55 protein-coding genes (2 of these 55 running past the window's edge) are annotated in these 56,008 nt (G+C 62.2%); 21 read left to right on the top strand and 34 right to left on the bottom strand.

The genetic code is table 11. The annotated features are described in order from the left end of the window. Window positions 1-162 carry the final stretch of a haloacid dehalogenase-like hydrolase gene (locus J3P86_RS25235; protein WP_434627327.1) on the top strand. The gene continues 894 nt to the left of window position 1, outside the view, so only the last 162 of its 1,056 coding nucleotides appear in the window; its start codon lies beyond the left edge, outside the window; it ends in the stop codon at window positions 160-162. Window positions 163-257: 95 nt separating this feature from the next. On the opposite strand, the gene ilvD is transcribed toward J3P86_RS25235, so the two are convergent. The 6 genes from ilvD to J3P86_RS25205 form a co-directional block, all read right to left on the bottom strand. After that, on the bottom strand, window positions 258-2,099 hold the full coding sequence (gene ilvD / locus J3P86_RS25230; RefSeq protein ID WP_434699081.1) for a dihydroxy-acid dehydratase: 1,842 nt from the start codon (window positions 2,097-2,099) through the stop codon (window positions 258-260). Between the two features lie 267 nt (window positions 2,100-2,366). Further along, on the bottom strand, window positions 2,367-3,572 hold the full coding sequence (locus tag J3P86_RS25225) for an MFS transporter (RefSeq protein WP_434699080.1): 1,206 nt from the start codon (window positions 3,570-3,572) through the stop codon (window positions 2,367-2,369). Then, a complete protein-coding gene (locus J3P86_RS25220) occupies window positions 3,565-4,518 on the bottom strand; it encodes a diiron oxygenase (RefSeq protein ID WP_434699079.1) in 954 nt (317 codons plus the stop codon). Before J3P86_RS25220 ends, J3P86_RS25225 begins: the two co-directional genes overlap by 8 nt. Next, on the bottom strand, window positions 4,515-5,597 hold the full coding sequence (locus J3P86_RS25215; protein ID WP_434699078.1) for a SagB/ThcOx family dehydrogenase: 1,083 nt from the start codon (window positions 5,595-5,597) through the stop codon (window positions 4,515-4,517). The genes J3P86_RS25220 and J3P86_RS25215 overlap by 4 nt, the downstream gene beginning before the upstream one ends. Before the next feature lie 408 nt (window positions 5,598-6,005). Further along, window positions 6,006-7,202, bottom strand: a complete 1,197-nt coding sequence (locus J3P86_RS25210) for a class I SAM-dependent rRNA methyltransferase (protein WP_434571144.1) — start codon at window positions 7,200-7,202, stop codon at window positions 6,006-6,008. Window positions 7,203-7,311: 109 nt separating this feature from the next. Further along, window positions 7,312-7,851, bottom strand: a complete 540-nt coding sequence (locus tag J3P86_RS25205; RefSeq protein ID WP_434699077.1) for a type 1 glutamine amidotransferase domain-containing protein — start codon at window positions 7,849-7,851, stop codon at window positions 7,312-7,314. Between the two features lie 231 nt (window positions 7,852-8,082). Here J3P86_RS25205 and J3P86_RS25200 point away from each other — a divergent pair, with 231 nt between their 5' ends. The 3 genes from J3P86_RS25200 to J3P86_RS25190 are packed head-to-tail and all read left to right on the top strand — an operon-like array spanning window position 8,083 to window position 10,117. After that, complete coding sequence (locus tag J3P86_RS25200) at window positions 8,083-8,898, top strand: HDOD domain-containing protein (RefSeq protein WP_434574069.1); 816 nt, start codon at window positions 8,083-8,085, stop codon at window positions 8,896-8,898. Window positions 8,899-8,928: 30 nt separating this feature from the next. After that, window positions 8,929-9,741: a bifunctional DNA-formamidopyrimidine glycosylase/DNA-(apurinic or apyrimidinic site) lyase gene (mutM, locus tag J3P86_RS25195; RefSeq protein WP_434654927.1), complete on the top strand. Its 813-nt coding sequence runs from the start codon at window positions 8,929-8,931 to the stop codon at window positions 9,739-9,741. 55 nt (window positions 9,742-9,796) lie between these two features. Next, window positions 9,797-10,117, top strand: coding sequence for a multidrug transporter (locus J3P86_RS25190; RefSeq protein WP_305498139.1), 321 nt, complete (start codon window positions 9,797-9,799; stop codon window positions 10,115-10,117). A gap of 149 nt (window positions 10,118-10,266) precedes the next feature. On the opposite strand, the gene J3P86_RS25185 is transcribed toward J3P86_RS25190, so the two are convergent. The 5 genes from J3P86_RS25185 to J3P86_RS25165 all read right to left on the bottom strand — a co-directional run bounded on the left by J3P86_RS25185 (window position 10,267) and on the right by J3P86_RS25165 (window position 14,995). Continuing rightward, window positions 10,267-10,518: a YfhL family 4Fe-4S dicluster ferredoxin gene (locus J3P86_RS25185; protein WP_434571149.1), complete on the bottom strand. Its 252-nt coding sequence runs from the start codon at window positions 10,516-10,518 to the stop codon at window positions 10,267-10,269. A gap of 132 nt (window positions 10,519-10,650) precedes the next feature. Next, window positions 10,651-11,130, bottom strand: a complete 480-nt coding sequence (gene coaD, locus J3P86_RS25180) for a pantetheine-phosphate adenylyltransferase (protein ID WP_007897855.1) — start codon at window positions 11,128-11,130, stop codon at window positions 10,651-10,653. A gap of 115 nt (window positions 11,131-11,245) precedes the next feature. Further along, window positions 11,246-12,841 (bottom strand): GMC family oxidoreductase N-terminal domain-containing protein, encoded by a 1,596-nt coding sequence (locus J3P86_RS25175; RefSeq protein ID WP_434699076.1) that lies wholly within the window; start codon window positions 12,839-12,841, stop codon window positions 11,246-11,248. Between the two features lie 151 nt (window positions 12,842-12,992). After that, window positions 12,993-13,538 carry a twin-arginine translocation pathway signal protein gene (locus J3P86_RS25170; RefSeq protein WP_434699075.1) on the bottom strand — a complete coding sequence of 182 codons (546 nt, stop codon included), beginning with the start codon at window positions 13,536-13,538 and terminating at the stop codon, window positions 12,993-12,995. A gap of 26 nt (window positions 13,539-13,564) precedes the next feature. Continuing rightward, on the bottom strand, window positions 13,565-14,995 hold the full coding sequence (locus J3P86_RS25165) for a coniferyl aldehyde dehydrogenase (RefSeq protein ID WP_434699074.1): 1,431 nt from the start codon (window positions 14,993-14,995) through the stop codon (window positions 13,565-13,567). A gap of 149 nt (window positions 14,996-15,144) precedes the next feature. On the opposite strand from J3P86_RS25165, the gene J3P86_RS25160 reads away from it, so the two are divergent. Next, the gene (locus J3P86_RS25160; protein ID WP_434699073.1) at window positions 15,145-15,816 is read left to right on the top strand and encodes a TetR/AcrR family transcriptional regulator; all 672 of its coding nucleotides are present in this window, start codon (window positions 15,145-15,147) and stop codon (window positions 15,814-15,816) included. 34 nt (window positions 15,817-15,850) lie between these two features. After that, a complete protein-coding gene (locus J3P86_RS25155) occupies window positions 15,851-16,705 on the top strand; it encodes a sulfurtransferase (protein ID WP_434699072.1) in 855 nt (284 codons plus the stop codon). A gap of 146 nt (window positions 16,706-16,851) precedes the next feature. On the opposite strand, the gene J3P86_RS25150 is transcribed toward J3P86_RS25155, so the two are convergent. The 4 genes from J3P86_RS25150 to J3P86_RS25135 are packed head-to-tail and all read right to left on the bottom strand — an operon-like array spanning window position 16,852 to window position 21,327. Continuing rightward, the gene (locus J3P86_RS25150; protein WP_434699071.1) at window positions 16,852-17,856 is read right to left on the bottom strand and encodes a hydrolase; all 1,005 of its coding nucleotides are present in this window, start codon (window positions 17,854-17,856) and stop codon (window positions 16,852-16,854) included. 21 nt (window positions 17,857-17,877) lie between these two features. After that, the gene (rsmD, locus tag J3P86_RS25145; RefSeq protein ID WP_305498147.1) at window positions 17,878-18,489 is read right to left on the bottom strand and encodes a 16S rRNA (guanine(966)-N(2))-methyltransferase RsmD; all 612 of its coding nucleotides are present in this window, start codon (window positions 18,487-18,489) and stop codon (window positions 17,878-17,880) included. After that, window positions 18,489-19,979 (bottom strand): M16 family metallopeptidase, encoded by a 1,491-nt coding sequence (locus tag J3P86_RS25140; protein WP_434627350.1) that lies wholly within the window; start codon window positions 19,977-19,979, stop codon window positions 18,489-18,491. The genes rsmD and J3P86_RS25140 overlap by 1 nt, the downstream gene beginning before the upstream one ends. Next, window positions 19,972-21,327, bottom strand: coding sequence for a M16 family metallopeptidase (locus tag J3P86_RS25135; protein WP_434654946.1), 1,356 nt, complete (start codon window positions 21,325-21,327; stop codon window positions 19,972-19,974). Before J3P86_RS25135 ends, J3P86_RS25140 begins: the two co-directional genes overlap by 8 nt. Before the next feature lie 343 nt (window positions 21,328-21,670). Here J3P86_RS25135 and ftsY point away from each other — a divergent pair, with 343 nt between their 5' ends. From ftsY to rpoH, 4 genes are all read left to right on the top strand, one after another. Next, window positions 21,671-23,104 (top strand): signal recognition particle-docking protein FtsY, encoded by a 1,434-nt coding sequence (ftsY, locus tag J3P86_RS25130; protein ID WP_434627354.1) that lies wholly within the window; start codon window positions 21,671-21,673, stop codon window positions 23,102-23,104. Beyond that, on the top strand, window positions 23,101-23,772 hold the full coding sequence (gene ftsE, locus J3P86_RS25125) for a cell division ATP-binding protein FtsE (protein WP_024778908.1): 672 nt from the start codon (window positions 23,101-23,103) through the stop codon (window positions 23,770-23,772). Before ftsY ends, ftsE begins: the two co-directional genes overlap by 4 nt. After that, window positions 23,769-24,791 (top strand): permease-like cell division protein FtsX, encoded by a 1,023-nt coding sequence (gene ftsX / locus J3P86_RS25120; RefSeq protein WP_305498152.1) that lies wholly within the window; start codon window positions 23,769-23,771, stop codon window positions 24,789-24,791. The genes ftsE and ftsX overlap by 4 nt, the downstream gene beginning before the upstream one ends. Before the next feature lie 112 nt (window positions 24,792-24,903). Then, the gene (rpoH, locus tag J3P86_RS25115) at window positions 24,904-25,758 is read left to right on the top strand and encodes an RNA polymerase sigma factor RpoH (RefSeq protein ID WP_305498153.1); all 855 of its coding nucleotides are present in this window, start codon (window positions 24,904-24,906) and stop codon (window positions 25,756-25,758) included. Window positions 25,759-25,952: 194 nt separating this feature from the next. On the opposite strand, the gene mtgA is transcribed toward rpoH, so the two are convergent. Then, window positions 25,953-26,675, bottom strand: coding sequence for a monofunctional biosynthetic peptidoglycan transglycosylase (gene mtgA / locus J3P86_RS25110; protein ID WP_434699070.1), 723 nt, complete (start codon window positions 26,673-26,675; stop codon window positions 25,953-25,955). Window positions 26,676-26,748: 73 nt separating this feature from the next. On the opposite strand from mtgA, the gene J3P86_RS25105 reads away from it, so the two are divergent. Further along, complete coding sequence (locus tag J3P86_RS25105) at window positions 26,749-27,120, top strand: DUF423 domain-containing protein (RefSeq protein ID WP_434654952.1); 372 nt, start codon at window positions 26,749-26,751, stop codon at window positions 27,118-27,120. 3 nt (window positions 27,121-27,123) lie between these two features. Here the strand turns inward: J3P86_RS25105 and J3P86_RS25100 are convergent, their stop codons facing one another. Continuing rightward, window positions 27,124-29,106, bottom strand: a complete 1,983-nt coding sequence (locus J3P86_RS25100; RefSeq protein WP_434699069.1) for an acyltransferase family protein — start codon at window positions 29,104-29,106, stop codon at window positions 27,124-27,126. A gap of 242 nt (window positions 29,107-29,348) precedes the next feature. Between J3P86_RS25100 and thiS the strand changes: the two genes are divergently transcribed. Genes thiS through trmB form a run of 3 tightly spaced genes read left to right on the top strand, consistent with a single transcriptional unit; the run spans window position 29,349 to window position 31,132 of the window. Continuing rightward, a complete protein-coding gene (thiS, locus tag J3P86_RS25095) occupies window positions 29,349-29,549 on the top strand; it encodes a sulfur carrier protein ThiS (protein ID WP_434654957.1) in 201 nt (66 codons plus the stop codon). Window positions 29,550-29,602: 53 nt separating this feature from the next. Next, on the top strand, window positions 29,603-30,397 hold the full coding sequence (locus tag J3P86_RS25090; RefSeq protein WP_305498159.1) for a thiazole synthase: 795 nt from the start codon (window positions 29,603-29,605) through the stop codon (window positions 30,395-30,397). Between the two features lie 9 nt (window positions 30,398-30,406). Then, window positions 30,407-31,132 carry a tRNA (guanosine(46)-N7)-methyltransferase TrmB gene (trmB, locus tag J3P86_RS25085; protein ID WP_434699068.1) on the top strand — a complete coding sequence of 242 codons (726 nt, stop codon included), beginning with the start codon at window positions 30,407-30,409 and terminating at the stop codon, window positions 31,130-31,132. Window positions 31,133-31,279: 147 nt separating this feature from the next. On the opposite strand, the gene J3P86_RS25080 is transcribed toward trmB, so the two are convergent. The 9 genes from J3P86_RS25080 to J3P86_RS25040 form a co-directional block, all read right to left on the bottom strand. After that, window positions 31,280-31,603 carry a DUF3392 domain-containing protein gene (locus J3P86_RS25080; protein WP_014340681.1) on the bottom strand — a complete coding sequence of 108 codons (324 nt, stop codon included), beginning with the start codon at window positions 31,601-31,603 and terminating at the stop codon, window positions 31,280-31,282. Window positions 31,604-31,621: 18 nt separating this feature from the next. Next, the gene (gene hemW / locus J3P86_RS25075; RefSeq protein ID WP_434627366.1) at window positions 31,622-32,821 is read right to left on the bottom strand and encodes a radical SAM family heme chaperone HemW; all 1,200 of its coding nucleotides are present in this window, start codon (window positions 32,819-32,821) and stop codon (window positions 31,622-31,624) included. Then, window positions 32,818-33,414 (bottom strand): RdgB/HAM1 family non-canonical purine NTP pyrophosphatase, encoded by a 597-nt coding sequence (rdgB, locus tag J3P86_RS25070; RefSeq protein ID WP_186612071.1) that lies wholly within the window; start codon window positions 33,412-33,414, stop codon window positions 32,818-32,820. Before rdgB ends, hemW begins: the two co-directional genes overlap by 4 nt. After that, entirely contained in the window at window positions 33,411-33,845 is a 435-nt protein-coding gene (locus J3P86_RS25065; protein WP_305498164.1) for a DUF4426 domain-containing protein, read from the bottom strand. Before J3P86_RS25065 ends, rdgB begins: the two co-directional genes overlap by 4 nt. Window positions 33,846-33,871: 26 nt before the next feature. Next, on the bottom strand, window positions 33,872-34,492 hold the full coding sequence (gene metW, locus J3P86_RS25060) for a methionine biosynthesis protein MetW (RefSeq protein ID WP_305498166.1): 621 nt from the start codon (window positions 34,490-34,492) through the stop codon (window positions 33,872-33,874). A 7-nt stretch (window positions 34,493-34,499) separates the two neighbouring features. Further along, entirely contained in the window at window positions 34,500-35,639 is a 1,140-nt protein-coding gene (gene metX, locus J3P86_RS25055) for a homoserine O-succinyltransferase MetX (protein ID WP_434627373.1), read from the bottom strand. A gap of 255 nt (window positions 35,640-35,894) precedes the next feature. After that, on the bottom strand, window positions 35,895-36,485 hold the full coding sequence (locus tag J3P86_RS25050; RefSeq protein ID WP_434571181.1) for a YggT family protein: 591 nt from the start codon (window positions 36,483-36,485) through the stop codon (window positions 35,895-35,897). Between the two features lie 10 nt (window positions 36,486-36,495). Further along, entirely contained in the window at window positions 36,496-37,314 is an 819-nt protein-coding gene (gene proC / locus J3P86_RS25045) for a pyrroline-5-carboxylate reductase (RefSeq protein ID WP_434571183.1), read from the bottom strand. Between the two features lie 28 nt (window positions 37,315-37,342). Beyond that, entirely contained in the window at window positions 37,343-38,035 is a 693-nt protein-coding gene (locus tag J3P86_RS25040) for a YggS family pyridoxal phosphate-dependent enzyme (RefSeq protein WP_434627376.1), read from the bottom strand. Window positions 38,036-38,090: 55 nt separating this feature from the next. On the opposite strand from J3P86_RS25040, the gene J3P86_RS25035 reads away from it, so the two are divergent. Next, window positions 38,091-39,125, top strand: a complete 1,035-nt coding sequence (locus J3P86_RS25035) for a type IV pilus twitching motility protein PilT (protein ID WP_434571187.1) — start codon at window positions 38,091-38,093, stop codon at window positions 39,123-39,125. Window positions 39,126-39,167: 42 nt separating this feature from the next. Here the strand turns inward: J3P86_RS25035 and J3P86_RS25030 are convergent, their stop codons facing one another. Continuing rightward, window positions 39,168-39,779: a C40 family peptidase gene (locus J3P86_RS25030; protein ID WP_305498175.1), complete on the bottom strand. Its 612-nt coding sequence runs from the start codon at window positions 39,777-39,779 to the stop codon at window positions 39,168-39,170. A gap of 249 nt (window positions 39,780-40,028) precedes the next feature. On the opposite strand from J3P86_RS25030, the gene J3P86_RS25025 reads away from it, so the two are divergent. Beyond that, entirely contained in the window at window positions 40,029-40,457 is a 429-nt protein-coding gene (locus J3P86_RS25025; RefSeq protein WP_434571190.1) for an NINE protein, read from the top strand. A 132-nt stretch (window positions 40,458-40,589) separates the two neighbouring features. On the opposite strand, the gene J3P86_RS25020 is transcribed toward J3P86_RS25025, so the two are convergent. From J3P86_RS25020 to gshB, 7 genes are all read right to left on the bottom strand, one after another. Then, window positions 40,590-41,861, bottom strand: a complete 1,272-nt coding sequence (locus tag J3P86_RS25020; protein WP_434654974.1) for a dihydroorotase — start codon at window positions 41,859-41,861, stop codon at window positions 40,590-40,592. Continuing rightward, on the bottom strand, window positions 41,858-42,862 hold the full coding sequence (locus J3P86_RS25015; RefSeq protein WP_003177495.1) for an aspartate carbamoyltransferase catalytic subunit: 1,005 nt from the start codon (window positions 42,860-42,862) through the stop codon (window positions 41,858-41,860). Before J3P86_RS25015 ends, J3P86_RS25020 begins: the two co-directional genes overlap by 4 nt. Window positions 42,863-42,886: 24 nt before the next feature. Next, window positions 42,887-43,393, bottom strand: a complete 507-nt coding sequence (pyrR, locus tag J3P86_RS25010) for a bifunctional pyr operon transcriptional regulator/uracil phosphoribosyltransferase PyrR (protein ID WP_305498180.1) — start codon at window positions 43,391-43,393, stop codon at window positions 42,887-42,889. An 82-nt stretch (window positions 43,394-43,475) separates the two neighbouring features. Then, on the bottom strand, window positions 43,476-43,913 hold the full coding sequence (gene ruvX / locus J3P86_RS25005; RefSeq protein WP_305498182.1) for a Holliday junction resolvase RuvX: 438 nt from the start codon (window positions 43,911-43,913) through the stop codon (window positions 43,476-43,478). After that, a complete protein-coding gene (locus J3P86_RS25000; RefSeq protein WP_305498183.1) occupies window positions 43,913-44,482 on the bottom strand; it encodes a YqgE/AlgH family protein in 570 nt (189 codons plus the stop codon). The genes ruvX and J3P86_RS25000 overlap by 1 nt, the downstream gene beginning before the upstream one ends. Before the next feature lie 203 nt (window positions 44,483-44,685). Beyond that, window positions 44,686-45,582, bottom strand: coding sequence for a TonB family protein (locus tag J3P86_RS24995; protein WP_434627383.1), 897 nt, complete (start codon window positions 45,580-45,582; stop codon window positions 44,686-44,688). A 76-nt stretch (window positions 45,583-45,658) separates the two neighbouring features. After that, window positions 45,659-46,612 carry a glutathione synthase gene (gshB, locus tag J3P86_RS24990; RefSeq protein WP_434627385.1) on the bottom strand — a complete coding sequence of 318 codons (954 nt, stop codon included), beginning with the start codon at window positions 46,610-46,612 and terminating at the stop codon, window positions 45,659-45,661. Between the two features lie 224 nt (window positions 46,613-46,836). Between gshB and J3P86_RS24985 the strand changes: the two genes are divergently transcribed. The 5 genes from J3P86_RS24985 to J3P86_RS24965 all read left to right on the top strand — a co-directional run. After that, the gene (locus J3P86_RS24985) at window positions 46,837-47,265 is read left to right on the top strand and encodes a response regulator (RefSeq protein WP_434571200.1); all 429 of its coding nucleotides are present in this window, start codon (window positions 46,837-46,839) and stop codon (window positions 47,263-47,265) included. Window positions 47,266-47,313: 48 nt separating this feature from the next. Further along, window positions 47,314-47,679 carry a twitching motility response regulator PilH gene (gene pilH / locus J3P86_RS24980; protein ID WP_186612056.1) on the top strand — a complete coding sequence of 122 codons (366 nt, stop codon included), beginning with the start codon at window positions 47,314-47,316 and terminating at the stop codon, window positions 47,677-47,679. A 10-nt stretch (window positions 47,680-47,689) separates the two neighbouring features. Beyond that, window positions 47,690-48,229: a chemotaxis protein CheW gene (locus tag J3P86_RS24975; protein WP_434571202.1), complete on the top strand. Its 540-nt coding sequence runs from the start codon at window positions 47,690-47,692 to the stop codon at window positions 48,227-48,229. A 156-nt stretch (window positions 48,230-48,385) separates the two neighbouring features. Beyond that, window positions 48,386-50,446 (top strand): methyl-accepting chemotaxis protein, encoded by a 2,061-nt coding sequence (locus J3P86_RS24970; protein WP_305498193.1) that lies wholly within the window; start codon window positions 48,386-48,388, stop codon window positions 50,444-50,446. Window positions 50,447-50,653: 207 nt separating this feature from the next. After that, window positions 50,654-56,008 carry the 5' portion of an Hpt domain-containing protein gene (locus J3P86_RS24965; protein WP_434699067.1) on the top strand. It continues 567 nt past the right edge of the window, so the window shows 5,355 of its 5,922 coding nt (coding positions 1-5,355); the start codon lies at window positions 50,654-50,656; the stop codon falls past the right edge of the window.

The raw sequence follows: 56,008 nt of genomic DNA, 5'->3' as shown, positions 1-56,008 counted from the left end.
GTGGCCAAGGGCGGCATCCACTTGTGGGTCAATCGCAAGGATAAATACATGACCCAGATAAACGGCATGATGGCCAAGCACGCGGCCGCTCAGGCCAAGGAAGGACTGCCCGTGACAGCGGACAAGAATTGGGTGATCGTCAAGCCGGAAGATATCCAGTAAACCGGATCAGTTACGGCTCCCTCGCCACAGGGGATATCTCTGGCCCAATAAAAATGCCCCGCACTTGGCGGGGCATTTTTATGTGGCTCGGGCGCTTACAACCCGTCAAGCATCGCCTTGTCGCGCACCGCGCCCTTGTCGGCACTGGTGGCGAGCAGGGCGTAGGCCTTGAGGGCGGTGGTGACTTTGCGCGGACGCACTTCCACCGGCTTCCAGCCTTTGCTGTCCTGTTCGACGCGGCGTGCAGCCAGTTCCTCATCGCTGATCAACAGATTGATCGAACGGTTCGGAATGTCGATCAGCACCTTGTCGCCATCGCGCACCAGGCCGATGGCACCGCCAGCCGCTGCTTCCGGCGAAGCGTGGCCGATGGACAGGCCCGACGTGCCGCCGGAGAAACGGCCGTCGGTCAGCAGCGCACAGGCTTTGCCCAGGCCCTTGGATTTCAGGTAGGAAGTCGGGTAGAGCATTTCCTGCATACCCGGGCCGCCCTTCGGACCTTCGTAACGAATGATCACGATGTCGCCGGCTTTCACCTCGTCGGCGAGAATCCCGCGCACGGCGCTGTCCTGGCTTTCGAAAATCTTCGCGTTGCCTTCGAACACATGGATCGATTCGTCGACGCCGGCGGTCTTCACCACGCAGCCGTCCAGGGCAATGTTGCCGTACAGCACGGCCAGGCCGCCTTCCTTGGAGTAGGCGTGCTCGACGCTGCGGATGCAGCCGTTCTCACGGTCGTCGTCCAGGGTTTCCCAACGGGTCGACTGGCTGAACGCGGTTTGTGTCGGGATGCCCGCCGGGCCGGCCTTGAAGAAGTGATGCACGGCTTCGTCGCTGGTCTGGGTGACGTCCCACTTGGCGATGGCCTCGGCCATGGTCTTGCTGTGTACGGTTGGCAGGTCGGTGTGCAGCAGGCCGCCGCGGGCCAGCGAACCGAGGATGCTGAAGATCCCCCCGGCGCGGTGCACGTCTTCCATGTGGTACTTCTGGATGTTCGGCGCGACCTTGCACAGTTGCGGCACGTGGCGGGAGAGGCGGTCGATGTCGCGCAGGTCGAAATCGATCTCGGCTTCCTGGGCCGCGGCCAGCAGGTGCAGGATGGTGTTGGTCGAGCCGCCCATGGCGATGTCGAGGGTCATGGCGTTCTCGAACGCCTTGAAGTTGGCGACGTTGCGCGGCAACACCGACTCGTCGTTTTCGCCGTAGTAGCGCTTGCACAGCTCGACGATGGTCCGGCCGGCCTGCAGGAACAGCTGTTCGCGGTCGCTGTGGGTGGCCAGGGTCGAACCGTTGCCAGGCAACGCCAGGCCCAGGGCCTCGGTCAGGCAGTTCATCGAGTTGGCGGTGAACATGCCGGAGCAAGAACCGCAGGTCGGGCAGGCGCTGCGCTCGTACTCGGCGACTTTCTCGTCGGATGCGCTGGAGTCGGCGGCGATCACCATGGCGTCCACCAGGTCCAGGCCATGGCTGGCGAGCTTGGTCTTGCCGGCTTCCATCGGGCCACCCGATACGAAGATCACCGGGATGTTCAGGCGCAGGGCGGCCATGAGCATGCCGGGGGTGATCTTGTCGCAGTTGGAAATGCACACGATGGCGTCGGCGCAGTGGGCATTGACCATGTATTCGACCGAGTCGGCGATGATCTCGCGGCTGGGCAGCGAATACAGCATGCCGTCGTGACCCATGGCGATGCCGTCGTCCACGGCGATGGTGTTGAATTCCTTGGCAACCCCGCCGGCGCGTTCGATTTCCCGTGCAACCAGTTGGCCCAGGTCCTTGAGGTGAACATGGCCTGGTACGAATTGCGTGAAGGAGTTGGCAATGGCGATGATCGGCTTCTTGAAGTCGTCATCCTTCATCCCCGTGGCGCGCCACAGGGCACGGGCGCCGGCCATGTTGCGGCCATGGGTGGATGTTTTCGAACGGTAATCAGGCATGGAGCACTCCGGGCGGCTAATCAGGTACTTATCAGGTATCAATGGGGAAGTGAGCTTCTGTCGACGTCTGGAACACTCGGGGTTGGCCGTGAGTCCGGACGTGGCTGATGACTTTGCAGGATCGCTGCGCGCCTCAGCATGAGCTCATAAACCCGCCGGGGATGAATGGCGATGAATGTCGCGATTCTACACCGCTGGCGTCAGGATGAAATGACGCAAAGCGCCGATCGATACCAATCTCGCGCCTGGAATGACGACTGGCAGCGTTCAGCCGGGCAACAGCCCCCCGTCACGTTGCCGGACCAAGGCATTGAGCGTCAGCCCGAGCAGGCTGAGCAACACCAGACACAGGGCCAGGGCGACTTGCAAGTCCAGCGGGGTGAGGCTGATCACGGCACTGGTCAGCCCGCCGACGATGAACACCAGTACGCTACCGGCCGAGGCGGACGTGCCGGCCTGTCCCGGAAACAGCGTCATGGCTTGGTTGTTGGCTGCCGCCCGGGCGATGGTCGTTCCGGCGGTGCATACGATCATGGGTAGCAACAGAGTGGTCACCGACAAGCCCAGCTGGTTGGCGAGCCCCAGCATCAGAAGGCCAGCGGCGAGGATCAGGCCCAGCCCCGTCATGATTTGCGTCTGCGGGTCGATCCGGTTACTCAGCATGGTCGCGATGAGGCCGCCGCCAATGTAGGCCAGCCCATAGCCCAGCAGTACGAGCGAAAAAGCCTCGGGTGATAAGTGCAACTGGTCTATCAGGATCAGCGGTGAAATGACGATGAATGAAAAATGGCAGGAAAAAGCCAGCGCCGAAATCAACCAATAGGCCAGGAAGCTGAAGTCACCGAAGACCTTTCGATAGGATGCGACGAAGTTGAAACGCCTGGGATGACCGTCGACCCGAGAGTGCTCAAGTAAACGACAGACGCTTGCGAACACCCCAATCGACAGTGCAGTGAACACCAGGAAACTGCCTCGCCAACCCATCCAGCTTTGCAGCCCAGTGCCCGCCAGGGGCGAAAAGGAAATGAAAATACCGCCGCAGGTGACCAGCAAAATTCGCAGCCGCTGCTGTTCCTGGCCGGTGAACAGGTCCTGGATCAGCGCTTGGGACAGGACGAAACAACCGCATCCCAAGGCCTGGATGACACGGAAGAACAGAAAGGACCAGTAGCTGTCGACGAGCACGCAACCCGTTGCTCCCACCGCTGAAATGGCGATCCCGATCAGCAGCAGGTTTTTCCGCCCCATGACATCGGAAAGCGGGCCGATCAGCAGTTGCGAAAGAGCGATGCCCACCGCGAACAGGCTAACGGACAGGGCAATATCGGATGAGGGACTTTGAAAATGCTCGGACAGTGCAGGGAATGAGGGAAGTACCACATCTATTGGAAACACTCCAAGCAAGGTCAGCGTCAGCAGCAAACCGACGGTAGCGGCTTTGCGGGCGTGTGGAAGGATTATGGTGTCAGCCATCGATAAGCCCCGCTTGGGAGAAAAGCTGCCGGTGGTGTTCGTTGTCAAAGAAGCGCGCCTTCTTCATGGCCGCGAACGTTGATACCGCACCGGAGCGAAGGCGTTGGGAGTGGGCGTCCGGTTGTAGGAAGTCGGCGATGATCTGAAAGGATGACTGCTCGTCGAAGCCTACGCTGGCGAGGCTGCGCATCAGCCAGGGCACGTCTGGCTCGAAATAAAGCTCGATGATCTCCAGCAGCATCCTTGCGGCCTGATCGTGTTGTGTCGGGGCCAGGGCTGTCCAAAAAAACTGGAACACCTCGCCAAAGTAGCGACTGTGGCGTGCCTCGTCCTCGAGATGATTCCTGAGCATTTGGTACACCGTGGAAACCAGGCTATCGCATGTGATGGCTAGTAGTTCTTTGGCGATTATTGTTTCCGAGACGAATCCCATCAGGAACCACGCAAGTGGGCGATCCGCCGGACTGATGGTGTCGATCATGCCTAACAGCCGGTCAATGCGTCTCGGCGTTTGGCGATCGTCGATGTCATATATGGCCGCGACCTGTTCCGCTACTTCATGGGAGAACAGTGCGTGATAGCCTTCGTCGGTATAGAGCTGCAGCGCGGCAGTTTTCATCATGTTCGGAATCGTCACGGCAAGTTCGCCATGAGCGATAGTCTCCACAGAACGATTGACGATGCGGTGCTCCAGCAGCGTGGTGTAGTCTAAAAAATACACCAAGTGATTGGCCTCAAGACGTTGAGCGACGGAACGTCCAGATGCCTGGATAAGTGGGTGTTGAATATAGGGGATGAAAGTTGGTGGGAACCAGCCTTTGCTCAACAGTTGTTGCTCCAGATCCTCGGGAAGGCGGTAGTCGTCCTTGCGCACTCGCACCGTTGCCTTGTTATTCCAGTCGCCCAAGGTGTAGCAAGGCGTTTGGGTAAAGGTTGAGCCAGTCATGAAACCATGTCCTGGTCATTGGCCAATATCCTCAACACTTCGCAGTGCACTTGCCCATCGCCTTGGCCGCAACCGACAAAAAATAAAGGTTGTTCGGGGCTTTCTTTAAGACCCAGCAGTTGTTCCACTTTGCAGTCGGTTAGCGCTCCAGTCAGCCACGTATCTAGCCCTAAACCAGTCGCGACCATCAGAAAAACCTGCGACACGTGCCCTGCCTCTATGAAGGCCATTCGATAGGTGCGGGAGTGTTCGTACTTCCACCAGAGTTTGTCGAAGCGGGAGGTTAGGAATAGCCCGAATGGCAGCGTATTGATGAAATGTTGTCCGCCTAACAACAGGCCCAAAGGTTCAGTTGGTAGAGGCCCGATCAGGCCCAAGGCATGCTCATCCGGGTAATAACTGTAGACACCGCTCTGTAGCCCCCCGACGTTGCGAACGTAAAGATAGCCTTCGCAGGCATTCAGGCCTCCCCCAGAAGGGCTGCTGCGTCGCGCGCCTAAGGCTTCGGGTTGGGCAGCGCCCTGAACGAAATGACGTTCGCTCAGATAACCCAGGGTCAGATAAAGCAGGGTGCTGACCTGCTTAAGCGAAATGGATTCTTCGCTGAATGAGCGAGACGTGCGGCGGCCAATAAGCGTCTGCGTCAGCGAAACGTCCTGCAGGTCCGGCCAAGAGCAGGGTGCAAGGAAAATTAGCTCGTCCAAGTCCGGTTTTGTCCTGGCTGAAGGTGCCGGCGACGAGAGAACCTCGTTGCAATGTTCAAGATAAATCGCTGCCCATTCATGCACATCTTGAGGAACAGCTTCGCAAGGAATATTTTTTGTGCCGATATGGAATATCTTAGACAGTGGATCCCATTTCCAATCTATAGGCTTCCTGGGTTCTGTTGTTAATATCTCTGCGTTCAAAAAATCGACATCAATGGGGTTGAGATTGTCGAATAGGGTGGGGTCGCTGATGAGTTGAGCTAGGCGCGTTGAATAACTAAGATCAAGTTCATGTTGAGTGTGATGTTCATAGTTCCAGATAATCTGGCGTGGCGGGTGCGCAAGTATAAATAGATAAGGATTTATATGCATTAATATAGGCTCCGCTGTGGTTCGGAGTTTGAATGGGGCTGGGTTGCCGGCACACCTCAGCCCCGCACGTTACTTACTTAGCGGCTTTTTGAGACGATCAGGCTCGCCAGGTTTGCTATTTTATTGGTTTCCAGATGGACTGTTTTCATGATGCGGTTCCTTTTTTTATTGATGTTGTATTTGCAGAGGGTGTCACTTGTGTTGTGACAATTTGATCATAGTTACTGATTGATAATTGGCAAATAAATTTCGCGTAGGAAAGTTCCAATAATATCGTGGGTAATTTCCTACGATATATATTCATGCCCGAAACTTTTCAAAGGCGCAAAAAAAAAATCGCAGCCAAGGCTGCGATCAGATTGTTAATGGATGGGGGCGACAGCGCTACGGCTGTGGCCTCGCCCGGCCTCAGCTATTAGGCAGCAAGCGGCAGGTGATGCTCTTGATGTAGCGCGTCTCGGCGATCGCCGGGTGGACCGGGTGATCGGGGCCCTGGCCGCCGCGTTCGAGCAGTTGGATGTTGCGGTCCAGGTGACGGGCGCTGGTCAGCAGGATGTTCTGCAGATCGTCTTCGGGCAGGTGCATCGAGCATGACGCACTGACCAGGATGCCGTCCTTGCTGAGCAGGCGCATGGCCTGTTCGTTGAGGCGGCGGTAGGCGCCTTCGCCGTTCTTCAGGTCTTTCTTGCGCTTGATGAAGGCCGGCGGGTCGGCAACGATCACGTCGAAACGCTCTTCGCTGGCCTTGAGTTCCTTCAAGGCTTCGAATACGTCACCTTCAATGCAGGTCAGCTTCTCGGCGACGCCGTTCAGCGCGGCGTTGCGCTCGACGCCGTCGAGGGCGAAGGCCGAGGCGTCGACGCAGAATACTTCACTGGCACCGAACGCCGCGGCTTGCACGCCCCAGCCGCCGATGTAGCTGAACAGGTCCAGAACGCGCTTGCCCTTGGCGTAGGGTGCCAGGCGCGCACGGTTCATGCGGTGGTCGTAGAACCAGCCGGTTTTCTGGCCTTGCATGACCGGCGCTTCGAATTTCACGCCGTTCTCTTCCAGGGCGACCCATTCCGGGACGAGGCCGAACACGGTTTCGACGTAGCGCTCCAGTCCTTCGGCGTCGCGTGCCGCGGAATCATTTTTGAACAGGATGCCGCTAGGCTTGAGCACCTGGGTGAGGGCGGCGATCACGTCGTCTTTGTGGGCTTCCATGGTGGCGGAGGCGATCTGCACCACCAGGATGTCGCCGAAACGGTCGACCACCAGGCCCGGCAGCAGGTCGGAATCACCGTAGACCAGGCGATAGAACGGCTTGTCGAACAGCCGCTCGCGCAGGGACAACGCCACGTTGAGGCGATGCACCAACAGGGATTTGTCCAGCGCCAGCTTCACGTCGCGGGACAGCAGGCGTGCGCAGATCAGGTTGTTCGGGCTCATCGCAACGATGCCCAGCGGCTTGCCGCCGGCGGCTTCGAGGACCGCCTGGTCACCGGCCTTGAAGCCGTGCAGCGGGGTGGCGGCCACATCGATTTCGTTACTGTAGACCCACAGGTGGCCGGCGCGCAGGCGACGGTCGGCGTTGGCTTTGAGGCGCAGGCTGGGCAGGGACATGACGTCGCTCCGGAAAAAAGAGCGGGAGTATACCGTGTTGCAACCCTTGCGGGGCCGGCGGTGGACATGCGGCGAGGGAGCCTGCGCTGCTCGCCTCGCCACAAGGGCTTCAGGCCGACAGCGAGTTGATCAGTTCACGGTTGAACGCGGGAATATCATCTGGCTGGCGGCTGCTGATCCAGGTGCCATCCCGGACGACTTCCTGGTCGACCCAGTTCGCGCCGGCATTGACCAGGTCATCCTTGAGCGTCTTGTAGCTGGTCATGGTCTTGCCTTTGACCAGGCCGCTGGACACCAGCAACCAGCCGCCATGGCAAATCACCGCGATAGGCTTGCCAGCCGCCTCGAAGCCCTTGACCAGGTTCTGCGCGTCGGGGTCGATGCGGATGGTGTCTGAATTCTGCACGCCGCCGGGCAGCAGCACCGCTTCGTACTGATCGACATTCGCCGCCTTGAAAGTCAGGTCCACCTTGAAGTCGTCGGCCGGCTTGTCATGGTTCCAGCCTTTGACCTGGCCGTCGCTGGCGGAAATGATGTCGACCTTGGCCCCGGCCTGTTCCAGCGCCTCTTTGGGACCGGTCAGTTCGGCCTGTTCAAAACCGTCGGTGACCAGAATGGCGACACGCTTGTTGTTCAGATTAGCGGGCATGAAAATCTCCTAAAGCTGAATGGGTTGGCTGCCGACCTAAGCCTTATTACAAGACTTGGGCATTGGTCCTACAGATTCCGAAGCTCAGGCTTGTACGAAAGTTCCGCCAATTTACCGGTGGTGTGTCGGATCCAGATTTAGGGGTTAGACTCCCGGCCTTACCCAGAGTGTGTACCCATGTCCAAAGAACTTTCCGCCGAACAGATCCAACAGTCCCTGCAGGGCATCAGTGTGCCGCCCCAGCCGCAAATCATGGTGGATTTGCAGATGGAGCAGTACATGCCCGACCCGGACCTGGAAACCATTGCCAAGCTGATTTCCCAGGATCCGGGCCTTTCGGGTGCCTTGCTCAAGATCGTCAATTCGCCGTACTACGGCTTGAGCAACAAGATCACTTCGATCCAGCGCGCAGTGAACCTGCTGGGCAGCCGGTCGATCATCAACCTGATCAACGCGCAGTCGATCAAAGGCGAATTGCACGACGATGCCATCGTCACCTTGAACCGCTTCTGGGACACCGCCCAGGACGTGGCCATGACCTGCCTGACGCTGGCCAAGCGCGTCGGCCTGCAGAACGGCGACGAAGCCTATGCCCTGGGTTTGTTCCATGACTGCGGCGTGCCGCTGATGCTCAAGCAGTTCCCCACCTACATGGGCGTGCTGGAGGAGGCCTATGCCAATGCCAGCGCCGAGATCCGGGTGGTGGACACCGAAAACCGCGTGTTCAACACCAACCATGCGGTGGTCGGTTACTACACCTCCAAGTCCTGGCGCCTGCCGGACCACGTCAGCCAGGCCATCGCCAATCACCACAACGCCCTGGCGATTTTCAGCGATGAATCTTCGCGCAATAACAGTCAGTTGAAAAACCTGTTGGCGATCCTGAAGATGTCCGAGAACATCTGTGCTTCCCATCGCGTGCTGGGCAACCAGGCTGAGGATCACGAGTGGAATTGCGTCGGGCCACTGGTGCTCGATTACATCGGTCTGCCGGAGTACGACTTCGAGACCCAGAAACAGGAAATCCGCGACCTGGCCTCTCGTTGAGTGCCAGCTTTCGCTTGATTCGAGAGCCCTATGCCAGAACTGCCGGAAGTCGAAACCACCCGCCGCGGGATCGCGCCACACCTCGAAGGGCAACGGGTCAGCCGCGTCGTCGTGCGTGACCGCCGCTTGCGCTGGCCGATTCCCGAAGACCTCGATGTGCGTCTTTCGGGGCAACGCATCGTGCAGGTGGAACGTCGGGCCAAATATTTGTTGATCAATGCCGAGGTTGGCACGCTGATCAGCCACCTGGGCATGTCCGGCAACCTGCGGCTGGTCGAGATCGGCATGCCCGCCCTCAAGCATGAACATGTCGACATCGAACTGGAGTCCGGGCTGGCCTTGCGCTACACCGATCCGCGTCGCTTCGGGGCGATGCTCTGGAGCCTTGACCCGCTCAATCACGAGTTGCTGATTCGCCTCGGGCCGGAACCGCTGACTGACCTGTTCGACGGCGAACGGCTGTTCCAGCTTTCCCGTGGGCGCTCGATGGCGGTCAAGCCGTTCATCATGGACAACGCGGTCGTGGTGGGCGTGGGCAATATCTATGCGACCGAAGCGCTGTTCGCCGCCGGGATCGACCCACGGCGCGCCGCCGGAAGCATTTCTCGGGCGCGCTATCTGAAACTGGCGATCGAGATCAAGCGCATCCTTGCCCATGCCATCGAACGCGGTGGAACCACGCTGCGGGATTTCATCGGTGGAGACGGCCAGCCCGGTTATTTCCAGCAGGAGCTGTTCGTGTACGGTCGGGGTGGGGAGTTGTGCAAGATCTGTGGCACGGGGCTGCGGGAAATCCGCCTGGGCCAGCGCGCCAGCGTCTGGTGTCCGCGCTGCCAGAGGTGATTCGTCTTACGGTCTATAGTCAGTAGTCATACTGTTTCAGCCGAAGGATCGCCCCATGACTCTGCTTCGAACTTTCCTCCTGGCACTCTCGCTGAGTGTCGGCTTGCCTGCCTTGGCGAACACCGAAAGCGGTGACCCGCGCTACACCATCCAGAATCCACCCGCGTACGCCATGCTCGGCGACTTGCTCATTGCTCGTCCGTTGCTGCTCGCCGCCACCGTGATCGGTGCCGGGGCGTTTGTCGTGTCGTTGCCCTTTACGGCGCTGGGTGGCGGGGTTGGCGATGCGGGGAAGGCGTTGGTGGTCGACCCGGCGAAAGCGACGTTTGTGCGGTGCCTGGGGTGTGTTGGGGAGGGGTTTGAGCGGCAGGAGTGAGGTATTGGGTGTCGCTGATGGCGCTATCGCGAGCAAGCTCGCTCCCACAAGGTATTTGCTCAGTACGCAGATGCTGCGATGTCCATAGATCCCCTGTGGGAGCGAGCTTGCTCGCGATGAGGCCAGTAAAGGCGCTACAGATTACCGATTCATTCCTTGCCAGTGATTTTGCGATATTTCGCCATCAACTGTTCCTCAGTCTCCGGATGAGCCTCGTCCAGCGGGATGCAATCCACCGGGCATACCTGCTGGCATTGAGGCTCGTCATAGTGCCCGACGCACTGGGTGCACAGGTTCGGGTCAATGACATAGATCTCTTCGCCCTGGGAAATGGCGGCGTTCGGGCACTCGGGTTCGCAGACGTCGCAATTGATGCAGTCGTCGGTGATGATCAGGGACATGCAAGCTCCGGCCGGGGCGTTGAGCCCGGGCATCTGAAAACGTATGGGCGCAATTGTGCCGCATTGGCGAGCGCAGTGCACGCGGGGGCGATGGACTGCGCTGTGCTGCGAGCGAGTCGCAGCGTCGGCGGGTTACTTCTTGAAGCGCAGGGTCAGCGCGTCGGCCACGGCCGGGTGGACGAACTTGGTGATATCGCCGCCCAAGGCCGCAATTTCCCGCACCAGGGTCGACGAGATGAAGGAGTAACGCTCCGATGGCGTCAGGAAGAGACTCTCGACGTCCGGGGCCAACTGGCGGTTCATGTTGGCCAGCTGGAACTCGTATTCGAAATCCGAGACCGCACGCAGGCCGCGCAGGAACACATTGGCGTTCTTTTCCTTGGCGAAATGCGCCAGCAGCGTCGAGAAGCCGACCACTTCCACGTTCGGCAGGTGCTTGGTGACCTCACGGGCCAGCTCCACACGTTGCTCCAGCGGGAACAGCGGGTTTTTCTTCGGGCTGGCGGCGACGGCAATGATCACATGGTCGAACAGGCGCGAGGCGCGTTCGACCAGATCGCCATGGCCCTTGGTAATGGGGTCGAAGGTACCTGGGTACAACACTCGGTTCATCGCGTCGTCCTGGCGGGAGTCCGTTGGGGAGTCGGATGGTATCGCAGCCGACTCGGTCGGCCAAGTCGGCGATGGGATAAGAACGCACTATAGGCGCTGCGAATAGTCGGTTTTTTCATGTGTTTTGCAGACGTTCGGCCAGCAGGGTCGCCAGTTTGGCAGTCAGGCCGTACACCGACAGTTGCGGGTTGGCGCCGATGCTGGTGGGGAACAGCGAGCCGTCGTGGATGGAAAGATTACGCAGTTGGTGGTGGCGGCCGAGGCTGTCGGTCACCGCCTGTTTCGGCTCTTCGCCCATGGCGCAACCCCCCATGACATGAGCGCTGCCCAGGCGGGTGCGGAAAAGGGCCAGGTCCAGCCCGTCGATCAGCGCCCGGGCCTCGGCCAGGGTTTTCACGTGCCGGGCATCGCTGTGCATCGGCATGACCGACCTGGCCCCTGCGGCGAACTGGATCTCGGCCATGCTGTGAAATGCCCGGCGCAAACCGTCCCAAGTGTAGGGGGAGACCTGATAGTCGAGCACAGGCGTGCCGTCGCTGCGCAATTCCACGGTACCGCCGGGGCTGTCCGGGTGAAAGCCGTCGCGCAGTAGCGCCAGCATGGCGTGAGTGTGGGGCAACTTTGCCATGTGCGCTGCGTTCTGCGCACCAAAGCCGCCCAACAGCGTGGCGGCGAGGGCCGGGTGCAAAGGCGGGACTTCCAGCTTGTAGGACATTTTGCCGGTGACGCCATCCTGCCATTGGAAATGATCTGAATAAATCGACTGTGGAGCCCCATAAAAAGGGTTGATGACTTCATCGAACAGTCCGGCTGACATGTTCACCAAGTGCAGGAAGGTGCGCTTGCCCAGGCATCGATGCGGATCCGGCGCGTCGGAGCGCAGCAGCAGGGCGGGGCTGTTGATGCCGCCACCGGCCAGCACGTAATGCCGCGCCTTGACCCTGATGCGCCGTCCGGTCGACGCCACGCAGCGTTCGTCCATGGCCTGGCATTGCAATTCCACTACCGCATCGTTGCTGATGATCAGGCGTTCGGCCCGCGCCAGATAGAGCAGGGCGCCGCCCTGGTCCAGCGTGGCGGGTATGGTGGTGACCAGCATCGACTGCTTGGCATTGGTCGGGCAGCCCATCCCGCAATAGCCCAGGTTCCAGCAGCCGCGCACGTTGCGCGGGATCACATGCCAGCTGTAGCCCAATTGCTCGCAGCCCTTGCGAATGACGTCGTTGTTGGCATTGGGCGGAATCAGCCATGGCGCCACCCCCAGGCGCTGCTCCATGCGTTCGAACCAGGGCGCCATCTCGGCGGGGCCGTGGCCCCGGACGGCATGCTCGGTCGCCCAGTGTTCGAGAGTCTGGTCAGGCGTACGAAAGCTCGAGGTCCAGTTGATCAACGTGGTGCCCCCCACGGCCCGGCCCTGGAGAATGGTGATGGCGCCGTCCTTGCTCATTCGCCCGAGACCTTCCTGATACAGGCTGGTGTAAGCCTGATCCTCAAGCAGCTTGAAGTCCTGGCTGGTCTTGAGCGGGCCTTCCTCAATGAGCAATACCTTGTAGCCGGCGGCACTGAGAATTTCCGCCGTGGTGCCACCGCCGGCGCCGCTGCCGATGATCGCCACGTCGGCTTCCAGCGTGAGGTCCTGGGTCAGTTGCGCGCCGTTGTAGGTGGTCCAGCCACGGGCCAGGCCTTCGCGGAACGGATCGGGTACGGGCATGTTCGGGGTTCTCTTGTTGTTATGAGAAGACGACAAGGCCCCTGTGGGAGCGAGCCTGCTCGCGATGGCGTCGTATCAGCGGCACACTTGATGACCGAGCTACCGCCTTCGCGAGCAGGCTCGCTCCCACAAGGGGGGCTGGCTCTGGCTTTCAGACGGTTGGCGGGCCCGGATACCCGCAGTGCGCCCAGGCCTCGGGCCGGCTGTACCAGGCCATCATCACCATTTGCAGCAAAGAGCTGTGGCCTTGGCGCAACAAGCTCAGCGAGCTGTTTTCCCAGCGTGTCAGGAATTGTTGGATGTCATCGGCGCTGGCGTTTTCCCACCCGCCCCAGATTCCGGTCAGCGGCCCGCGGGTCACACCCAACGTGAGCACGTCGAACAGTTGATGCGTGAGCTTGAGCATCGCCGCAGACAAGTGCGCCAGGCCGCGATCCAGGCTTTGCAGCGTGGCATCGGTGGCGGCCTGGATCGTTCCTGCCGTCACTGCGCCGTCGAGCATCACCGGAATGACGGCGCGTAGAAATGCCAGGTCGCTGTCGCGCAGGGCCTTCAGGCCGTCCGCCGGTTGGCTGGACGAACAGCCGCTGAGGCTGGCGCCCAGGCCGACGGTGGCGAGGAAAACACTGGCGCCAAGGCTCAGTTGCAGCAAACCACGCCGTGTCAGGGCGGGCGTATCGGTCAGGTTTGGGCTCATTATTGTTATTACCCGGGAGACGCTTGTTAGCGGATGAACAGCTTCTGGATCAGCTTCTGCAAAGGCTTGCCATAGGGCGGATAAATCAGTCTGGCGGCGTTGAAGCGCTGCTTGATCAGGACGCCCTTGGCCTTGCTGAAGGTCAGGAATCCCTCGTGACCGTGATAGTGGCCCATCCCCGAGGCGCCAATGCCGCCGAACGGCATGTCGTCCTGGGCCACATGCAGCAGCGTGTCGTTCAGGCAGACGCCGCCGGAATGGGTTTCATTGAGTACTCGCTGCTGTTCGGCCTTGTTGTAGCCGAAGTAGTAGAGCGCCAGCGGACGAGGCCGCCGATTGATGTAGGCAAAAGCCTGGTCCAGGCCTTCATACGGCACGATGGGCAGCAGTGGGCCGAAGATCTCATCCTGCATCACCGTCATGTCATCCGTGACATTGAGCAACAGGCTGTGGGCCATGCGGCGTCCCTGGCCCTGGTCGAACAGCTCGATCAGCAGCGCGCCTTTGCTGGTGGCGTCGCCGATGTAGCCGTTGAGCCGCGCCAGTTGGCGATCGTTGATGATGGCGGTGTAGTCCGGGTTGTCCGCCAGCGTCGGATAAAACCTGCGGACCGCTTCGCGATACGCCTCGACGAACGCTCCGACGCGGCTCTGCGGTACCAGCACGTAATCCGGCGCGACGCAGGTCTGCCCGGCATTCAGGGTCTTGCCGAAGGCTATGCGTTCGGCGGCGTCCTTGAGCGGTACGTCGTCGGACACGATGGCGGGTGATTTGCCACCCAGCTCAAGGGTGACGGGGGTGAGGTTTTCCGCGGCGGCACGCATCACATGCTTGCCGATGCTGGTGGCGCCGGTGAACAACAGGTGATCGAACGGCAACCTGGAGAATGCAATGCCAACGTCAGCCTCGCCCAGCACCACCGACACCAGGTCCTGGGGAAAGATACGGGCGAACAGTCGCTTGAGCAGCAACCCGGTGGCCGGGGTCGCCTCGCTGAGCTTGAGCATGACCCGGTTGCCCGCTGACAAGGCGCCGACCAATGGGCCCACGGCCAGGAAGAGGGGGTAATTCCACGGCACGATGACCCCGACCACGCCCAATGGCTGGTAGACCACCTTGGCCGATGCCGGTTGGAAGGCCATGCCGACCTTGCGCCGGGAAGGTTTCATCCAGCCCTTGAGGTTGCGGCTGGCGTAATGGATGCCGTGCAGGCTCGGCATCAGCTCGGCCAGCAGGGTTTCGTCGGCGCTGCGGTGACTGAAGTCCTGGCTGATCGCGTCGATCAGGGCTTGCCGTTCATTGCTCAACAGTTCGCGCAATGCCTTGAGCCACTGCCGGCGCTGCTCGGCCGTTGGCATGGGATGAGCGGCGAAAGCACGGCGCTGGGCCTCGAAGATCGTCCGAATTTCATCCAGCTGCTGTTGAGACTGGTGCAGGTAAGCAACGTCGGCTGGCATGTCGGCACCGGATTATTGTTGGAATGGTGGATTTCTAGAGCTTGTGCTCTAAAAAGTCAAATGCCGCCTCCGCGATGGCGTGGGTTTTCTCCCGTGACCGATAGGTCGTAAGATGCCCATCACATGATTTTTCGAATTAAGCCCAAGCCATGGCCCCACGAATAAAAACCAGCGAGCGCATCGTGCAGAACAGCCTGGAGTTGTTCAACCGGCAGGGTGAGCGCAGTGTCAGCACCAATCACATTGCCGCCCACATGGACATGTCCCCGGGCAATCTCTATTACCACTTCCCCAACAAGCAGGCGATCATCGCCGTGCTGTTCAGCGAATACGAAAACCTGGTGGACAGCTTCCTGCGGCCACCCCAGGGGCGGGCCGCCACGGTGGACGACAAGCGCTTCTACCTGCAGGAGCTGCTCTCGGCGATGTGGCGCTACCGGTTCCTGCACCGGGACCTGGAGCACCTGCTTGACAGCGACCCGGAACTGGCGGCTCGCTACCGACGCTTTTCCCAACGCTGCCTGATCCATGGCACGGCTATCTACGAAGGCTTCGTCGACGCCGGTATCCTGGCGATGGACCGTGTCCAGATCGAGTCCCTGACCCTCAATGCCTGGATTGTCCTCACGTCCTGGGTCCGGTTCCTCTGCACCACGCGCGAAAACTCCAACCACCTGAGCGAACAGGCGATCAAGCGCGGGGTGTATCAGGTGCTGGTGCTCGAGGCGGGGTTTGTGACCGGGCAGGCCCGCGAAGCGGTAGATGCCCTGTTCAAAGAATTTTATGTCCCGCTGGCCCAGACCCTGGAGGAAGGGCAGTAGATCGGACCCCTCGATTCAGCCACAGGAGCTCACCATGCCCATCGCGCAACTCATCAGCCCTCAGGCCCTGGAACAGCGGAGATCACAGCCCGGGCTGGTGATCCTCGATTGTCGTTTTGCCCTGGAGGACCCGGACTATGGCCAGCGCAGTTACGCCGAGGGCCATATCGCCGGCGCGTCGTTCGCCGACCTTGAACGGGATCTGAGCGGACCGGTCATCAAGGGCGTCACCGGACGTCATCCGCTGCCGGAGCCCGAGGCGCTGGTTGAGCGTCTCCGGGCCTGGGGGGTCAACAATGACAGCGAGGTCGTGCTGTATGACGACGGCCCCGGCGCCTATGCCGCCCGGGCCTGGTGGCTGCTGGCCTGGTTGGGCAAACGCGATGGCGTGCATATTCTCGACGGCGGGCTCAAGGCCTGGCATGCGGCCGGCCTGCCCCTGAGCCTGGATCCGCCGCAGGCTGCTCGCGGGACTTTCAGCGGCGCGCCGGACGCGAGCTTGCTGCTCAGTGCGCAGGCGTTGCAGCAACGCCTCGGTGATGCGGACATGACCCTGCTGGATGCCAGGGCGCTGCCGCGTTTCAAGGGCGAAGTCGAACCGATCGACCCGGTGGCGGGGCATATCCCGGGCGCATCATGCGCAGCATTCACCGACAACCTGGGGACCGATGGACGCTTCTTGCCGGCCGATCAACTCAAGCTGCGTTTCGCTGAAAAACTGGGCGAGCGTCCGCCCACCGAGCTGGTGGCCTACTGTGGCTCCGGCGTGACGGCGTGCCATAACCTGTTTGCCTTGTGCCTGGCGGGCTATCCGCTGGGACGGTTGTATGCCGGCTCGTGGAGCGAGTGGATCAATGATCCCCAGCGGGGCGTGGCGAAGGGCGAATAGCGAATAACGAATAACAAGACACCCGAAATCAATGTGGGAGCGAGCTTGCTCGCGATAGCGGGGTATCAGTCAACTTTAATGTGGCTGACCCATCGCTATCGCGAGCAAGCTCGCTCCCACAGGGGATTTGTGTTGTTTTCGAATCGTCAGCCTTGTGCCAGGCTGGCCAGCCAGCAGGGAATCCGGCGTTCCAGGTAATAGCCCGGGCGGCGCAGGGTTCCGTCGACAAATCCCACATGCCCGCCCCGCATGTGCAGTTCCAGGTGGGTCCAGGCCGATAACTCGCCGGGTTCGGGCAGGCTGTGGGGGAATACAAATGGGTCGTCGGCGGCCTGGATGACCAGCGTCGGTGTACTGATTCCCGCCATGAAATAGCGGCTGGACGCGCGCCGGTAGTAATCCGCTGCGTCGGAAAAGCCGTGCAGCGGCGCTGTCACCCGGCCGTCGAAATCCCAGAAGGTGCGCATGTTGTCCAGCGAGCCCAGGGCTGCCAGGGCCGCGAGCCCTTCGTCGCGTCCGTCATGCTGGAACTGGCGTTGCTTGTTGCGCACGTAGGCGACCATTTCCCGCATGAAGTGCGCCTGATAGAACCTGGAAAAGCCCTGTCCGATGCGGTCGGCGCACTGGTCCAGGCGAAACGGTACCGAGACCGCAACTGCGCCCTGCAACTGGCTGTGGTTGCCGGCTTCCCCCAAATGCTTGAGCAGCACATTCCCGCCCAGCGAATAGCCCACCGCAAACAGCGGCGCCAAGGGGCGTCGGGCCCGCAGATGGGCGATAGCCGCGGCGAGATCTTCGCTGGCGCCGGAATGATAACTGCGAGCCAGCAGGTTCGGCTCGCCCGAGCAACCACGCCAGTTCAGGGCGACGCTGGCCCAGCCTTGAGCATTGAGCGCGCGTTGCAGGCCGGCAACGTAGGGTGAGTTGGAGGAACCGGTCAGCCCATGAAGCACCAGCACCAGCGGTGCTTCGGCGCTATGCGGGCCATGCCAGTCAAGGTCGAGGAAATCACCATCGTCCAGCCAGAGGCGCTCACGTTCGCGATCGATGTGAACGGTTTTACGCCACAATGGGCCCCACAAGGTCTGCAGGTGCGGATTGCCAAGGCCCGGGGCGGGTATGAAGCGTTCAGGTGCGCAGGACACGATCATTCTCGGTGCACGGTCAGCGGTTCAGCCAACGGCCTCTGCCGTACGTTGCCACAATGCGTAATACACCCGCCCGGATTTCTGCTCGCGATGCAGGCGCCAATTGGCCGGCAAGCCCAGGGTCGAAGGGGCGGTCTCGCTTTCAGTGTAGACCCAGGCATCGTCGGCCAGCCATTGCCGTTCCTCAAGCAACGCGCAGACGGCCGGCAACAGGTTCTGGTTGAACGGCGGGTCGAGGAACACCAGGTCGAAAGGTGTCGCGGGCTGGCTGTCGAGATAGCGCAGCGCATCCGCCGTCTGCACCTGGCCGACGGTGCAACGCAGCGTGCCCAGGTGTTCTTTCAGGCTCGAGACCGCCAGGCTGCTGGCGTCCAGCGCCTGGCCCATGGCGGCGCCACGGGACAAGGCCTCGAGAAACAGCGCGCCACTGCCGGCGAACGGGTCGAGCACCCGGGCACCCGCCACATACGGCGCGAGCCAGTTGAACAGGGTTTCGCGCACCCGGTCCGGCGTCGGCCGCAGGCCCGGGGCATCGGGGAAGCTCAAGCGCCGGCTGCGCCACTCACCGCCGATGATGCGCAACTGGTTAACCCCGTTGTGCGCGGGTTTCTTGCTGGAATTGGATGGACGGGCCATTAATGCTCCGGAACCCCGAGCGGCTGCTCGGCAGGTTTGTCAGTGGGGGCCGGCAACGGCTTTTGCGGCACGGTCGGGCCAGCGGTGACGATGACCATCTTGTCCGTGCTCAGGTGTTTGTTCAGCGCGGTCCTGACTTGCTCGACCGTCAGCGCCTGGGACTGGCGCATGAAGTCCTCCAGGTAGCTCAGCGGCAAGTCATAAAAGCCCATGGCGCCGAGCTGACCGACGATGTCGGCGTTGCTCGCGGTCGACAGCGGGAAGCTGCCGGCCAGCTCGCGCTTGGCGTCGTCGAGCTCCTTCTGGGTCGGGCCGTTCTTGAGATAATCGGCGAACACATCCTGTACCAGCTTCAACGTGCCTTCGCTCATCTCGGCACGGGTCTGCAGACTGATCATGAACGGGCCGCGAGCCTGCATCGCCGTGAAGCCGGAATAGACGCCATAGGTCAGGCCGCGTTTTTCTCGGACCTCGGTCATCAGCCGCGTGCCGAAGCCACCGCCGCCGAGGATCTGGTTGCCCATGGACACGGCGGCATAGTCCGGATCGTCGCGGTCGACGCCCAGTTGCGCGAGCATCAGGTTGGTCTGCTTGGACGGGAACTCGATATGGTGGACGCTCGCTTTCGGCTCCACCGGTGGCGGCGTTTTCGCCAGGGCCTGGCCCTTGGGCAGTGCGGCGGATATCTGGTTGGCAATGGCTTCGGCCTCGGCACGGGACAGGTCCCCCACCAGGGCGATCACCGCGTTGCCGGCGGCATAGGCCTTGGCATGAAAGGCCCGGGCCTGGGCCAGGGTAATCGGCGGGATGCTCTGTGCCGTGCCGTCGCTGGAGTGCGCATACGGATGGTCGCCGTACAGGCGCTTCATCAGTTCCAGGCCCGCCAGTTTGCCGGGGTTCTGCTTCTGGTACTCGAAACCGGCGAGCATCTGGTTCTTGATGCGCGCGAAGGAGTCGGCGGGGAAGGTCGGCTGGCCGACAACTTCGGCAAACAGCTTCAGCGCCGGCTCGCGCTTGTCGGCAGCGCTGAGACTGCGCAGCGAAGCCACGGCCATGTCCCGGAAGGCGCCGTTGCCAAAATCGGCGCCGAGGCTTTCAAAGCCTTCGGCAATGGCACTGACGTCCTTGCCCGCCACGCCTTCGTTGAGCATGGCGTTGGTCAACTGCGCCAGGCCCGGTGCGTCGCCGTCCTGGCTGCTGCCGGCGGCGAAGGTCAGGCGCAGGTCGAACATCGGTAATTCGCGAGCTTCGACGAACAGCACCTTGGCGCCGTCGGCGGTTTTCCAGGTCTGCACGTCGAGCTGGCGATGGCTGGGCGCCTTGCCGTCCAGTTCAGCCAGCGATTGCAGCTTGTTGCCGGACTTGGCCTTGTCCAGCGCCTGGCTGGCGTTGGAGCTGGTCGATGGCGACAGGTAAAAGGCCAGCGCGCCGACCACGGCGATCAATACCAGGCCGATCAGCACCAGGCGCGGTGATTTGCGCTCACTCATGAGCTTTCTCCTCGGGCAGGATGTGCGCGACGCTCAGGCGCGAGCGGGTGAAATACAACTGGGCTGCCTTCTGGATATCCTGCGGGGTCACGCTTTGCAGTTCGGCCAGCTCGGTGTCCATCAGCTTCCAGGACAGGCCGACCGTTTCCAGCTGGCCGATGGCGGTGGCCTGGCTGGTGATGGAGTCGCGCTCATACACCAGGCCGGCGATCACCTGGGCGCGGACGCGCTCCAGTTCCTCGGCGGTGGGGGCGGTGGTCTTCAGTTGTTCGAGCAAGCGCCACAGCCCGGCTTCGGCCTCGGCGAGGGTCTTGTTTTTCTGCGTGTTGGGTGTCGCCGACAGGGTGAACAGGGTATCGCCACGGGTGTAGGCGTCGTAGTTCGACGAGCCGCCGGACACCAATTCTTCGCCGCGCTCCAGCTGGGCCGGGATCCGGCCGCTGTAACCGCCGTCCAGCAGCGCGGAAATCAGCCGCAAGGCGTTGACCGGGACTTTGTCGGTGGCCGTGGCGATGCTCGGCACGTTGAACGCCAGCATGACGCTCGGCAGTTGGGTCTGTACATGCAGGGTGATCTTGCGCTCACCGGGTTCGGCCAGCTCCAGCGGGATTTTCGCCGCCGGCACGGCGCGCCGGGCAATCGGGCCGAAATAGCGCTGGGCCAGGGTCTTGACCTCGTCTGGTGTCACGTCGCCAACCACTACCAGGGTCGCATTGTTCGGTGCATACCAGGATTCGTACCAGTGGCGCAGCTCCTCGACCTTCATCCGGTCCAGGTCGGCCATCCAGCCGATGGTCGGCGTGTGGTAGCCGCTGGCCGGGTACGCCATGGCCTTGAATCGCTCGTAGGCCTTGGACATGGGCTTGTCATCGGTGCGCATGCGGCGCTCTTCCTTGATGACCTCGATCTCGCGGCTGAACTCCTCCGGCGGCAAGCGCAGGCTGGCCATGCGATCGGCTTCAAGCTCGAAGGCCACGCCCAGGCGATCCCGGGCCAGTACCTGGTAATAGGCGGTGAAGTCATCGCTGGTGAACGCGTTCTCCTCGGCGCCAAGGTCGCGCAGGATCAACGACGCTTCGCCGGGACCGACTTTTTCGCTGCCCTTGAACATCATGTGTTCCAGGGCGTGGGACAGGCCGGTCTGGCCCGGCGTTTCATAGCTGGAGCCCACCTTGTACCAGACCTGGGAGACGACCACCGGAGCCCGGTGATCCTCGCGCACGACGACCTTCAAACCGTTGTCGAGGGTAAATTCATGGGTAGGTTGCGGGTCGGCAGCAAGGGCGGAAAAGGGCAGACAAACTGTGCTGAGCAGCAGGCCAGCGGCGCGGCGGGCAAGAGCATTCATTCGTGTTTAAACCTGTTGGACTGCCCGCTTGGCCTTAGCCTCGGCGGGCGAGGAGGTGCTAGGATACTGATCCGTTTTACTGGCGGCCACGCCTATCGGGCCTTTTATCGGCTCGTGGCTGTTTGGATTTGCGGAAGAAGCCTCGGGTTTATCTGCTGTTCCCGATGTTTTCGCCGAAAATGTCCCACCAGTCCTTCGAAAAAAGCGACTTGAGTTGCCCGCGAGACAACTCTACAAAATGTTGCGCGTGAACAAGCTGGATGAAACGCAGTCTGTTCAGCATCGAATATTTATCACCGAGGCGCCTGCCTGGCGCGTCGCTACCGTGAGATAGCCGTCCTCCATGTTTGGTTCCAACGACGACAAGAAGACCCCAGCTGCGGCTGGCGAGAAAAAAGGCCTGTTCGGATGGCTGCGCAAGAAGCCGCAGGAAACCGTCGTCGAGCAGCCGCAACTGCCGCCAGAGCCGGCCGCCGAGACTGTGGCCGAGACCGCGGTAGAAGAGACTGCGCCGATCGTCCTGCCGATTGCCGAACCGGTGCTGCAGCCGGTCGAGCCTGAGGTTACCGCCGAGCCGGTTGCCGAGCAGCCACTGACCCCGCCCGCCGGGCAAACTCCCTGGCTGACCTTGCCTGTGGCCGAAGAACCGGTCGGGCTGGTCGACGATGAGCAGGCTGCGCATGTCACCCCACCGATTCCGGCATCGACGCAACCGGTCGAGGCGCCCATTGCCGAGACACCGGTTGTCGCTGCGCCTGCCACCCCCGAGCCCGCCCCTGAGCCCGAGGCTGTAACAGCTGAGGTTCCGGCTCTGGTCGAGCCGCCGCGCAGCGCCGAAGAAAACAAAGTCGGCTTCTTCGCCCGCCTCAAGCAGGGCCTGTCCAAGACCAGCGCCAGCATTGGCGAAGGCATGGCCAGCCTGTTCCTCGGCAAGAAGGTCATCGATGACGAATTGCTCGAAGACATCGAGACCCGCCTGCTGACCGCAGATGTCGGCGTCGAGGCCACTTCCGTCATCATCCAGAGCCTGACCCAGAAGGTCGCCCGCAAGCAGCTCACCGATGCCGACGCGTTGTACAAATCCCTGCAAGGCGAACTGACCAGCCTGCTCAAACCGGTGGAAAAGCCGCTGGTGATTGCTTCGCAGAACAAGCCGTTCGTGATCCTGGTCGTCGGCGTCAACGGCGCCGGCAAGACCACCACCATCGGCAAACTGGCGAAGAAGCTTCAGCTCGAAGGCAAAAAAGTCATGCTCGCCGCTGGCGACACCTTCCGCGCCGCCGCGGTAGAACAGTTGCAGGTGTGGGGTGAGCGCAACAAGATCCCGGTCATTGCCCAGCACACGGGTGCGGACTCCGCCTCGGTGATTTTCGACGCCGTGCAGGCCGCCAAGGCCCGTGGCATCGACGTGTTGATCGCCGACACGGCCGGTCGCCTGCACACCAAAGACAACCTGATGGAAGAATTGAAGAAGGTCCGCCGGGTCATCGGCAAGCTCGACGCCGAGGCGCCTCACGAGGTGCTGCTGGTGCTGGATGCTGGCACCGGCCAGAACGCCATCAACCAGGCCAAACAGTTCAACCAGACCGTCGAACTGACCGGGCTGGCCCTGACCAAGCTGGACGGCACCGCCAAGGGCGGGGTGATCTTCGCCCTGGCCAAGCAATTCGGCTTGCCGATTCGTTACATCGGCGTGGGCGAAGGCATCGACGACTTGCGCACCTTTGAAGCCGAGCCTTTTGTCCAGGCACTGTTTGCCGAGCGGGAGCATTCATGATTCGTTTCGAACAGGTCGGTAAACGCTATCCGAACGGTCACGTCGGCCTGCATGAGCTGAGCTTTCGGGTCCGTCGGGGCGAGTTTCTGTTTGTCACCGGCCATTCCGGCGCCGGTAAAAGTACCTTGCTGCGCCTGCTGCTGGCGATGGAACGGCCCACCACCGGCAAGCTGCTGCTGGCCGGCCAGGACCTGAGCACCATCAGCAATGCCCAGATTCCCTACCTGCGACGGCAGATCGGTGTGGTGTTCCAGAACCACCAATTGCTGTTCGATCGCACAGTGTTCAACAACGTGGCGCTGCCGTTGCAGATCCTCGGGCTGTCCAAGGCCGAGATCAACAAGCGCGTGGACTCGGCACTGGAGCGTGTAGCGCTGTCGGACAAGACCGACCTGTATCCGGGCGACCTGTCCACCGGCCAGCAACAGCGTGTCGGTATCGCCCGCGCGATCGTCCACCGCCCGGCCTTGCTGCTGGCGGATGAACCCACCGGTAACCTCGACCCGCGACTGGCGGCGGAAATCATGGGCGTATTCGAAGATATCAACCGTTTGGGCACCAGCGTGCTGATCGCCAGTCACGACCTGGCGCTGATCGCACGTATGCGTCATCGCATGCTCACCTTGCAGCGCGGTCGACTGATCGGCGACGGGGAGGCGGGTGTATGAGCGCAACCCGTAGTCCGAAAGTGGCCGAGCGCGTGGCTCCCAAGGCCTCCGACCCGCAGCCGCAGAAAAAGAAACGCGACGATGACGACGGCCCGGATTTCGCCACGCTGCTGCACGCCTGGATCGAAAGCCATCGCGCCAGCCTGGTCGACAGCCTGCGGCGCCTGGGCAAGCAGCCCATCGGCAGCTTCTTTACCTGCATGGTGATGGCCGTGGCCCTGAGCCTGCCCATGGGCCTGTCATTACTGCTTAATAATGTCGAGCGCCTGGGCGGCTCCTGGCAGCGCGCGGCGCAGATTTCTCTTTATCTGCAACTGGACGCGACACCAGGCGAAGGCCAGGCGTTGCGTGAGCAGATCAAGGCCATGCCGGGCGTAGCCGACGCCGAATACGTCGGGCGCGAGCAGGCGCTCGAAGAGTTCCAGCAGCAGTCCGGCCTGGGCGAGGCCCTCAAGGAACTCCCGGAAAACCCGCTGCCGGGCGTGGTGCTGGTGACTCCGAACGAGGTCGACAAGCCCACCCTTGAAGCATTAAGACAAAGACTTTCGGAACTGCCCAAGGTACAACAGGCCCAACTTGATCTAGTCTGGGTCGAGCGTCTTGCGGCGATACTCAAGCTCGGCGACCGGTTTGTCTTTGGTCTGACGGTGCTTCTGGTTTCTGCATTACTTTTGGTGATAGGCAATACCATTCGTCTTCATATTGAAAACCGCCGCACAGAGATAGAAGTGATTAAACTCGTCGGCGGTACGGACAGTTATGTTCGCAGGCCCTTCCTCTACATGGGGGCGCTGTATGGCTTCGGTGCCGGGATCCTGTCCTGGGGGGTATTGGCGTTCGGCCTGGATTGGCTGAACGATGCGGTAGTGGGATTGGCCGGTTTGTACGGCAGTGATTTTTCACTGGCCGGTGTGCCAGTCGCCGACGGCGTGTCGCTCTTGCTTGGCGCGGTGCTGTTGGGTTATATCGGTGCATGGATTGCGGTAGCACGCCACCTGCGTGAGCTTGCTCCAAAATAGTATTTTTTGCGCGTATTGACCTTTCATTTTTTGTGGGAACTTGTCCTACGGTTCCCGGTCAATTTTCGCAGTGCTGAACTGCACGAGTTATGTGAGTCGGAGGTTTTTTCGTATGACCACTTCTTTGCAACCTGCTTATGCTCTAGTCCCGGGTGCGAACCTTGAGGCCTATGTGCACACGGTGAACAGCATTCCATTGCTGACGCCCGAGCAGGAGCGTGAACTGGCCGAGAGTCTCTATTATGAGCAGGATCTTGAGGCGGCTCGGCAGATGGTGCTCGCCCACCTGCGTTTTGTCGTACATATCGCCCGCAGCTATTCCGGCTACGGGCTGGCCCAGGCCGACCTGATCCAGGAAGGCAACGTCGGCCTGATGAAGGCGGTCAAGCGGTTCAACCCTGAAATGGGCGTGCGGCTGGTATCGTTCGCCGTGCACTGGATCAAGGCGGAAATCCACGAGTTCATCCTGCGCAACTGGCGCATTGTGAAAGTCGCGACCACCAAGGCCCAGCGCAAGCTGTTCTTCAACCTGCGCAGCCAGAAGAAACGTCTGGCCTGGCTGAACAACGAAGAAGTCAATCGCGTGGCTGAAAGCCTGGGCGTAGAGCCTCGGGAAGTGCGCGAGATGGAAAGCCGCCTGACCGGCCATGACATGGCCTTCGACCCGGCCGCCGAGGCCGACGACGACAGCGCTTTCCAATCGCCGGCCAACTACCTGGAAGACCACCGGTACGACCCGGCGCGTCAACTGGAAGACGCTGATTGGAGCGACAACTCCAACACCAACCTGCACGAAGCGCTGGAAGTGCTGGACGCGCGCAGCCGTGACATTCTTTATCAGCGCTGGCTGGCTGAAGAGAAGGCCACGCTGCACGACCTGGCGCAGAAGTACAACGTGTCGGCCGAGCGAATTCGCCAGCTTGAGAAAAGTGCGATGAACAAGCTCAAGGTGTCGATCGCGGCTTGACCCGCGTTACCGGCATGAAAAACGCCCCGATCAGTGATGATCGGGGCGTTTTTGTTTGTGTGATGCTGGACTCGATGCGCCCTATTGTAGGAGCGAGCCTGCTCGCGAATGCGGTGTGTCAGCCCACATTTATGTTCTGATACCCAGCATTCGCGAGCAGGCTCGCTCCCACAGTGGCTCTTCAGCGTTCTTGACTACCGAGCCCACGGCGCGCGGCGCGCGCGGTCAAGCTCCAGCAGATAACCATCACCGCCCAACTGGCTCATCTGCTGCCGGATCCAGCTGGCGCGTCGCAATATGTAGGGGCTCGGCCGGCTAGCACTCCAGACCCGCGGGTTGGGCAGTACCGCCGCCAGCAGGCTGGCCTGTTGCCGGGACAAGGCCCCGGCGCTTACACGAAAATGATGCCGCGCGGCCGCTTCAGCCCCGAACACGCCGTCGTCCCACTCGACACTGTTGAGGTACACCTCGAGAATCCGTTGCTTGGGCCAGAACACTTCGATCAGCGCGGTGAACCACGCCTCCAGCCCTTTGCGCAGCCAGCTGCGGCCCGACCACAGAAACAGGTTCTTGGAGACTTGCTGGCTGAGGGTACTGGCGCCGCGAATCGAGCCGCCGCGCCCGTTATGGGCAAACGCCGCCTGGATCGCGCCGATGTCAAAGCCCCAGTGCTCGGGAAACTTCTGATCCTCGCCGGCAATCACCGCGATTTTAAGGTTATTGGAGATCTGGTCCCAGGGCTGCCAGTCGCGCTGCAGGTCGATCGGCTCGCCGCCGAACCAGGATTCGACCTTGCGCTCGATCATCAGCGCGGTGAACGGTGGCGGTACCACGCGAAACAGCAGCACCAGCGCAACGCTGCCGACGGCGAACCAGAGCAGGGCTTTAACGAATCGTCGAAACAATGTACGCAGCATAGAGATGGCTTGGCCGAACCCGTCGAGCGGGCCATTATACAGACCCTGTCCCCCGAGTCTGACTGGAGTTCCCATGTTGCGTAGCTTTCTGATGCTGGCGGCTTTTTTCGGTTTCACCGGCGTAGCGCTGGGAGCATTCGCCGCCCATGGTCTGAAAAGCCGTCTGAGCGCCGATTACCTGGCGATTTTCCACACTGGCGTCACCTACCAACTGGTGCACACCCTGGCGCTGTTCGGCGTCGCATTGCTGGCCACGCACATTCCCGGGCGTATCGTCACCTGGGCCGGTATTTCCTTTGTCATCGGTATCCTGTTGTTCTCTGGCAGCCTGTATCTGTTGACGCTTACGGGCATCAGCAAGCTGGGCATCATCACGCCGTTCGGTGGTGTGGCGTTTCTGCTGGGTTGGCTTTTCCTCGGTCTTGCCGCCTGGCGTCTGGCCTGACGGTCACGTCGCGCGCCTCCAGCCATTGAGCAGGACCTGGATGAACGATGGCGCGAGGAGGCGGTTACCGTATCCGCTAAGGTGATCGCCGTCGCGGAAAAGTGGTTGACCGTCGTCGTAAGCCGAGCAAGTGGAGCCTGGGCACAGCAGCGGCAGCGGATCCCAGACGCGAAGCAGCGGATACTCAAGGGTTAAATGCTTCAGCAAAGCCATTTGTGGCGCTCGCAGCTGCTCGATCTGATCCCGCTCGACGGTGAAACCAGGCGCGCAGATCGGATTCATCCGGTTGAACCAGTCCGAGCAGCGGTAGGCTGGCGACTTGAACAGCGGCATGGGGGCATCGATCAGTACCCGCACCTCGGCATTCATCAGCCGCTTCAGCGTTGCTTCTGCGCTGCGGCGGGCTCCGTCGACCTGCTCTGGGGACAGTTCGGCGAGGGCCTCGCTTAGCACGCTTTCATCGCCACGTACCCAGTCGCGCCCTGCCAGTTCCGGCATCCGCAGGGAGGCGAGGAAAACGATATCGCCGGGTTTTGCCCGCGCTTCGATGTCACGCAGGGCTTCATTCCTGGCTCGGGTGCAGGCGCCTTGTGGGTCGGGTGCCATGAGGCTGACCACCGCGCAGCCGCCGCGCTCGTATTCCACAACGCTGATACCCAGCTGTCGCGAGACGAGGCTCAGCAGGGTGCGGTATGCCGCCGCGTGCGAATCGCCGAACACGAACAGTTGGCGGCCTTGCAGCGATGGGTCGCTGATCGGCTCGCTGGCCGGTCCTTGCGGTAATTTCCTGGAAAACCAGGTATAGGTGTCGCTGGTCTGGCTCAGCGACAGTACCTCAGGATTTTCACTCATCCAGCGAGCACCTGACCAGGACAGGCCGAGCGCCGCCAGGCATGAGGCAATGGTGATCCAGGCGCGGCGTTGAAAAAGCGACCGGCCGGTGCGCAGCGGTGTCTCGACCCAGTGATAGGAGGCGGCAGCGAGTGCCGCGACGATTACTGGATAGGCCAGCTGTATGGCGAGTTGCTCAAGGCCAATGGTCCAGCGCAGGAACACCAGCACCGGCCAATGCCAAAGGTAAAGCGAGTAGGACAACCGACCGACATAGGTCGCGGGTTTCGATTGCAAAAGACGCAGCAGCGAGGGGGTATTGGTTTTCTGTACTACGGCCGCCAGGGCCAGCAGGGTGCCAGCGACGGTCAGCACGGCCCAGGGAAACGGAAAGTGTTTCGCGTCGGCGAAAATCAACCCGCCTGACACCAGGGCGAGCCCAGCGAACAGCACGGCAGGCGTCGCCGCAGAGGTCAGTTGCAAGCGTCCTGTGGCCACCAGTTGAAAGAGGACCGCCCCGGATGCCAGTTCCCAGAATCGGCTGGGTAACAGGTAAAACGCTTCGAGAGGGCTTTGCTCTGTCTGCACCACGCTGAATGCCAGCGAGGCCAGCGCGAGCAAGGGCAGCAAGGCCCAGGCGAGACTGTGTCGTTGGCGAAAACGCAGCCAGACGAAGTAGACCAGGGGAAAAACCAGGTAGAACTGCTCTTCGACGGCCAGCGTCCAGGTGTGGGTATAGGGATTGAGCTGGGCGGCCGGCGAGAAGTAGGTGTCGGTGTTCCACGCCAGCGTGAAGTTGCTCAGGCCGAAGTAGGCCGCCAGTCCGGTTTGATCATTCTGCGCACTGAGCCAGGCCTGGGGTACGAACATCGCCGAGACCAGGGCGCACGCCACCAGAACCACCAGCAGGGCCGGGACGATGCGCAGGAAGCGTCGCCGGTAGAAGTCCGCCAGGTAAGCCGAAAAGCTCATGTCGGAGCGGGTGTATAACGATTGGCTGATGACGTAGCCCGAGATGACGAAGAACATGTCGACCCCGGTGAAACCTCCGGGCAGTTTCAGGAAATCGGCATGGAAAATGATCACGCTCAGGACAGCGACGGCGCGCAGGCCATCGATAGCGGGGATGTTTGGCATTGTATGGACGCTGGGCACAGGTCCTCCTTGTGCTTGATAGATGCGTCCATGCGGGACCGAAAATATAGACCGGACCAGCGCTGCCTGGGCGGCGCATTTGTTGCGGAATCAGTCCGAGGCTTCAAACGCCCACGGCTCTTCGCACGGACGCCGCCTGGAGGCCGGGCTGACCGGCTGGTCCATTTCATGACGAATGGCTTGGGTCGTCCAGACTGATCGGGCTAGAATGCCAGCCCCTAAAAATGATGGCGGCATCCGGCATGCGCATTCAGTTGAACGGCGAACCCCTTGAACTGCCCGACGGCGAAACCGTCGCGGCCCTGCTGACCCGTCTGGAACTCACCGGACGCCGCGTCGCGGTGGAGCTCAACCTGGATATCGTCCCGCGCAGCCAGCACGCCGACACCATGTTGAACGACGGCGACAGTGTCGAAGTGGTCCACGCCATCGGCGGCGGTTAGTCGCCGCGATTTCGCAGCATTCGCAAGAACCTCACCCCAACAGAGGATTTCCCATGAGCATCGTTCGTAGCGACAAGCCCTTCGTCCTGGCCGGTCGTACTTACCAGTCGCGTCTGCTGGTAGGCACCGGCAAGTACCGCGACATGGAAGAGACCCGCCAGGCCATTGAAGCTTCGGGTGCCGAGATTGTGACCGTCGCCGTGCGTCGGACCAACATTGGCCAGAATCCGGGCGAACCGAACCTGCTGGATATCCTGCCGCCGGATCGCTACACCATCCTGCCGAACACCGCCGGTTGCTTCGACGCCATCGAGGCTGTGCGCACCTGCCGCCTGGCCCGTGAGCTGCTCGACGGTCACAACCTGGTGAAGCTGGAAGTGCTGGCGGACCAGAAAACCCTGTTCCCCAACGTGATCGAAACCCTCAAGGCCGCAGAAACCCTGGTCAAGGAAGGTTTCGACGTGATGGTCTACACCAGCGATGACCCGATCATAGCTCGTCAGCTGGCGGAAATCGGCTGCATCGCGGTCATGCCGCTGGCCGGGCTGATCGGCACGGGCCTGGGGATCTGCAACCCGTACAACCTGCAGATCATCCTTGAAGAAGCGAAGATCCCGGTGCTGGTGGATGCCGGTGTCGGCACCGCCTCCGATGCCACCATCGCCATGGAACTGGGTTGTGAAGCGGTGCTGATGAACTCCGCCATCGCCCACGCCCAGCAGCCGGTCCTGATGGCCGAAGCCATGAAACACGCCATCGTTGCCGGTCGCCTGGCCTACCTGGCCGGGCGCATGCCGAAAAAACTCTATGCCAGCGCATCCTCGCCGCTGGATGGTCTGATCAAGTAAGAGCCATTGATGACTGAATCGAACGACACGCCGGTCCTCCCGGAAGAAGGCGAAGAGCGCCAGCACCGCCGCATCAAGAGTTTCGTGATGCGCGCCGGGCGCATGACTGAAGGCCAGCAACGCGGCCTGGAGCAGGGTGCGCCGTTGTATGTTCTGCCGCTGGCCGACGCGCCGGTGGACTTCGACCAGGTGTTCGGCCGCTCGGCGCCACGCTCGCTGGAAATCGGCTTCGGCATGGGCCATTCGCTGCTGGAAATGGCCGCGGCCGCGCCGGACCAGGATTTCATCGGCGTGGAAGTGCACCGTCCGGGTGTCGGTGCGTTGCTCAACGGCGTACTGACTCAAGGTCTGACCAACCTGCGGGTCTACGATTGCGACGCCATCGAAGTGCTCAACCGCTGCGTGGCCGACAACAGTCTCGACCGGCTGATGCTGTTTTTCCCGGACCCGTGGCACAAGAGTCGCCACCACAAGCGCCGGATCGTCCAGGCATCGTTCGCTGAACTGGTGCGCAGCAAGTTGAAGGTCGGCGGTGTGCTGCACATGGCCACCGACTGGGAGCCGTACGCCGAATACATGCTGGAAGTGATGAGCGTCGCGCCGGGCTACCGCAACCTGGCCGAAGATGGCCGCTACGTCCCGCGTCCGGCGGAACGGCCGATTACCAAGTTCGAACGCCGTGGCGAACGGCTCGGGCATGGGGTCTGGGATTTGAAGTTCGAGAAGTTGGCGTAAACACTAGAAGACCCATGGTGAAATGGGACCCCTTGTGGGAGCGAGCTTGCTCGCGATGGCGGCCTGGCAGTCAACCATAATGTTGAATGTTATGGCCTCATCGCGAGCAAGCTCGCTCCCACATTTATTTTGCAGTGTTGGCGGGGTTCAGCGCCGATCCGCCACGACGCCGATCAGCACCAAAACCACCAGCAACACCGGCGCGAGGCTGTAGTTGTTGAACTGGCTCAAGCCCCGGACGATCCACGGCGTGGCGTAGATCAGCGCGGCGCCGCTGCCGATCATGCACAGCAGGGCGATCAGCGGGACGCGCAAGGCGCCGGCGATGCTGCCCAGGCGTTGTTCGACCCAGCCCTTGATGTCAGCGCCAAACAACACCAGCAGGCAGCCTACCAGTGCCAGGGAGATTTCCGACAGGTTGCTGCGGCTCCAGCGGGACACGGTGGCGAGCAGGTCGAGTACCAGATCCATTCGATTTCCTTGTTTTGATCAGCTCAGAAATTTTTGCAGCAGGTCGTTGAGAAACAGCTGTCCGCGCTCGGTCGCCGCCAGACGTGACGGTTCGACCTGCAACAACCCGCTTTGTTCGGCTTCGCGCCGGCCTTCGGCCAGGCTTTCCAGGGTCAGCCCGGTGCGCTGCGGATACAGCCGCGACGGTACGCCTTCGGTGAGGCGCAGCGCGTTCATCAGGAACTCGAAAGGCAGCTCTTCGTTGGCGAGGCTCTTTTCCCCGGCCAGGAAGCGCTTGGCCGGGTTGAGGTAATCCTTCGGCAAGCGGGTCTTCCAGGTGCGTACTATGCGTCCGTCCGGATGGCTGAGCTTGCCGTGGGCACCGGCACCGATACCGATGAAGTCGCCGAAGCTCCAATAATTGAGATTATGTCGCGCCGCCCGGCCGGGCAGGGCATAGGCCGAGACTTCGTACTGGGCGTAGCCATGCTCGGCGAGCAGCGCTTGCCCGGCTTCCTGGATGTCCCACAGCGTATCGTCTTCCGGCAAGGTCGGCGGCTGGTTCCAGAACACCGTGTTCGGCTCCAGCGTCAGTTGGTACCAGGACAGGTGGGTTGGCTTCAAGGCGATGGCCTGGCGCAGGTCGCTCAAAGCGTCGTCGAGAGACTGGTCGGGCAGCCCATGCATCAGGTCCAGGTTGAAGTTGTCGAAGCCGGCCTGGCGAGCCATACCGGCGGCGCGCACCGCCTCGTCACCGTTATGGATCCGCCCCAGGGCCTCAAGCTTGGCCTGTTGGAAGCTCTGGATACCGATGGACAGGCGATTGATGCCCAACGCTCGGTAGGCGATGAATTTTTCCTGCTCGAACGTGCCGGGGTTGGCTTCCAGGGTGATTTCAATGTCGTGGGCGAACGCTATCCGCGCCTCGACACCCTTGAGCAATCGGCCCAGGGCCCGGGCGCTGAACAAGCTCGGGGTACCGCCACCAAAAAAGATCGAGCTCAACGGCCGACCATGAACCGCGTGCAGATCCTGGTCGAGGTCGGCCAGCAGAGCGTCGACATACTCCTCTTCCGGCAACTGCGGGCTGGCGGTGTGGGAGTTGAAATCGCAATACGGGCATTTGCGCACGCACCACGGGATGTGGATATACAGCGCCAGGGGCGGCAGCTCCGGTAGCGGCGCCCGGGGTGTTTGTACACCGCCATGAATCAGCGGTGCGGGAGCGTCGTCGATCATTGCAGGCCCAGGCGTTGACGCAGCAGGGCCATGGCGCGGGCGCGGTGGCTCAGTTGATTTTTCTCCACCGGCCCCAGCTCGGCGCTGGAACAGTTGCGTTCGGGTACCCAGAACAATGGGTCATAGCCAAAGCCGTGCTCGCCGCTGGCCTCGGTAAGGATGCGCCCGTGCCACAAGCCTTCGCAGAGGATCGGCAACGGGTCGTCGGCGTGGCGCACCAGGGCCAGCACACAAACGAACTGTGCGCCGCGTTCGGCCTCGGGCACATCCTTGAGGGCTTCAAGCAGCTTGGCGTTGTTTGCCGCATCACCTTTGCCATCGGCGTAACGGGCCGAGTAGATGCCCGGTGCGCCGCCGAGGAAATCAACCGCCAGACCGGAGTCATCGGCCAGCGCCGGCAGCCCGGAAATACGCGCGGCATTGCGGGCCTTGAGGATGGCATTCTCGACGAATGACAGGCCGGTTTCTTCCGGCTCGACCTGGCTGAATTCCCCGATCGAGCGCAGTTGCACCGATCCGCCGAGCATGGCCTGGAGTTCCTTGAGTTTGCCGGCGTTGTGGCTGGCCAGCACGAGTTGGGTGAGGTTCATCATTGGCCCGGGAACAGTTCCTGGTTGAAGTTGATGGTGTTGATCTTGTCGCCGGTCTGCACCTTGATCTCGAAAGTCCGGGTTTCCTGCTGGTCCACTGGATACTGGGCAATGTAATAGATCGCGCCTGGTTCGGTAACCTGGCGGAAGGTGAGGGTGACTGTCTTGCTGGTCAGGTCCTTCACCGTGCCGCTGACCTGGGCGATCAGTGGCTTGCCACCCTTGAGCACCGAGACATTGATCACGCCCTGGTTCTTGCTGCGGATCAGCTCGGCGGCCTTGGCGATGTCGGGTGTCAGGAAGGTGGAATTGAACGTGTTGTAGTGCACGGTCACGTCACCGAACACTTCCTTGCGCTCGGCCTTGATGACGTCGGCAGCCATGGCGCCCACGCTCAGGCAGGTGGTGATTAAGAACAACGCTAGACGTTTCATGTCGTGCTCCTGAAAAAGGCCGGTGCTTATACCGCGACCTTGTGGTCGGCGAGGCCCGGGCTGCTGACCCGATAGATGCCTATTTCACCTAAGAGATTAGGCCATAGCTTGCTGGCCCACCCGTGGCGGTGCTGCTGGTCCACCGCCAGGCGATCGATGACCTTGGCCTTGCGTTCGCGGCACAGTTCTTCGAAATCCTCGAAGGTGCAGAAATGGATGTTCGGCGTGTTGTACCAGGTGTACGGCAGGAATTCCGAGACCGGCATCCGCCCCTTGCTCGCCAGGTACCAGCGGCAGCGCCAATGGCCGAAATTGGGGAAGGTGATGATGCACTGGCGGCCGACACGGAGCATTTCGTCGAGAATCTTGTCCGGGTAATGCACGGCTTGCAGGGCCTGGGTCATGACCACGATGTCGAAGCTGTTGCTGGCGAAGTTGCCCAGGCCCTTGTCCAGGTCCTGCTCGATGACATTGATGCCCTTGGCCACGCACTCGGCGATGTTGTCCGGGTCGTTTTCCAGCCCGTAGCCGGTGACTTGTTTGTTGTCGCGCAGCCAGGTCAGCAGTTCGCCGTTGCCGCAGCCCAGGTCGAGCACGCGGCTGCCGGCGGGGATCCATTCCTGGATGATGTCCAGATCGGCTCTCATGGCGTCCTCACAGCGTAATACGGTTCATGTAGTTGCCGAACGCCTGCAGGTAGCGCGGGATCGGAATCAGAAAGGCGTCGTGGCCCTGGGGCGCGTCGATTTCCAGGTAGCAGACGTCCTTGCGCGCGGCCATCAGCGCGTCCACCAGTTCCCGGGAGCGGGCCGGGGAGAAACGCCAGTCGGTGGTGAACGACATCACGCAGAACCTGGCGGTGGCGTTGGCGAAGGTTTTCGCCAGGTTATCGTCGAAGTTCGCCGCCGGATCGAAGTAGTCTAAAGCCTTGGTCATCAGCAGGTAGGTGTTGGCGTCGAAGCGCCCGGAAAACTCCTCGCCCTGGTAGCGCAGGTAGCTTTCCACCTGGAACTCGACGCTGTGGAAATCGTAGTTGAGCTTCTCGCTCTTGAGCCCACGGCCGAATTTTTCGCCCATGGAATCGTCGGACAGGTAGGTGATGTGACCGACCATCCGCGCCAGCATCAGCCCGCGCTTGGGAATCACGCCGTGCTCCTGGAACGAACCGCCGTGGAATTCGGGGTCGGTGAGGATCGCCTGGCGCGCCACTTCGTTGAACGCGATGTTCTGGGCCGACAGCTTGGGCGCCGAGGCGATCGCCAGGCAGTGGCGCACGCGGTCCGGGTAGGTGATGGTCCATTGCAGCGCCTGCATGCCGCCGAGGCTGCCGCCGATCACCGCCGCCCATTGTGCGATACCGAGGCGGTCGGCCAGGCGTGCCTGGCTGTGGACCCAGTCTTCCACGGTCAGCACCGGGAAATCGGCGCCGAACGGCTTACCGGTGTCCGGGTTGATGCTGCTGGGACCGGTGGAGCCGTTGCAACCACCGAGGTTGTTCAGGCTGACCACGAAGAACTTGTTCGTGTCGATGGGCTTGCCGGGGCCGATGCAACTGTCCCACCAGCCAGGCTTGCGATCGTCGACGCTGTGGTAGCCGGCGGCGTGGTGGTGCCCCGACAGGGCGTGGCAGATCAGCACGGCATTGCTCGCCGTGGCATTGAGGGTGCCATAGGTTTCGTAGATCAGGTCATAGGCTGGCAACGAACGACCGCAGGCCAGGGCCAGGGGCTCGCTGAAATGCGCCATTTGCGGCGTCACCAGACCAACGGAATCGGGGGGAAAGGCAGCTGGCATCGACCCTGCTCTCGTTGAAATGAGGCGTAAGTCTAAAGACCGCTGGGGTTAGCGGCAAGCAAAGGGTGGGGTAGATTACCGCCGATTAATCCCGTGGCGAAGGCGCTTGCTCTCGCTGGGCCGGGCTGGCGCTCCAGCGCGAAGCGGCCCTGAAACCTGCTGCCCGGGACTGTCTGGCAGACGGTGGCGCCTGGTTTGGGGCTGCTTCACGCAGCCCAGCGGGAGCAAGCTCCCTCGCCACGGTTGCGGTGCAAGTCAGATTAACACCCGCAAGATCTCCGGCATCATGGTCATCGCCGCCAGGTTGTTGATCACCAGCATGTCGATCAGCTTGATCACCATGAACGCCAGGATCGGCGAGATATCCAGGCCGCCGAGGTTCGGCACGATGCGGCGGAACGGCGCCAGGGCCGGCTCGCAGATCTGGTTCACCAGCTCGGCGCCCGGGTTGTGGCTGCCCGGCGCGACCCAGGACAGGATCACACTGATGATCATGGCAAAGAAGAAGATGTTCAAAAACAGCGCGGCGACGCCAATGAGCGACCAGATCAGCAATTGCAGCGGGTTGCCGGTGGTGCCGTAGGTCAGCAGCAGAGTCAGGGCCATCAGCGCCAGTTGCACGAGGATCGCCAGCACCAGCGACGACATGTCCAGGCCGAACAGGCTCGGGATGATCCGGCGCAGGGGCTTGAGCAGCGGTTGGGTCGCCTTGACGACGAACTGGCACAGCGGGTTGTAGAAGTTGGCGCGCACCAGTTGCAGCACGAAGCGCATCAGCACGATCAGCAGGTACAGGCTGCCGAGGGTTTGCAGGACGTAGACCGCTGCAGTGTTCAATCCAATCATGAATGGCTCCTTATTGGCCCAGTTGTTCGGCCATTTCGGCCGAGCGGTGCGCGGCGGCGCCGAGTGCTTTTTCCACCAGGGCTTCGAAGCCCCCGGCCTGGAATGATTTGATGGCCGCTTCGGTGGTGCCGGCCGGCGAGGTCACGCGGCGACGCAATTCCGCTGCATCGACATCGCTGGACACCGCCATGTGAGCGGCGCCGAGAGCAGTCTGCAAGGTCAGTTGGGCAGCGATCTCGCGGCTCAGACCGAGTTTTTCTCCGGCGGCGGTCATGGCTTCGATCAGCAGGAAAAAATACGCCGGGCCCGAGCCGGAGACAGCGGTGACCGCGTCCAGTTGCTGCTCGGTGTCCAGCCACAGCGCCAGGCCCACGGCTGACAGCAACTGTTCAGCCTGCTGGCGTTGTTCGGCGCTCACCTGTGCGGTGGCGAACAGGCCGCTGACGCCCTGGCGCAGCAGTGCCGGGGTGTTGGGCATGCAGCGCACGATCGGCTGGGCGCCGAGCCAGTTATTCATGCTGGCGCAGGTAATGCCGGCGGCGATCGACACCACCAATTGATGAGGCTTGAGGTGCGGCCGAAGTGCCTCGCACACGGACTTCATTGCTTGCGGCTTGACGGCCAGCACGATGACGTCCACACCCTCGATGGCCTGGGCGTTGTCGGCGAAGGTTTCGACGCCGTGCTCGGCGCTCACCCGCTTGCGGGTCTCTTCACCCGGATCGCTGGCGCGGATCATGGATGCGTCCAGGCCCTTGGCCCGCAGGCCGCCGATCAGGCTGGCGGCCATGTTGCCGGCGCCGATGAAGGCAATACGCGTGTTACTCATGACAGGTCCTTATAAAGAGATAAGTGAGTCAGATGGGCGCTTGGCCGTAGTCACGCGCCCCAAACAGCGCTGTGCCGATGCGCACCCAGGTGGCGCCTTGGGCAATGGCGGATTCAAGGTCATGGCTCATGCCCATGGACAACGTGTCCAGCGGCAGGTCCAGGCTGGCTTGCAGCTGTTGAACCTTGGCGAAAGCTGCATCCTGTTCGGCGCGATCGTCGGTTGGTTCGGGAATCGCCATCAACCCACGCAACTTGAGATGAGGCAGCGTGCTGATGGCATTGGCGAGGGCGGGCAGGTCCGCTGGCGTGCAGCCGGACTTGCTGGCTTCACCGCTGACGTTGACCTGGATGCAGATGTTCAGCGGCGGCAGGTCGGCCGGGCGCTGCTCGGACAGGCGTTGGGCAATTTTCAGGCGATCCACGGAGTGCACCCAGTCGAAATGTTCGGCGATAGCACGCGTCTTGTTCGATTGAATGGGGCCGATGAAGTGCCAGATCAAGGGCAGGTCGGTCAGTTCGGCCTGCTTGCCCAGCGCTTCCTGCAGGTAGTTCTCGCCGAAATCCCGCAGGCCTGCGGCATGGGCTTCGCGCAGGGCCTGGGCCGGCTTGGTCTTGCTCACCGCCAGCAGCTGGACGCTGTGTCCTGGGCGCTGGGCGGCCTGCTCCGCGGCATGGATGCGCGATCTAACCTGAGCAATGTTGTCTGCTATGGTGGTCATAAAGAGAGGCCAGCGGTCTGAGGTTCGCGGCATTCTACTGGAATTGAGGAGCGCTATGGATATCACTGAATTGCTGGCGTTCAGCGCCAAACAGGGGGCGTCGGACCTGCACCTGTCCGCCGGGCTGCCGCCGATGATCCGCGTGGACGGCGATGTACGGCGGATCAACCTGCCGGCGCTGGACCACAAGCAGGTTCATGAACTGATCTACGACATCATGAACGACCGCCAACGAGTGGATTACGAGAAGTTTCTGGAAACCGATTTTTCCTTCGATGTACCCGGCGTGGCGCGATTTCGAGTCAATGCCTTCAACCAGAATCGGGGCGCGGGGGCAGTGTTCCGGACTATTCCCTCAAAAGTCCTGACCATGGAAGACCTGGGGATGGGCGAGGTGTTTCGCAAGATCACCGAGGTTCCTCGCGGGCTGGTGTTGGTAACCGGGCCGACCGGCTCGGGCAAGTCGACCACCCTGGCGGCCATGATCGACTATCTGAACAGCCACAAGCACCATCACATCCTCACCATCGAAGACCCCATCGAATTCGTGCATGAACCGCGCAAGTGTCTGATCAACCAGCGTGAGGTGCATCGCGATACCCAGGGTTTCTCCACGGCGCTGCGTTCGGCCCTGCGGGAGGACCCGGACGTGATCCTGGTGGGGGAGATGCGCGACCTGGAGACCATCCGGCTGGCGCTGACCGCCGCCGAAACCGGGCACTTGGTGTTTGGCACCCTGCACACCACGTCGGCGGCCAAGACCATTGACCGGGTAGTGGACGTGTTTCCTGGCGACGAGAAGTCGATGGTCCGCTCGATGCTGTCGGAGTCGCTTCAGGCGGTGATTTCCCAGACGCTGGTCAAGAAGATTGGCGGCGGCCGCATCGCGGCGCACGAGATCATGCTGGGCACTTCGGCGATCCGCAACCTGATCCGCGAAGACAAGATCGCGCAGATGTATTCATCGATCCAGACCGGCGGCTCGCTGGGGATGCAGACGCTGGACATGTGCCTGAAGGATCTGGTGAGCAAGGGCCTGATCAGCCGCGAGCACGCGCGAGAGCGGGCGCGTACGCCGGATAATTTTTAGAGGAGTAAGGAGAACCCTCGCCACAAGGGGCCTGACTTCAGCTTAGCGCTGAACCACGCGCATCGCCCCCGGCTCTTTCGGCAGCACGCGCTTGGCAACCACGTAATGGGTGTTCCAGTACGGCTTGTTCAGGGTGTCGATGGTCACCGACTTGCCTCGGCGCGGGGCGTGGATGAAGCGGTCGTTGCCCAGGTAGATGGCTACGTGGTTGACCCGACGGCTCTTGAGCTTGAAGAAAATCAGGTCGCCGGGCTTGAGGTCCTTGCGCTCGACTTTCTCGCCATGGCCGGCAGCCATCGCATTGGAGGTACGCGGCAGGTCGAACGTGGCGTCATTGAACGCGTATTTCACCAGACCACTGCAATCGAAACCTTTACTTGGGCTGCTGCCGCCCCAACGGTAAGGTGTGCCCAGTACATTCACGGCGCGGCTCAGCACATTGCTGGTCGTCTTGGTCGCCATGGGCGGCACCAGCCGGCTGTGAGCGTTACTTACACGCTGGACGCTTTGCCTGTTTTTGCTCGATGGAGCAGAAACGTGGGATTTGGGCGTATAGCCGTTGATGTTCGGAAGACGTTGCTCACGATTGGTGGCGTGGGCGGCCAGTGGCAATAATAGGCAAATGGTCAGCCATGTCTTGAAAAATGGACGCATTAGGCAGGGCTCATAAAGGTTAGCGCGCAACTTTATAACAGCTTTTTTCGCCTTTCCGAGGCCGTTTGTCGATCCGGAACCCAGCGTGAACGCCGCATAATTGCGACAATTTGACCCGATTGTCCGACAGGGTCCCCGTAATCCGGGCGTTTCCCCGACGCGAGTCGTTCATGACCGCTTGTCGGCGAGACATGTAGAAGTCACAAAAGATCCGAACAAATTTTTCTATCGAGGCAAAAGAGGCCATTCATGAACAGCTATCAACAGGGCGCAATCCGCGATACCCACAGCAAAGTCATCGGGTATCTGTTGTGGATTCTCGGTTTTACCGGCGCTCACCGTTTCTATTACGGCAAGCCGGTCACCGGCACGATCTGGTTCTTCACCTTCGGGCTGCTGGGTATCGGTTGGTTGATCGACCTGTTCCTGATTCCGGCCATGGACCGCGAAGCCGACCTGCGCTTCACCCCGGGGCCGATCGAGTACAGCGTGGCGTGGATTCTGCTGACGTTTCTCGGGGTGCTTGGCGTGCATCGCATGTATCAAGGCAAGTGGCTCAGCGGGATCATCTACCTGCTGACTGGCGGGGTGTTTTTTCTGGGGGTGCTGTATGACTTCTGGACGCTAAACGATCAGGTGTCGATTCGTAATGCGCAGAAGCGTGGGGCTTTCCAGTAAGACAGTCAGGTCGAGGTGCCTGCATTCGCGAGCAGGCTCGCTCCCACATTGGATCGAGGTGTCCACAGATCATGTGTTCACTGAAGATCCCTGTGGGAGCGAGCCTGCTCGCGAAAAGGGCGACGCGGTTTGTCAGGCCTGGTGGGTAATCCGCCCATCCATCAAGGTGTAGCGCACCACGCCCGGCAGGCTGTGGCCGAGGAATGGGCAGTTGTCACCCTTGGAACGCCAGGCTTCGCCGGCCACGGTGGAGGCGGCCGGGTCGAACAGCACCAGGTCCGCCGGCGCGCCCACCGCCAGTTTCCCGGCTGGCAGCTGCAGCGCCTGGGCCGGGCCGGCGCTCAGGCGTGCGAGCAGAGTCGGCAGGTCCAGCAAACCGTCTTCCACCAGCGTCAAGGCCAGCGGCAGCAGCAGTTCAACGCTGCTGATGCCCGGCTCGGTGGCGCCGAACGGTGCCAGCTTGGCATCGCGCTCGTGGGGTTGGTGATGGCTGGAAATGGCCGAGATCACCCCGGACTGCACCGCCTCGCGCAAGCCGTCGCGGTCGGCGCGTGTGCGCAGCGGCGGCTGGACGTGATAGACGCTGTTGAAATCGATCAGCGCTTCGTCGGTCAGGATCAGCTGATACAGCGCCACATCGGCGGTCACCGGCAAGCCTCGGGCCTGGGCCTGGGCTATCAGCGCGGCGCCACGGGCACTGGTCAGTTGGCTGAAATGCGCGCGTACACCGCTCTGCTCGACCAACAGCAGGTCCCGGGCCAGGGCCACGGTCTCGGCGGTTTCCGGGATGCCCGGCAAGCCGAGGAAACTGGCGGTCGGGCCTTCATGGGCCAGGCCACCTTCGGCCAGGTCATGGTCCTGGGAGTTGAAGATCACCGTCAGGCCGAAAGTCGCCGCGTATTCGAGGGCGCGGCACAGGGTCCGGGTATTGCGGAAACTGTTGAGGCCGTTGCCGAACGCCACGCAACCGGCATCACGCAGGGCGATGAGTTCGGCCAGTTGTTCGCCTTCCAGGCCTTTGCTCAGTGCGCCAATCGGGAAGACCTTGGTGTTGCCGGCCTCGCGGGCGCGGTCGAGGATCAGCTCGGCCACGGCCGAGGTGTCCAGCACCGGCTTGGTTTGCGGCGGGCAGCACAGGCTGGTCACGCCACCAGCGGCGGCGGCGCGGGTTTCGCTGACGATGCTGCCTTTGCGGCTGTAGCCCGGCTCGCGCAGGGCAACGTTCAGGTCCACCAGGCCGGGCGCGGCCACCAGGCCTTGGGCGTCAAGGACCTCGGCCGCCACAAAGCCTGTCGGTGCGGCGCCGAGCGCGACGATCTTGCAGGCATCGATATGAATGTCAGTCACTTGATCCAGGCCGCTGGCCGGATCGATCACGCGTGCGCCGAGAATGCTGAGCTTCACTGGGCGTTCTCCTGGTCGAATTGGCGCTGGGCCGTTTGCCCGCTCATGGCCATGGACAGCACGGCCATGCGGATGGCGATGCCGTAGGTCACCTGGTTGAGGATCACCGAGTGCGGCCCGTCGGCCACCGCCGACTCGATCTCCACGCCGCGATTGATCGGCCCCGGGTGCATGACGATGGCGTCCGGCTTGGCGCCGGCCAGGCGCGCGGTGGTCAGGCCGAACAGGCGGTAGAACTCGCCTTCGCTGGGCAGCAGGCCGCCGGTCATGCGTTCGCGTTGCAGGCGCAGCATGATCACCACGTCCACATCCTTCAGGCCTTCGGTCATGTCGGTGTAGACCTTCACGCCGTATTGCTCGACGCCGATGGGCAGCAGGGTTTTCGGCGCGATCACGCGGATGTCCGGACAGCCGAGGGTCTTGAGCGCGAGCATGTTCGAGCGGGCCACCCGCGAGTGCAGGATGTCGCCGACGATGGCCACCGACAGGTTCTCGAAGCTGCCTTTGTGCCGACGGATGGTCAACATGTCCAGCATGCCCTGGGTCGGATGAGCGTGACGGCCGTCGCCACCGTTGATGATCGCCACTTGCGGGCACACGTGCTCGGCAATGAAATGCGCCGCGCCGGAGTCGCCGTGGCGCACGACGAACATGTCGGCGGCCATGGCTTCGAGGTTGCGCAGCGTGTCGAGCAGGGTTTCGCCCTTGCTCGCCGAGGATGTCGACACGTTCAGGGTGATCACGTCCGCCGACAGCCGCTGGGCCGCCAGTTCGAAGGTGGTGCGGGTGCGGGTGGAGTTTTCGAAGAACACGTTGCACACGGTCTTGCCGCGCAGCAACGGGACTTTTTTCACCGCCCGGGCGCCGACTTCGAGGAACGAGTCGGCGGTGTCGAGGATTTCTGTCAGCAGCTCGCGGCGCAGGCCGTCGAGGGACAGGAAGTGCCGCAGCTGGCCCTGATCGTTGAGCTGCAGCGGGCGCTTGGTTTCGAGAGGCGTCATCGCGATGGACTCTGGCAAGGGCAGTTAAAGGGCGAGGTCTTGCAGTTCGAGTTGCAGCGGCGCCGGGCCGGAAAGCTTGACCCGTTCATGGGCCGCCAGCGCCAGCGTCGCGCCGACCACGTTAGGGCGGATCGGCAGTTCGGCGGCGTCCAGGTCGAGCAGGCAGACCAGCGTAACGCTGGCCGGGCGACCGTAGTCGAACAACTCATTCATGGCAGCGCGGATGGTCCGCCCGCTCATCAGCACGTCGTCGATCAGCACCAGGTGCTGGCCTTCGATCTCGAACGGCAGCGCCGAAGGGCGCACTTGCGGGTGCAGGCCGTTCTGGCTGAAGTCGTCGCGGTAGAAGGACACGTCCAGGGTGCCCAGCGGCGAGTCGCTGCCCAGTTCATCGAGCAAGGCCTGGGCAACCCAGACGCCGCCGGTGCGAATGCCGATGTAGCGCGGTTCGCTGATGCCACGTTGTTCCAGGTGCGCCGTGAGACGGATCGCCATCTGGCTGATCAGTTCGGCAGGATTGGGCAGGCTCATGCTGGCTCCTTCAGGTTTGCGGGTCGGTGCTCATGACTCGGCTTGTCGCTAGAAGAAAGCGCCTTGGCGGCGCTTTCAAAAATCAGGTTTCGAACAGGGCGGCGTTGGCATCAAGCCAGCCTTGCAGCAGCAGGGCGGCGGCGATGGCGTCCACCGGATTGTCGCGGTAACTGCCTTTCTGCCCGCCGCGCATCAGCCGCTCGCCCTTGGCCTCGAAGGTGGTCAGGCGCTCGTCATGGGTATAGAAGGGCAGGTTAAAGCGGCCATTGAGCCGGCGAGCGAATTTTTCCGCACGCAGGCACATGTCGCTGGGCGTGCCGTCCATGTTCAATGGCAGGCCGACCACCACGGCGTCGGGTTTCCATTCCTTGATCAGCGCTTCGACCTGGTTCCAGTCCGGAACGCCGTTCTGCGCTTTTAATGTGCACAGCTCGCGGGCCTGGCCGGTAATGACCTGGCCGACCGCGACGCCGATCTGTTTGGTGCCGTAATCAAAGCCCAGCAGCAGGCGCAGGGCCATCAGGCGTGTCCCGCCTGGCTGGTAAGCAGGCCCAGGTTCACGCCCAATCGGCTGGCCGCCGCTTCCAGGCGCAACTCGCTGCTGGTGTTGAACAGGATGTCGGCATCGAACGGGCACGTCAGCCAGGCGTTGTCGGCCAGCTCGGCTTCCAGCTGTCCGGGTTCCCAACCGGCATAGCCCAGGGCGATCAGGCTTTTTTCCGGACCGACGCCGTCGGCGATGGCAAACAGCACGTCCTGGGAAGTGGACAGCGACACGCCGTTCAGATCAACGGTGGCCTGGAATTTGGGACCCGACGGATGGAGTACGAAACCGCGATCGGTCTGCACCGGCCCGCCGATGAAAATCGGCACATGCTGGCACAGGAGTGGCGGCTCGACCTCGGGACGCAGCTGCTCAAGGATATCCGCCAGGTTCAGCTCCTGCGGGCGGTTTACCACCAATCCCATGGCCCCATTGGCCGTGTGCTCGACGATGTAGGTCAAGGTATGGGCAAAGTTTGGATCGGCCATGTGCGGCATGGCAATCAGGAAGTGATGCTTGAGGTAGGTGGGGCTGACGTTTTTCATAGGCGCTAGTGTGGCGGCGCATGGCCGAACTGACAAGCCGGGAAATGCTTGAGACTGTCGCAGATCCCCTGTGGGAGCGAGCTTGCTCGCGATAGCAATGGATCATTCAACATGAATGTCGGCTGCTGGTCCGCCATCGCGAGCAAGCTCGCTCCCACCTTGGATCCGGGGTGAGCCTCACTGCGTTGTGGTCAGGGGATGTGTCAGTTACTGGACAGCCGATCACCCCGGGCAAATTTCCAGGTGCGGATGATTTCCAGGCGGTCGATGTCCGACAGGTCCCCGGTGAACGGCGCGAACGGCGCGGCCAGGCGCACGATCCGCTGGGCGGCCTGGTCCAGCAGCGGCTGGCCGGAGGACTCAAGCACCAGCACTTCATACAGCGAGCCGTCACGATTGATCGAAACCATCAGCCGCAAATTGCCGTAGATCTGTTTGCGCCGGGCTTCCTCGGGGTAGTTCAGGTTGCCGATACGCTCGACCTTCTTGCGCCATTCGTCCTTGTACCAGGCGCCCTTGTCGCGCATGGTCGACGCGGCGCTCAGGCGGTGGATGCGCGGGCGCTTGGCGTACAACTGCTGTTCCTGGGCCAGTTCGGCCTCCAGGCTGGCGATGTCGCTGGACAGCTGGGAGCTGTCGAAGGTCGGTTCCGGCGCCTTGGGCTTGGGATCGGGCTTGACCTCTTCCTTGACCGGGGCCTTTTTCGGCTTCGGCGCGGTAGTGGTCACGGCGGCCTTGGGCGCGGCTTCCTGAACTTCCGGCTTGGCGGCCGGCGGTGGGGTGATCTTCTGGACCTTGTTGTCCTGGAACGGCGCGATTTCGGTCGTCTTGGGAATCGCTTTCTTTTCCAGGGTGCCGCTGCCCTGCTGGTTTTCCTGAGCAAGGAAATCGGCCTTCTGAGGCTTGGTTTCGCTCTTGAAGGTCGCCAGGGTGATCTCCAGGGTCTGGCTGATCTGCTTGGGTTCGACCGTGGCAAACCCGACGCCCAGCAGCACCGCCAGGTGGATCAGTGCCGCCAGGAACAGCGTAAAACCGAGGCGATCAGCCGGGCGCACGCCACGATGGGCGAGCTCTTGGGGCAGATCGGACGGGAGTGTCATGACAAGGAAACCAGCATCACGTTTTTTCAGGCCGGGCATGATAACGCAATGTGGGTTTCCTTCATCAGGATCTGGATCAACGCGCCTTGAGCTTCTGATCGATGGCATCCATCAGCATCCCGCCGATGTCGGTGCCAAAGGCATTGTCGATCTCGCGGATGCAGGTCGGGCTGGTGACGTTGATCTCCGTCAGGTGCTCGCCGATCACGTCCAGGCCGACGAACAGCAGGCCTTTCTCGCGTAGCGTCGGGCCGACCTGGGCGGCGATCCAGCGGTCCTTGTCGGTCAGCGGGCGGGCTTCGCCACGGCCGCCAGCCGCCAGGTTGCCACGGGTTTCACCGGCCGCCGGGATGCGCGCCAGGCAATAGTCCACCGGCTCGCCGTCGATCATCAGGATGCGCTTGTCGCCGTCGACGATGGCCGGCAGGTAACCCTGGATCATGATCTGTTGCTTGCCATGCAAGGTCAGGGTTTCGAGGATCACCGACAGGTTCGGATGGCCGGCGGTGTGACGGAAGATCGACGAGCCGCCCATGCCGTCCAGCGGCTTGAGGATCACGTCGCCGTGGTGATCGGCGAATTCGCGCAGCACGTCCGGACGACGGCTGACGATGGTGGGCGGCGTGCACTGCGGGAACAGCGTGGCGAACAGCTTCTCGTTGCAGTCGCGCAGGCTCTGCGGCTTGTTGACCACCAGCACACCGGCGCTTTCGGCCTGCTCCAGCAGGTAGGTGGAGTAAACGAACTCCATGTCGAACGGCGGATCCTTGCGCATCAGGATCACGTCCAGGTCGCTCAGCAGCGCGTCGCTTTCCGCGCCCAGTTCGAACCACTTCTCAGGGTTGGCGAAGACCTTCAGCGGCTTCATTCGCGCGCGCGCCTGGCCCTCGGCCTGGTAAAGGTCGCGCTGTTCCATGTAGAACAGCTCCCAGCCGCGCTTCTGAGCGGCCAGCAGCATGGCCAGCGAGCTATCCTTCTTATAGGAAATGCTGGCGATTGGGTCCATGACAATGCCGACGCGTACGCTCATGGCTTGGTTCCTCGAAAATGGGGTGGGCACGAATGGCTTGAAAAAGTGGCGTCAGAGTGGCGCCCCGAAGTTTGGCGGTCAAGGAAAAACCGCCGTGCCGAGCGGCTGATAGATCGGCGATGGAGACTGTGCTAAAAAGGCTGCCATGTGACGTGCGGGCCTTGAACATCAAGGGTTTGCGCTGTCGATCACACTTACGCGTTAAAAACCGGTTTGCAGTGGCAATGGCAGAGCATCTCACGCAGCAGCAACCCAGCGCCTTGAAGGTCATGGTCATCGACGACTCGAAGACCATCCGCCGCACCGCCGAGACCTTGCTGCGCAACGTTGGCTGCGAGGTCATCACGGCGGTCGATGGTTTCGACGCCATGGCCAAGATCGTCGACCACCATCCGGGCATTATCTTTGTCGACATCATGATGCCGCGCCTGGACGGTTACCAGACCTGTGCCCTGATCAAGAACAACAGCGCCTTCAAGGCGACGCCGGTGATCATGCTGTCGTCCCGCGACGGTCTGTTCGACAAGGCCAAGGGGCGCATCGTCGGCTCCGATCAGTTTCTGACCAAGCCTTTCAGCAAGGAAGAATTGCTGGGCGCGATACAGGCCCATGTCCCGGGTTTTGCCGCTGTCCAGCCGCACCAGGCACATTAATGACGCTCGGCCTTCGGCCTGGGGTCTACAGAAGAAATGGGGAACACCATGGCACGAGTTCTGATCGTCGATGATTCGCCGACTGAAATGTACAAATTGACCGGCATGCTGGAAAAGCACGGCCATCAGGTCTTGAAAGCCGAGAATGGCGCCGACGGCGTGGCCCTGGCCCGCCAGGAAAAGCCCGACGCGGTGCTGATGGACATCGTCATGCCCGGCCTCAATGGGTTCCAGGCCACGCGCCAGCTGACCAAGGACCCGGACACGGGGCATATCCCGGTCATCATCATCACCACCAAGGACCAGGAAACCGACAAGGTCTGGGGGACCCGCCAAGGGGCGAAGGACTACCTGACCAAACCGGTGGACGAAGAAACCCTGATCGCGACCTTGAACAAAGTACTGGCGGGTTGAACGCGCGGCCATGAGCCACTCCCTGACCGCATTCGAACTGTTGCTTCAGATCGATCGGCGCTGTCGGCTGCTGGGCGCGGACCTGCCGTCCCAGCCAACCCATCGCGACAGTTGGAGCGGGATCGGCTTTCGCCTCGGCGAGCATTGGTACGTGGCGCCCATGGGCGAGGTCAGCGAAGTGCTGCACGAGCCGCGCTACACGTCGTTGCCCGGGGTCAAGCCATGGGTTCGCGGAGTGGCTAACCTGCGCGGACGTTTATTGCCGCTGATGGACCTGTGCGGTTTTTTCGGTCATGAGCTGTCCAGTGTGCGCAAGCAGCGGCGGGTGCTGGTGGTCGATAACGAAGAAGTCTTCGCCGGCTTGCTGGTGGACGAAGTCCTCGGGCTGCAGCATTTCGCCCAGGGCAGCCTGGAACCGGTTTTGCCTGGCTACCTCGATGGCCCGGAATCGGCCTTCGTCCAGGGCCGTTTTCCTGGCGATCGGCAGTGGCAGGTGTTCAGCCCTTTTGCCGTGACGCGTTCGCCAGGGTTCATGAATGTGGCGGTTTAACAGGCCGCAGCGCGGCCTCTGTGGGAGCGAGCCTGCTCGCGAAAGCGATGGATCAGCTGCATCGATGCTGGCTGTTCCATCGCTATTCGCGAGCAGGCTCGCTCCCACAGGAGGGCTGTGGTGAGAGGCCGGATTGAGCAGGACAGGCGAGTACCGATGATCAAAGCAAAAACAGGCAAGCCTCTGGAAGCGTCGCGCAGTCGGTCGCAGATCATCGTGCTGTTCGTCGCGCTGATTGTCTTCATCATGCTGTTGTTCGCCAACTTCGCGTACCTCAACACCCAGTCCACCTATGACAAACAGTACATCGGCCACGCCGGTGAGCTGCGGGTGCTGTCCCAGCGCATTGCCAAGAACGCCACCGAAGCCGCGGCCGGCAAGGCCGCCGCGTTCAAGTTGCTGAGTGATGCGCGCAACGATTTCGCCCAGCGCTGGGGATACCTGAAGCAGGGTGACCCGGTGACCGGCCTGCCCCCGGCGCCCGCCACCCTGCGCCCGCAGATGCGCGCGGTACAGCTGGACTGGGAGCGCCTGCTGAAGAACACCGATGCGATTCTTTCCAGTGAGCAGACCGTCCTGTCGCTGCACCAGGTGGCGGCAACCCTCGCCGAAACCGTGCCGCAACTGCAGGTCGAATACGAAAAAGTTGTCGAAATCCTCTTGCAGCGAGGCGCCCCGGCCTCACAGGTGGCCATGGCCCAGCGCCAGTCACTGCTGGCCGAGCGTATTCTCGGCGCGGTGAATACCGTATTGGCCGGCGACGAGAACGCCAGCCAGGCTGCCGACACCTTCGGCCGTGACGCCGCGCGTTTTGGCCAGGTGCTCAATGGCATGCTGCAAGGCGACCCGACCTTGAAGATCCCCCAGGTCCAGGATCGTGACGCCCGGGCGCGCCTGACGGAAATCAGCGAGCTGTTCGAATTCGTCTCGGGGTCGGTGGACGAAATCCTCGAGACCTCCCCGGAGCTGTTCAAGGTCCGCGAGTCGGCGGGCAACATCTTCAACCTGTCGCAGACCCTGCTCGACGAAGCCTCTCACCTGGCCACAGCTTTCGAGAACCTGGCCGGCGGTCGTTCCGTCAACAGCATCGGCGGGTATGTGCTGGGCCTGCTGGCACTGATGTCGATCATCCTCATCGGCCTGGTGATGGTGCGTGAAACCAACCGCCAATTGCGCGAAACCGCGGAAAAGAACGAGCGCAACCAGAACGCGATCATGCGCCTGCTGGACGAAATCGAAGACCTGGCCGATGGCGACCTGACCGTTACCGCCTCGGTTACCGAGGACTTCACCGGGACCATCGCCGATTCCATCAACTATTCGGTGGACCAATTGCGCGATCTGGTGGCGACCATCAACCTCACGGCCGGCCAGGTGGCCGCCGCCGTGCAGGAAACCCAGGCCACGGCCATGCACCTGGCCCAGGCGTCGGAACACCAGGCCCAGCAAATTTCCGAAGCTTCGACTTCAATCAATGAAATGGCCCAGTCCATCGACCAGGTATCGGCCAATGCGGCCGAGTCGTCGGCGGTGGCCGAGCGCTCCGTGGAAATCGCCAACAAGGGCAACGAGGTGGTGCACAACACCATTCATGGCATGGACAACATTCGCGAGCAGATCCAGGACACCGCCAAGCGCATCAAGCGCCTCGGTGAGTCGTCACAGGAAATCGGCGACATTGTCAGCCTGATCGATGACATCGCCGACCAGACCAACATCCTTGCGCTCAACGCGGCGATCCAGGCGTCCATGGCGGGCGATGCCGGTCGGGGTTTTGCGGTGGTGGCCGACGAAGTGCAGCGCTTGGCCGAGCGCTCCTCGGCGGCCACCCGGCAGATCGAGACGCTGGTGCGGGCGATCCAGGCCGACACCAACGAAGCGGTGATCTCCATGGAGCAGACCACCACCGAGGTGGTGCGCGGTGCCCGACTGGCCCAGGATGCCGGCGTCGCCCTGGAAGAAATCGAGGGCGTTTCCAAGACCCTGGCGGCGCTGATCCAGAGCATCTCCAACGCGGCGCAGCAACAGACCACCTCGGCGGGACAGATTTCGCTGACCATGAACGTGATCCAGCAGATCACCAGCCAGACCTCGTCCGGCTCAACCGCCACGGCCGAGAGTATCGGCAACCTGGCGAAAATGGCCAGCCAGCTGCGCCGCTCGGTGTCCGGGTTCACCTTGCCCGCGGCACCTGTGGCGGACGAGGATAAGGTGTGACTGGGCTGCACTTTCCTGGCTATGGAGATCGTCTGTGGCGAGGGGATTTATCCCCGCTGGACTGCGAAGCAGTCCCAAAATAGCCAGTCTGGAACATTGATATGGGTTCTGCATTGCTGGGGGCCGCTTCGCAGCCCAGCGGGGATAAATCCCCTCGCCACAAGAGCTGATCCGCTCTGGGGATATGACTGTTGATTTGGAGTCGTTATGGGTGATCGGCACGACTACGTGGCCCTGGAATGGGTCAAGGGCGAGATTGCCGAAACGCTGAAGCAGGCCCACCTGGCCCTCAATCGCCTGGTGGACGACCCCCAGGCGTCGGATGCGCTTGCCCAATGCCTGGCCTGCATTCACCAGGTCCATGGCGGCCTGCAGATGATCGAATTCTACGGCGCGGCGTTGCTGGCCGAGGAAATGGAGCAACTGTGCAGCGCGCTGCAGGACAACCGCATCGCCCACCGCGAGGAGGCGATCAGCCTGTTGCGCCAGGCCCTGGGCCAGTTGCCGGTCTACCTAGAACGGGTGCAGGGTGCTCGTCGCGACCTGCCGCTGGCGGTGCTGCCCTTGCTCAACGATCTGCGCAGTGCGCGGGGCGAGAGCCTGTTGTCGGAGACCAGCCTGTTCAGCCCGGAACTGCCCGATATCGCGCCGCTGGACGAGGACGCCTTGAAGCGGCTCGCGCCGGCGGACCTGCCGAGCACCTTGCGCAAATTGCGCCAGACCCTGCAGGTGGCCCTGGTGGGCCTGTTGCGCGAGCAGGACGACGCGACTCACCTCGGTTACCTGGCCAAAGTCTTTCAGCGCCTTGAAGCGCTTTGCGCCGCAGCGCCGCTCAATGCGTTGTGGCAGGTCGCTTCGGCGTTGGTCGAAGGCATGCGCGAGGGGCGTATCGCCAACAGCCCGGCGCTGCGTAGCCTGTTCAAGGATGCTGACAAGGAACTCAAGCGCTTGCTGGAGCAAGGCATGCCGGGCATCAACCAAGCGGCCCCGCCACACCTGCTCAAGAGTCTGTTGTTCTATATTGCCAAGGCCGAACATCCCAGCGGGCAGATGCAGATCATGAAAGAACGCTACTCACTGGACGACGCGCTGCCCGACAGCGCTATGGTCGATGAAGAACGCGCGCGCCTGGCCGGGCCCGACCGCGATGCCATGCGCTCGGTGCTGGCAGCGCTCTGCGAGGAGCTGGTGCGGGTCAAGGAACGCCTGGACCTGTTCGTGCGCAGCGACCGCCAGCATGCCTCGGAGCTGGACAGCCTGCTGGCGCCCCTGCGGCAGATTGCCGACACCCTGGCGGTGCTGGGTTTCGGCCAGCCGCGCAAGGTCATCATCGATCAACTGGCCGTCGTACTGAGCCTCGCCCAGGGCCAGCGCGAGCCTGATGACGCGACGCTCATGGACGTTGCCGGAGCCTTGCTGTACGTCGAGGCAACCCTGGCCGGAATGGTCGGCACCGTCGAGCCTGAAAGCCGCGAAGACAATCGCCTGCCGACGACCGACCTGACCCAGATCCATCAGATCGTCATCAAGGAAGCCCATACCTGCCTGCAACAGGCCAAGGACATGATCGTCGACTACATCGACGCACACTGGAACAGCGCCCAGCTTGAGCCATTGCCGGCGCTGCTGACCCAGGTCCGCGGGGCGCTGGCGATGATTCCCCTGAGCCGCGCCGCCCGCCTGGTGGAGGCTTGCAACGATTTCATCCGTGAACACCTGCTGCTCGACCCAGCCCAGCCGGGGTGGGAAGCACTCGATCACCTGGCCGATGTGATTACCGGCCTGGAATATTACCTGGAGCGTTTGAGCGAAGACCCGTTGATGCCCGCCGAGAATCTGCTCGACGGCGTCGAGCGGAGCCTGGGCGCCCTCGGCTACTTTCCCGACGAAGCCCGCGTGCCCTTGCTCGATGACCGGCTGAGCCCGAACGAGGCCCAGGTCATGCAGGATTTGCAGGAACTGGACGACCCACAGACCGTGCAATCCCTCGCTGATGTTCTGGCCAGCCCGGTCTCGGCGGTCAACCCGCCGGCCAAAGGCATGCCCGGTAGCCTGCTGCCGCCGCCCGTGGATGAGCATCCGGTGGACGACGAGCTGCGGGAGGTCTTCCTCGAGGAAACCGACGAGGTGCTCGATGTCCTGCGCGAATACCTGCCGCGCTGGGCTGCGCAGCCCGACGACCAAGGCGCGCTCACTGAGCTGCGCCGGGCCTTCCATACCCTCAAGGGCAGCGGCCGGATGGTTCGGGCACTGGTGCTGGGTGAGTTGGCCTGGGCGGTGGAAAACCTGCTCAACCGCGTGCTGGAGCGCAGCGTCGAGCCGGGCGCTTCGGTTCGGCAATTGCTTGAGGACGCGGTGCGATTGCTGCCGGAACTGGTCGCTGAATTCGCTGCCCAGCGCCAATGCCAGCGCGACGACGTCGACCGTCTGGCTGCTCGCGCCCATGCCTTGGCCAAGGGTGGCGATGAGGAAGATGACGACCAGCAGGACGTGGCCGCTCTCGATCCCTTGCTGCTGAAAATCTTCGATAACGAAGCCCAGGGGCATCTGGCCGCGCTTGATCGATTCCTCGACCAGGCCGCCGAACATCTGCCATTGCAGGCCAGCGACGAGCTGCAAAGGGCCTTGCACACGCTCAAGGGCAGTGCATCGATGGCCGGTGTGCTGCCGATCGCCGAACTGGCCGGGGCGATGGATGAGATGGCCCGGGAATACAAGGCGCACCTGATCGCTTTCGACCTGGAGGAGATCGAGTTGCTGCTGGAGGCTGAAGGGTTGCTGCGCCGCGGTCTGCGCCAGCTGCATAACGAGCCGCTGGCAGCGATTCCCGGCGCCGCGGACCTGATCCAGCGAACCCAGGCACTGTCCGTCGAACGCCTGCAAACGGCTCTCAACACGCCGGACCAGGGCGTGCGAACCAAGCGCGACCCGCAATTGATCAACAATTTTCTCGCCCAGGGCATGGATATCCTGCTGGACGCGGAGAACCTGCTGCGGCGCTGGCAGCAACACTCCGGCGAGGGCCAGGAGCTGAGCGCGCTGCTCGATGAGTTGACCACCCTTGGCGAAGGCGCGCATCTGGCCGACCTGCACCCGGTGGACGAGCTCTGCGAAGCCTTGCTGGACCTGTATGGCGCCGTCGAGGAAAGCAGCCTGGCGGTCAGCGACAGGTTTTTCCATGAGGCGCAGCTTGCTCACGAAGCGTTGATCGACATGCTCGACGAATTGGCTGCCGGCCAGCACGTGCGTGCGCAACCTGCCCGGGTGCAGGCGCTGCGCAGCCTGCTCCAGGAAGGCCTCGACCCGACGGCCACGGGACTGATCCGCAGTGACGGCAGCCGCACGTTGAGCATCCGCGAGCTGGGTCATGCGACGGCTGAGATGGAGCGCAGTTCGCCGGCGGCTGTTTCGGTGGATGACGATATCGCCGCGATCTTTCTCGAAGAGGCCCAGGATATTCTCGAAAGCGCCGCACAGGCCTTGCGGCGCTGGCTCGCCGACCCGGAGAACGGCGCGCCGCTGTCCTCGCTGCAGCGTGACTTGCACACCCTCAAGGGCGGCGCACGCATGGCGGATGTGCGGCCGGTGAGCGACCTGGCCGGGGAGCTCGAAACCCTATACGAAGGGCTGGTGGATCGCCGCTACAGTTACAGCGAGGAGCTGGCGCAACTGCTCAACAGCAGTCACGAACGCCTCGATCTGTTGCTCGGGCAACTGCAGCAAGGCCAACCGCTGGGCGATCCCGTGGCGTTGATTGACGCCATTCATCGTTTCCGCCAGGACAAGCCGAACGCCATCGAGGTGGCGGGGCATCGGCAAAATGACACGGCGGGCCATGATCCGGAGTTGCTGGAAATCTTTCTAGAGGAAGGTTTCGATATCCTCGACAGTTCCGGGGCGGCGTTGCAACGCTGGCAGGAAGAGCCGTCGAACCGTCAGGCGGTGGAAACCCTGCTGCGCGATCTGCACACCCTCAAGGGTGGCGCGCGGATGGTGGAGATCGGGCCCATCGGCGATCTTGCCCACGAACTGGAGAACCTTTACGAAGGGCTGTCGGCGGGCCTGTTACAACCGAGCCCGGCGCTTTTTGCCTTGCTGCAAGGCAGCCATGACCGGCTGGCCCACATGCTCGATGCCGTCCGTGCCGGGCAGCCGTGCCCGCCGGCCGACCGGCTGATCGCGCAGATCCAGGCGGTCAATCATCCGCAGGACAGCGAGGCGCCCCAGATCGTTACGCCGGTCGAGCCGGCACCGGCCCAGGTCGCGCCGCCGATGCGAGCCGAGCCCGCCGCGCCGGGCGATGGCGCGGACATGGTCAAGGTCTCCGCCGAACTGCTCGACGATCTGGTCAACCTGGCCGGGGAAACTTCGATTTTCCGTGGGCGCATCGAGCAACAGGTCAACGATGCGCGCATCGCCCTGAACGAGATGGAAACGACCATCGAGCGCATGCGCGATCAACTGCGACGCCTGGATACCGAAACCCAGGGGCGGATTCTCAGCCGCCAGCAGGTGGACGCCGAACGACTGGGCTACGAAGAATTCGACCCACTGGAAATGGACCGCCATTCCCAGTTGCAACAATTATCCCGAGCGTTGTTCGAGTCCGCCTCGGACCTGCTTGACCTCAAGGAAACGCTAGACCGCAGCAACCACGACGCCGAAAACCTGCTGCAACAGCAGGGGCGCATCAACACCGAGCTCCAGGAAGGCCTGATGCGTACGCGCATGGTGCCGTTCGAGCGCATGCTGCCGCGCCTCAAGCGCATCGTCCGGCAGGTGGCGCAGGAGCTGGGCAAGGACGTCGAGTTCGTGGTCGACAATGCCGAGGGCGAGATGGACCGCAACGTGCTCGAACGCATGGCGGCGCCTTTGGAACATATGTTGCGCAATGCCGTTGATCATGGCCTGGAGCCCGCCGATGTGCGCATCGCAGCCGGCAAACCGGCGCGGGGACGCATCAGCCTGGATCTGTCCCGCGAAGGCGGCGACATCATTTTCGACATCCGTGACGACGGCGCCGGGGTGCCATTGGACGCGGTGCGGCGCAAGGCGATAAAGCGTGGGCTGCTGGCGCCCGACAGCGATATCAGCGACCGCGACGTGCTGCAGTTCATCCTGCAGCCAGGTTTTTCCACGGCGGAAAAAATCACCCAGATCTCCGGGCGCGGCGTTGGCATGGACGTGGTCCACGAAGAAGTGCGACAGCTGGGCGGCAGCATGGTCATCGATTCGACGCCGGGCAAGGGCGTGCATTTTCGTATCCGGCTGCCATTCACCGTGGCGGTCAACCGGGCGCTGATGGTGCAGTGTCACGAAGATCAATACGCCATCCCGCTCAACACCATCGAGAGCATCGTCCGGGTATTGCCCGCCGAACTGGATGGCTATTACCAGCTCGATCCGCCGACCTACACCTACGCCGGGCAACGTTATGAGTTGTGCTACCTGGGCGAGTTGCTGAAAACCGGCGCCCGCCCGAAATTGCTCGGCCAGAGCCAGCCATTACCGGTGCTGCTGGTGCAATGCAACGAACGACACGTCGCCGTGCAGGTAGACGCC

Source organism: Pseudomonas sp. D1-1, assembly GCF_051132225.1.
Lineage (GTDB): Bacteria > Pseudomonadota > Gammaproteobacteria > Pseudomonadales > Pseudomonadaceae > Aquipseudomonas.
This window is presented reverse-complemented; position numbering and strand designations above follow the sequence as displayed.

Coding starts and splice junctions, on each gene's coding strand:
- J3P86_RS25050 (WP_434571181.1), bottom strand. CDS start 36,485: ATGATTGGATTGAACACTGCAGCGGTCTACGTCCTGCAAACCCTCGGC.
- ftsX (WP_305498152.1), top strand. CDS start 23,769: ATGAGCGCAACCCGTAGTCCGAAAGTGGCCGAGCGCGTGGCTCCCAAG.
- proC (WP_434571183.1), bottom strand. CDS start 37,314: ATGAGTAACACGCGTATTGCCTTCATCGGCGCCGGCAACATGGCCGCC.
- J3P86_RS25040 (WP_434627376.1), bottom strand. CDS start 38,035: ATGACCACCATAGCAGACAACATTGCTCAGGTTAGATCGCGCATCCAT.
- J3P86_RS25065 (WP_305498164.1), bottom strand. CDS start 33,845: ATGAAACGTCTAGCGTTGTTCTTAATCACCACCTGCCTGAGCGTGGGC.
- J3P86_RS25185 (WP_434571149.1), bottom strand. CDS start 10,518: ATGTCCCTGATCATCACCGACGACTGCATCAATTGCGACGTCTGCGAA.
- J3P86_RS25210 (WP_434571144.1), bottom strand. CDS start 7,202: ATGTCCCTGCCCAGCCTGCGCCTCAAAGCCAACGCCGACCGTCGCCTG.
- J3P86_RS25000 (WP_305498183.1), bottom strand. CDS start 44,482: ATGAAAAACGTCAGCCCCACCTACCTCAAGCATCACTTCCTGATTGCC.
- J3P86_RS25190 (WP_305498139.1), top strand. CDS start 9,797: ATGACTCTGCTTCGAACTTTCCTCCTGGCACTCTCGCTGAGTGTCGGC.
- gshB (WP_434627385.1), bottom strand. CDS start 46,612: ATGAGCGTACGCGTCGGCATTGTCATGGACCCAATCGCCAGCATTTCC.
- J3P86_RS25160 (WP_434699073.1), top strand. CDS start 15,145: ATGGCCCCACGAATAAAAACCAGCGAGCGCATCGTGCAGAACAGCCTG.
- coaD (WP_007897855.1), bottom strand. CDS start 11,130: ATGAACCGAGTGTTGTACCCAGGTACCTTCGACCCCATTACCAAGGGC.
- thiS (WP_434654957.1), top strand. CDS start 29,349: ATGCGCATTCAGTTGAACGGCGAACCCCTTGAACTGCCCGACGGCGAA.
- J3P86_RS25025 (WP_434571190.1), top strand. CDS start 40,029: ATGAACAGCTATCAACAGGGCGCAATCCGCGATACCCACAGCAAAGTC.
- trmB (WP_434699068.1), top strand. CDS start 30,407: ATGACTGAATCGAACGACACGCCGGTCCTCCCGGAAGAAGGCGAAGAG.
- J3P86_RS25015 (WP_003177495.1), bottom strand. CDS start 42,862: ATGACGCCTCTCGAAACCAAGCGCCCGCTGCAGCTCAACGATCAGGGC.
- J3P86_RS25105 (WP_434654952.1), top strand. CDS start 26,749: ATGTTGCGTAGCTTTCTGATGCTGGCGGCTTTTTTCGGTTTCACCGGC.
- rsmD (WP_305498147.1), bottom strand. CDS start 18,489: ATGGCCCGTCCATCCAATTCCAGCAAGAAACCCGCGCACAACGGGGTT.
- J3P86_RS24985 (WP_434571200.1), top strand. CDS start 46,837: ATGGCAGAGCATCTCACGCAGCAGCAACCCAGCGCCTTGAAGGTCATG.
- ruvX (WP_305498182.1), bottom strand. CDS start 43,913: ATGGCCCTGCGCCTGCTGCTGGGCTTTGATTACGGCACCAAACAGATC.
- ilvD (WP_434699081.1), bottom strand. CDS start 2,099: ATGCCTGATTACCGTTCGAAAACATCCACCCATGGCCGCAACATGGCC.
- J3P86_RS25175 (WP_434699076.1), bottom strand. CDS start 12,841: ATGCCCGTACCCGATCCGTTCCGCGAAGGCCTGGCCCGTGGCTGGACC.
- J3P86_RS24970 (WP_305498193.1), top strand. CDS start 48,386: ATGATCAAAGCAAAAACAGGCAAGCCTCTGGAAGCGTCGCGCAGTCGG.
- J3P86_RS25035 (WP_434571187.1), top strand. CDS start 38,091: ATGGATATCACTGAATTGCTGGCGTTCAGCGCCAAACAGGGGGCGTCG.
- J3P86_RS25155 (WP_434699072.1), top strand. CDS start 15,851: ATGCCCATCGCGCAACTCATCAGCCCTCAGGCCCTGGAACAGCGGAGA.
- J3P86_RS25170 (WP_434699075.1), bottom strand. CDS start 13,538: ATGAGCCCAAACCTGACCGATACGCCCGCCCTGACACGGCGTGGTTTG.
- J3P86_RS24975 (WP_434571202.1), top strand. CDS start 47,690: ATGAGCCACTCCCTGACCGCATTCGAACTGTTGCTTCAGATCGATCGG.
- rdgB (WP_186612071.1), bottom strand. CDS start 33,414: ATGATGAACCTCACCCAACTCGTGCTGGCCAGCCACAACGCCGGCAAA.
- J3P86_RS24995 (WP_434627383.1), bottom strand. CDS start 45,582: ATGACACTCCCGTCCGATCTGCCCCAAGAGCTCGCCCATCGTGGCGTG.
- J3P86_RS25215 (WP_434699078.1), bottom strand. CDS start 5,597: ATGCATATAAATCCTTATCTATTTATACTTGCGCACCCGCCACGCCAG.
- rpoH (WP_305498153.1), top strand. CDS start 24,904: ATGACCACTTCTTTGCAACCTGCTTATGCTCTAGTCCCGGGTGCGAAC.
- metW (WP_305498166.1), bottom strand. CDS start 34,492: ATGAGAGCCGATCTGGACATCATCCAGGAATGGATCCCCGCCGGCAGC.
- mutM (WP_434654927.1), top strand. CDS start 8,929: ATGCCAGAACTGCCGGAAGTCGAAACCACCCGCCGCGGGATCGCGCCA.
- J3P86_RS25080 (WP_014340681.1), bottom strand. CDS start 31,603: ATGGATCTGGTACTCGACCTGCTCGCCACCGTGTCCCGCTGGAGCCGC.
- J3P86_RS25150 (WP_434699071.1), bottom strand. CDS start 17,856: ATGATCGTGTCCTGCGCACCTGAACGCTTCATACCCGCCCCGGGCCTT.
- J3P86_RS25090 (WP_305498159.1), top strand. CDS start 29,603: ATGAGCATCGTTCGTAGCGACAAGCCCTTCGTCCTGGCCGGTCGTACT.
- J3P86_RS25030 (WP_305498175.1), bottom strand. CDS start 39,779: ATGCGTCCATTTTTCAAGACATGGCTGACCATTTGCCTATTATTGCCA.
- mtgA (WP_434699070.1), bottom strand. CDS start 26,675: ATGCTGCGTACATTGTTTCGACGATTCGTTAAAGCCCTGCTCTGGTTC.
- J3P86_RS25165 (WP_434699074.1), bottom strand. CDS start 14,995: ATGCCAGCCGACGTTGCTTACCTGCACCAGTCTCAACAGCAGCTGGAT.
- ftsY (WP_434627354.1), top strand. CDS start 21,671: ATGTTTGGTTCCAACGACGACAAGAAGACCCCAGCTGCGGCTGGCGAG.
- metX (WP_434627373.1), bottom strand. CDS start 35,639: ATGCCAGCTGCCTTTCCCCCCGATTCCGTTGGTCTGGTGACGCCGCAA.
- J3P86_RS25225 (WP_434699080.1), bottom strand. CDS start 3,572: ATGGCTGACACCATAATCCTTCCACACGCCCGCAAAGCCGCTACCGTC.
- J3P86_RS25140 (WP_434627350.1), bottom strand. CDS start 19,979: ATGAGTGAGCGCAAATCACCGCGCCTGGTGCTGATCGGCCTGGTATTG.
- pilH (WP_186612056.1), top strand. CDS start 47,314: ATGGCACGAGTTCTGATCGTCGATGATTCGCCGACTGAAATGTACAAA.
- J3P86_RS25220 (WP_434699079.1), bottom strand. CDS start 4,518: ATGACTGGCTCAACCTTTACCCAAACGCCTTGCTACACCTTGGGCGAC.
- pyrR (WP_305498180.1), bottom strand. CDS start 43,393: ATGAGCCTGCCCAATCCTGCCGAACTGATCAGCCAGATGGCGATCCGT.
- J3P86_RS25135 (WP_434654946.1), bottom strand. CDS start 21,327: ATGAATGCTCTTGCCCGCCGCGCCGCTGGCCTGCTGCTCAGCACAGTT.
- J3P86_RS25205 (WP_434699077.1), bottom strand. CDS start 7,851: ATGCCCGCTAATCTGAACAACAAGCGTGTCGCCATTCTGGTCACCGAC.
- ftsE (WP_024778908.1), top strand. CDS start 23,101: ATGATTCGTTTCGAACAGGTCGGTAAACGCTATCCGAACGGTCACGTC.
- hemW (WP_434627366.1), bottom strand. CDS start 32,821: ATGATCGACGACGCTCCCGCACCGCTGATTCATGGCGGTGTACAAACA.